The organism is Mycobacterium sp. NGS29 (assembly GCF_059812965.1).
Window position 1 is genome coordinate 1 of record NZ_JCALDR010000016.1, and the last position, 56,930, is coordinate 56,930.

Consider the following 56,930-nt stretch of genomic DNA (forward strand, 5'->3'; position numbering starts at 1 on the left):
CCTGGCGGATGCCTTCGCTGAACGCGTTGATTCCGAACTTGGTCAGTGAGTAGACCGCCGTCCCGGGCCGGGCCACCCAGCCCGCGGTGGAGCTGATGGTAACCAGATCGGCGACTCCGCGCGGTGAATCCGCAGCGGCGGCAACAAGATACGGCAGGACCGTGCGGGCGACGTAGAGCACGCCCTGAATATTGACGGCCACCATGTCGTCCCAGTCCTGCAGCGCCGCCTCGGTCGCGGGTCCGGACTGCATCAGACCGGCATTGTTCACCACGATGTCCAGCCGCCCCAGTTCAACGACGGCCCGCTCGACGGCTGCCGCCACCTGCGCCGAGTCGGTGACATCGGCGGGTACCGCCAACGCCGTGCCCCCGGCGGATTCAATCTCGGTCTGCAGGGCGCGCAGGCGATCGGCTCGCCGGGCCAGCAATGCGACTGCGACCCCTTGCGAGGCAAGGAGTTTGGCTGTCGCGGCGCCGATACCGCTGCTGGCGCCGGTCACCAGCGCCGCGGTGCCGGCCAGTGTCGCCGTCATGATCCGATCAGCTCGGTCAGCACGTCATCGGTGTCCTGCCCCAGACACGGCGCCCCGCGGGTGATGTCCGCCGGGCATCGGGCCAATCGCCACGACGGACCGACGATCGGCCGTTGACCTTCGCGGTGATCGCTGACGAACCGGTACAGCCCGCGATCCCAGAGTCGTTGGTCGCCGATCACGTCCGAGGACGTGGCACACTTGCACGCTGCGATGCCGGCTTCCCGCAATCGCTCGCCCAGGACGGCGGCGTCGTGATCGCGGGTGCGGCAGGCGAGTTCGTCGTCGAGGGCCCCGGCGTTCGCGAGCCGATCAGGCAATGTCGCGTATCGCACGTCGGTGGCCAGCAGGGGCACCTCGAGTACCCGGCAAAGCCGTTGCCACTCCGCCTCGTTGGCGACGGCGATGCTGATCCAGGCACCGTCTGCGCACGGATAGCAGCCGTGCGGGCACAGGTCGGGATGGTTGTTGCCGACGGGGCCGAGCCGTCTTCCGGTCAGGCTCTGTTCGAGCAGACTGTCCCCGATCATCGACGACAAGGTTTCCACGGCGGATACGTCGACGAACTGCCCGACGCCGGTAACCGTGCGATGCACCAACGCCACCACGGCTGCAAAGGCCGCTGCCGCACCGACCGTGGAATCCCCGTAGCGCATGCTGGCGCCGCGTGGTGGCCCGCCGGGATACCCGACCAGCGCGGCCAGGCCAGCCAGTGCTGCGAAACACGGCGCATAGCCGGTCTGGTGGCCCAGTGGGCCGTCATTGCCCCACATCTTGATCGACACCGAGATGATGTCCGGTTTGATCGCCACGAGTTGCTGATAGCCGAGACCATGGCGCTCCATTGCGCCGGGACGCAGGTTGTTGAGCACGATGTCGCTGTGCGCGATCAGCTCGCGCAGTCGCCTCATGCCGACGGGAGACTTGATATCAAGGTCGACGCTGCGGATCTCCGGGTTGATGCTGAGGAAATACGGCGCGTGGTCGATGTCGGTGCCGCCGTAGGCGCGCATCTCCTCCGGGTTGGTTGCGGTCTCGACCTTGATCACCTCGGCGCCCAGCAGTGCCAGCAATTTGCCCGCGTAGGGCCCGGCCCACACTTTGGTGAGCTCGACGACGCGCACCCCTTCCAGGGGGCCACCGCGCGGGTGCCTCGGTGACCTGAGTGGGGCGAGCGCCGGCCGAACTGCGCGCTGCGGGTCACGACCGGTGATCTGCTGTGTGTGTTGTCCGAGAGTTGGTGCAGCAGCGGCGATCTCGGCCGGAGAAGCGCTCAGCGTGTACGGGACGGTGGGATAGGAGCCGGTGCCCAATACCGGATGGCGCAGCTTCGTGAAATAGCGGCGGTGCCGGTACTGAGCGGATCGGTGCAGATCGCCGGCCTCGTTGACCGGGACCAGCGGCACGCCCAGGCGCTGAGCGCGGTCGGTGGCGACGTCTTTGTCCAGGACACGGACCCACTCGGCGAAGCCGCGCTGAAAGGCGGCGACCTTCTGCGCGGTCACCGAGAATTCCAGCCAGTCGTCGTCGAACGCGTCCAGCCAGCTCGGATGATCCAGCAGCGCCTTGACACCCAGCCAATGGGCTCGGCTGGTCACGTACAGGTAGACGTAACCGTCCACGCACCGGAAGAACGATGCCGGACCGCGCTGGTCGTAGGCACTGCGGTCAGCGCCGGCCGCGTCCTCGCCCGCGACGAACCGCCCGACGATGCAGTCGGCGCGGGAGACCAGCACTGCCTGTGTGGAGATGTCGATCGATTCGCCCTGGCCGCCGTGCAGCCGCCGGAACAGTGCGGAGCCGATGCACAACGCTGCATCGAGTGCGGCTTCGTAGTCGGGGAGAAAGCGTCCGGGACCCTGCAGTGGCGGCTCGGCGGGGCCGGCGTGGCTGGGTGTGTGGTAACCCCAGCCGCTGGCCTGAAATACGTTGATGCTCTTGGCATTGTCGAAGTCACCGGGGCCGAACGGGCTGATCGTGCAGAACACGGCCTCAGGGTGGCGTTCCGCCAGGTGCGCGGCCCCGAGGACGACATCGGCTCCGCGGAGCAGCTGGTGCAGCTGCGCGTCGTCGACATCGAGCACGACCGAGTATTTGTTGGTGTTCAGATAGCCGAATAAGGCGCTGCCGTCGCACCCCTCGGCAAGTATCGGTCCCATCGCGCGGGTGCGGCTGCCACTGCCCGGCGCCTCGACCTTGATGACTTCTGCGCCGAAGTCGGACAGCAACTTGCCGCAGTACTCGGCAGCCACCGAGTCGTCGAGCTCGACGACCCGGAAGCCGCTCAGTGCCGACATGCCCTCGCCACCGACACGATCAGGGCTTCTTGCGTCCCGATCGACTGAGCCGCCACTCCGGCGGGAAGTTCAGGTCGTTGTCCTTGACTACGTTGTTGAGGCCCTTCTCGAAAGTGCCCGCGGTCAGGTCGACCTCCTGCGCGTCGTTGGCGATCATCGGCAGCATGCCCTCCACCATGCCGGTGAGCAGGCTGCCGAAGTACTCACCTTTGTGCTGTTTGTAGAGCTCCAGGAACGTCTTCTGCACCGCGACGGTGTCGGTCGGGCGGGAACGCGAACACGCCAGCGCGTACTTCTCGGTCTCGGCTTCCAGCTTGTCGCGGGGCACGACGCTGTTGACGAACCCGCACTCGTACATTTCCTTGGCGCTGAACGGTCTTCCGGTGAAAAGCATTTCGGAGAACTTACGCAGGCCCATCGTCTCGGCCCACCACCACAACCGCGGGCCCCAGCCGACGTAGCGGAACGCGGGGTGACCGAACAGTGCATCGTCGGAGGAGATCACCAGGTCGGCATCGCCGGCCTGATAGAAGTGCCAGCCGTAGCAGTAACCCTTGGCCTCGATGATGCTGATCTTGCGAAGTTCCTGCAGCGGACGGTTACCGGCCTTCGCCTTGGCGTAGAAGTCGGTGACGGTGGACAGGTAGCGGTACGACCCGCCCGGTGGGTACTTCACGTCGTCGTCGTTGATCGCGAGTTCGTGCAGCAGCGGCATGCCCGGGTTCTCCAGCATGCCGCGCTGTTCGGGCAGGTCCCCGCCGCTGCCGAAATCCTCGCCCTCACCGCGGATCACCACCACCTTGACTTCGTCGTCCACGTTGCATTTGTGGATGATGTCGGCGTAGTTCTGCCGCATCCCCAGTGTGGTGGAGTTCTGTGCCTCGGGCCGGTCGAATGTGATGTACGCGATCCGGTTCTTGACGTCCTTTTCGAACCTGATGTACTGCTCGGCTTCTTTTTTCAGCTCTTCGTAGTCGTACTCGGGCATCAGTTCTCCAGTTCTGTTACTTGGTTGAGTCGGGGATCACTTGAGGAGCGCGCCGGCATCGACGGGCAGCGAAACGCCGGTGATATAACGAGATTCGTCCGAAGCGAGAAACAGCACCGCGTTGCTGATGTCGACGGCCTCCACCCACGGGACCGGCAACGTGTGCGTCATCTGCGAAAACGGGGCAAAGTCTTCGGGGCCGGGATTCTCCAGATCCGGCCGGAACAGCCGAAACGTCACCTCGTTCATCGTCATCGGTGTGTTGACCTGGCTGGGGTGCACCGAATTGACGCGAATCATGTGCTGACCCAGTTCGACGGCGAAGCTGCGCATCAATCCCATGACGCCGTGCTTGGCCGCGATGTAGTGGCCGGTGTAGGCAAGCGCCTTGTGTGATCCGACTGAGCCGGTCAGCACGATTGAACCGCCCCGTTTTCCGGCAATTACATGTGACACAGCGGCTTTCACAGTTTTCCAGACGCCGGAGAGGTTGACGTCGATCATGTCCTGCCAGATCTGCTCCGGGATCTTGTGCAGTTTGTTGCCGAAAGTGCCGATGCCGGCATTGGCGACGACGATGTCGAGTCGGCCGAGTTGCGCGACCCCGCCGTCCACCGCGGACTTCAGCGCGTCGTAGTCACGCACGTCGACCTGTACGGCCACGATGCGCCGACCCAGAGCCGTGACCAGGTCGACGGTTTCGTCCAGATCTGCCGGCGTGGAATGCGGGTAGGCCATGTTTTCGACCGGTCCGCAGATGTCGACCGCGATGATGTCGGCACCTTCCTGGGCCAGTCGCACCGCGTGGGAGCGGCCCTGGCCCCGCGCGGCCCCGCTGATCAGCGCGACCTTACCCGCGACCCGGCCGGTCATCGCCGCGCGAACATCGGGTACGGGTCGGCGATCAGACCGACCTGGTGGGGATCGAAGTGGACCTGAGTGTCGGTGCTTGCCGTCACGAAAACCCTCCTGCCGCCGACCCTTTCACCTGCCGGAGACGCCCGGAAGGTTGCGTGGCGCACTGCTTTGACAGGCAATCGGTCCGGGCTCTCACCGAGGCCGCCATAGGAATATTCTCTATACTCGTAGAGAACCACACGGCGGGTTCCGAGGCAAGACCCCGACACGGCGTGCCGCGCCGAAGCCGGGGCGCCTAGGTCTCGCGCCGGCCAGCTGGGGCCGGGTTGCCGGTGCCCGTCAGTCGTCCCTTCGCCGGGCTCTTGAGAATGCCGGTGGCTAGGGCCGCCAGGATTGTGTCGAGTTGTTCGGCGCTGTCGACGATCCGGTCGCCGTGGGCAAAACGCACCAACAGACCGTTGATGAAGGTCAAGGTTATGTTGCTCAGGTCTTCGATGACGGCGGATTCCATTTCGGCGCCGCGCGGCATCAGTTGCACCAGAATCTCGCGATGCAGTTTGGTGAAGGCGTCCGTCCCCTGCGCCAGGGTGGCTGCCAATTCCGGATCGCGGGCCGCCTGCATCGTCAGCTCGTATCTGGCCCGGGTCCGGGACAACTCCGGTTCGTGGCCGGACCGGATCACCACCTGCGCCAGCAGCGACGGCGAGCGCTGCGCTCGGCCGGTGTCGGACTCGTCCGCCACCGCCTGCAGGTTGGCGAGGTCCAACTCGGTCAGCCGCTCGGCCACCGCAAGCAACAGGGCTGATCGGGTGCGGAAGTAGAACGACGTGGTACCCGCGGGGACATTGGCCTTGCGGTCCACCTTCAGGTGGCTCAAACCTTTGGCACCGTCGTCGGCCAACAGCTGAATCGCCGCGTCGCACAGGTCGCGGCGGCGCTCGCCGGAGTTCGGCTTACGGCGCTTATCCCTGACTGGGGGCACGAACGAACTCTACATTGATAGAGAACCTACCCCGGGTCGACCCGCGCTATACCGCGGAAATGCCCCTAGCGGTGTTCGGCTGATCAGGTGCAGGGGATGCCGTGCGGGCCACCGATCCAGTGGCCAGGAGGCGATTGCCACGGGCAGAACTGCTTGACTTGCCCAGGCGGCAGTTGCTGCCACCCGTCCACCTGTCCGGGCGGAATCGGCGGCGGGCCCGGGATGTGCGGGCCGGGTTTTGCCTGCGCGGTTCCGATGCCCAGGCCGAGCGATCCGGCGCCCAGGGCGGCCGCGATCAGTGCTGTTCCTGCCGTCTTTTTGATATTCACGTTGCGTCCCCTCTCGGCTCGTGGAGCCATGTCACTGTTGATGGCTACCCATACCGGCGGGAATCGAATCGCGACCCGATAGTGGGCCGGAGCACAGCGTCACGGGCGACGGGCATATGCCGGCGCATGCTCGGGCAGCACACCGACCCCGATGAAGTACGCCGGAATCACCGTCAACCACGGCAACCGCCGCACGACGGTGAGCAAAGCCGCCGGCGGAGCCGGGTCAGCCCCACGCAGCAGCGGGCCCAGCAGCCCGCGGTGCAGAATCCGCTGCACGAACTGGGTGACCGCGGTGGGAAGGATGCGGCGTCGGCGCACCGCTGCCAGCTCACGGCCGGTGACCCGCCGCGCCAGTAACGGTTCGGCCAGGATCGTCGCGGTCGCCACCGCGTCCTGCACCGCCAGGTTGATCCCGACGCCCCCCAACGGTGACATCGCGTGTGCGGCGTCCCCGATGCACAGCAACCCGTCGCAGTGCCAGCGGCGCAGTCGGTTCACCCGGACGTCGAGGTGCTTGACGTCGTCCATCGAGGCCAGCGCGTCCACCGACTCCGCCGCCTCGGGCACCAACGCGGCCACGTCGCGGCGGAATGCCGCCACGCCCCGGGCGCGCAACTGTGCGTCCGTGCCTTTGATGCCGATGTAGGCGATCTGGAAGTACCCCTCGCGTGGGATGACTCCCAGCGCCTTGCCCGGCGCGGTACGCGGCAGGAAAGAGAATTCGGTGTCGTCGTCGCGCGGCAACTTGAACCACCACACATCGAATTTCACCGGATAATCGCGCGCACGCAGTCCTGCTTCGTGACGCGCGATCGACCAGCGGCCGTCGCAGGCGACGGTCAGGTGAGCCCGCAGTTCACCGGGCCCGTCCGGACCCCGGTACTGCACGCCGACGACCCGGTCGCCCTCGCGCATCAGCCCGGTGACTTCGGTGTTCATCCGCAGTGAAAACGCCGGTTCGGCACGGGCGGCACGGGCAAGGAGGTTCAACAGATCCCACTGCGGCACCATCGCGATGAAAGGGTGCGGCTGGCGCAGTCGCTCGAAGTCGATGTAGGTCACCGATCGGCCATTCGAATTGAACGCCGCTTTACGGACTTCGGTAAATGGCAAGGCCGAGAACGACTCCCACAACCCGAGCTCGTCGAGCAGCCGCATCGTCGAGCAGTGCACCGTGTCACCGCGGAAGTCGCGCAGAAAGTCGCCGTGCTTCTCCAGCAGCGTGACGTCCACGCCCGCGCGGGCCAGTAGGAGACCCAGCACCATGCCCGCCGGGCCGCCCCCGATGATTGCGCACGTCGTCTGCTCGGCCATTGGGGCAAGCATAGGACTCGCCGGACCGGATCCGCCGTGCAGCGAGGCGCACGGCTGGAATAACCTGACGGGTGCAATGTTCTGCATCCAGGTCTTCGCACAGTGACGTCGCGACGAATCGCCCCGACTCGGCCCGCGCACGGCAACCAGATCCGGGCGCACCGCACTCGCGCCACGGTGATCGACACCACGGTCCAGATCGTGCTCGACGAGGGAATCGCCGCCGCCAGCGGCAGACACATCGCCGACACCGCGGGCGTCACCTGGGGAGTGATCCAGTATCACTTCGGTGACCGCGACGGACTGCTGATGGCGGTGGTCGACCGCGGGTTCAGCGAGTTGCTCGACGCCCTGCAGTCGTTGCCGCCCGCCACGCCGGACACCCCGACCCGCGAACGGGTGAGTTCGGTGGTGAGCGCGGCGTGGCAGGCGATGTCGAGCCCCGCCGCGCGCGCGGCCACCGAGATCCTGATCGGCACCCGCGCCAGCCGCGGCACCACCGCCACCGGCCATCTGAAACGACTGGGGAAGACATTCGACGCCATGGGCGCCGCCCTCGACCGTGACCTGGACCCCACCCAGAGCGCCGCCATCGGCGGACATCTGCTGACCACATTGCGCGGCATGGTCGCCGGCCAACTGGTCATGCCCGGACCGGTGGACACCAGCAAGGAGCGCCGGGCCCTCGTGGAGATCCTGAGCAACTACCTCGATGCGCACCACCGATGACGGATGGACCCGAACCCATGACCGAGACAATCCAATCGCTGCTGCGGCAGCGACTCGACGATCCGGCAATCGCGGTGAAATACGGTGACCTGCAATGGACTTGGCGTGAATACCTGGCCAAGTCCGCAGCCCAGGCCGCCGCCCTGCTGGCTGTTGCCGACCCGGACCGGCCGCTGCACATCGGCTCGTTGCTCGGCAACACGCCGGACATGCTGACGCAGATGGCGGCGGCCGGACTCGGCGGCTATGTGCTGTGCGGACTGAACACCACCCGCCGGGGCGCGGCGCTGGCCGCCGACATCCGGCGCTCGGACTGTCAGATCGTCGTCACCGATGCCGAGCAGCGGTCGCTGCTGGATGGCCTGGATCTGGGCGACACCTTGGTCCTCGACACCTCGACCCCGGAGTGGACGGAGATGATCGCCGGTGCGGGCGCACTGGTCCCCCACCGCCAGGTCGAGATGATGGACGCATTCATGATGATCTTCACATCGGGTACCAGCGGCAATCCGAAAGCTGTGCAATTCCCGCACCTGATGCCGGTGTTCGCCGGGCGCAATCTCGCCGACCGCTTCGCCTTGACCGCGGCGGACACCTGCTATGTGTCCATGCCGCTGTTCCATTCCAACGCCGTGGTCGCCGGCTGGGCGCCGGCTGTGGTCTCCGGTGCCGCCATAGTGCCGGCGAAATTTTCAGCAACCCGGTTCCTCAGCGACATCCGCCGCCACAACGTCACCTACATGAACTACGTCGGCAAACCGCTCGCCTACATCCTGGCCACTCCCGAACGGGACGACGACGCCGACAACCCGCTGCGGGTGGCCTTCGGCAACGAGGCCAACGAGAAGGACATCAAGGAGTTCGCACGGCGCTTCGACACCAGGGTCGAGGACGGTTTCGGTTCCACCGAGAACGCGGTCATCGTGGTACGCGAACCCGGCACTCCGCCCGGTTCGATCGGAAAGGGGATGACCGGCGTCGCGGTCTACGACAGCGACACCGTCACCGAGTGCCCGGCGGCCCGCTTCGACGAACACGGCGCCCTGCTCAACGCCGACGAAGCCGTGGGTGAATTGGTCAACACGACGGGTTCGGGACTGTTCGCCGGCTACTACAACGACCCCGAAGCCAACGCCGAACGGATGCGGCACGGCATGTACTGGTCCGGTGACCTCGCCTACCGCGACGCCGAGGGCTGGATCTATCTGGCCGGGCGCACCGCCGACTGGATGCGGGTGGACGGGGAAAATCTGGCGGCCGCACCTATCGAGCGAGTTCTGTTGCGGCACACCGCAATAAACCGGGTCGCGGTGTACGCGGTTCCGGACGGACGGGTGGGCGACCAGGTAATGGCCGCGATCGTGCTGCACGAAGCTCGCGCCTTCGACCCCGACTCTTTCGAAGCGTTCCTCGACGCGCAGCCGGACCTGTCGCGCAAGGCGTGGCCACGGTACCTCCGGATCGCCGCCGAGCTGCCCAGCACCGCCACCCACAAGGTGCTCAAACGCCAGTTGATCGCCGAAGGGACCGCCATCGGTGCGGCCGAGTCGTTGTGGGTGCGCGAGGAACGGGGCACCGCGTATTCGTGTGTGGACCGCTGATGACGGACGATGGCCGGATGACCGACTCCAGCGCAACCCGCGTCGCCGTCTACTTCGACTTCGACAACATCGTCATCTCGCGTTATGACCAGGTGCACGGCCGCAACACCTTCCAGCGGGACAAGGCCAAGGGCCTGGACAAAGACAAACTGCGGGTGGCCACCGTCGACCTGGGCGCGATCATGGATTTCGCGTCCTCGTTCGGCACGCTGGTGCTCACCCGCGCATACGCCGACTGGTCCGCGGAGGTCAACGCCAACTACCACGGCCAATTGGTCGGGCGCGCCGTCGACCTCGTTCAGCTGTTCCCGGCGGCCTCCTACGGCAAGAACGGCGCCGACATCCGGTTGGCGGTCGACGCCGTCGAGGACATGTTCCGGCTGCCGGACCTGACGCACGTGGTGATCGTCGGTGGCGACTCGGACTACATCGCGCTGGCGCAACGCTGCAAACGACTGGGCCGCTACGTGGTCGGGATCGGCGTGGCCGGCGCCAGCAGCGGATCGCTGGCGGCCGCCTGCGACGAGTTCGTCACCTATGACGCACTGCCCGGGATTTCCACCACCGCCGCCGCGCCCCCGCCGCGCAAGCGCGGCCGCCACGCCAGCGCCGCCGAACCCGAAGACGAGGCGCCGGCGCCCGACCCGCAGGCCGCCGCGACCGGACTGCTCGAGCGCGCCCTTCGCATCAGCCAGGAAAAAGACGATGCCGACTGGCTGCACAATTCCATCGTCAAAGCACAAATGAAACGGATGAACCCGTCATTCAGCGAAAAGTCCCTGGGATTCAAGTCTTTCAGCGACTTCCTGCGGTCCCGCAGCGATCTGGTCGACCTCGACGAGAGCACCACCACCCGGATGGTGCGCCTGAAGAACGACAGCTCCTAACGATCGATCTCGCCGGCGATACCACGCTCGATGCCCGCCCGGGTGGTTGCCGGCAACACGATCAGACCGTCGAGTTCGGTACGCGCCAACGCGTAGGCGCGCTGGCGTTCCTGGGCGGTGGCGCCGTCGTCCGCGGCGACCCGGAACAGGCTCCGCGCCCGCACCAGACGCTGCTGTTCCTCGGTGGAGAAGTCGTTGGTGCGCCGGCGCATCGCTTCGGCTTCCGCGGCGTCGAACGCGGTGACGTAGTCCTCGACAGCATCGAGGTAGCGCCCCGCGGCGTCCCGGTCGTCGAAGAGATCTTCCGCACGCACCGGCTTGTGCAGGTCTGCCCGCAGTTTCGCCTTGTGGAACTTCATGGTGAGCGGATTGCGCATATCGGTCATCACCGGGAAGTCCAGCAGCCGCGATGGGTCCAATTCGTACTCCAGCCAACGGGCATCGGTCTGCTCGTGTGCGTCCAGTGCGCGTCTGACGGCCCGCCAGTGCGCCGCCGGCGTTGCGGTCGGTTGGTTGCGCACGGCAGGGGTTTCGGACGCGGCGGGGCCCTGCGCGCGGCCGGGCCGCTGGAAGGACGACAGCGCTTTGATACCGGCTGCAATCAACCCCACCAGCGGTAACACCAGCAGCAGCAACTCGATCAGCCGAAACAGCACTCCCACCAAGCCAGGATGCCACTACCTCACCGTTTGTCGGTTTGCCCGGCGGCGATCTGGTCAGCCGCCTTGGCCGCGATATCGCCACCCAGACGGGACGCCAGCTCGGGGGCGTTGGCCGCGAACCGCGCCAGTACCTGCTGGCGCAGTGGGGCGACGGTGATCTCGCCGCGATTCTGCCGGATCGCCTTGACCACCGCGTCGCCCACCTGCTCGGGCTTTCCGGTGCCGATCAGCGGCGGCGCGGCGGCACCGGAATCGGCGAACATCCCGGCGCCGCCGATCGCACCGGGGCTGACGACCGACACACCGATGCCGGCCGAGCGCAGGTCGTCGCGCAGGCACAGCGCGAAACCGCGCAGCCCGAACTTGGTTGCCGCGTACAACGATGCGCGGGCGGTGGCTGCCTTGCCCGAAATCGACGAGATGTAGACGAAGTGCCCCGATCCGCGCCCGGTGAACGCCGGGATCAGTTCGCGGGTGAGCTGCACCGGCACTTCCAGATTGACTCGCAACGCCCGGCCGACCTGCTCGGCGCTGTAAGTGTCCAACCTGCCCGACGCCGGCAGCGCGGCGTTGGCGACCAATACGTCGATCTCGCCCGCATCGGCCAGCAGTGCCGGTGCGGCGCCGGGCTCCGCGAGGTCACTGACGATCGTCCGGTGCCCTTGGCCGGCAAGCGAAGCCGAGAGTTCGTCGAGTTCGTCCTGCTTGCGTGAACTCAGGATCAGCCGGGCGCCGCTGTCGGCGAGTGCCTTGGCGATCGCGCGGCCGAGGCCGCCGGTCGCGCCGGTGAGCAGGACAGTCTTGCCGGTGAGTTCCATAGCAAAGACGCTAGTCGACTTCGTCGAACACCCGGTACGTCTGGGTGTTGGGCACCCGGGCACTCCGCACTGGCTCCCCGGTAGGCGGACACCGCTGATTTCACCGTGTGCCACGATTACCGGCACACCCAACGTCTCGATTCCGAGGAGAGTCCATGCCGAATCGATTGGCCGACAAGGTTGCCCTCATCAGCGGTGGCGCCCGCGGCATGGGCGCTGCCCACGTCCGGACGCTGGTCGCCGAAGGAGCCAAAGTGGTGTTCGGCGACATCCTCGACGACGAGGGCGCCGCCGTCGCAGCAGAAGTCGGCGACGCCGCCCGTTACCTGCACCTCGACGTCACCCAGCCCGAACAATGGGACGCTGCCGTCGAAACCGCGCTCGGCGAGTTCGGCCGCCTCGACATCCTGGTCAACAACGCCGGCATCATCAACATCGGAACCTTCGAGGACTACGCGCTGTCCGAATGGCAGCGCATTCTCGACATCAACCTGACCGGCGTCTTTCTGGGCATCCGGGCGGTGGTCAAACCGATGAAGGCGGCGGGCCGCGGGTCCATCATCAACATCTCCTCCATCGAGGGCCTGGCCGGCACCATCGCATGCCACGGCTACACGGCCACCAAATTCGCGGTTCGGGGCCTGACCAAATCCGCCGCACTCGAGTTGGGGCCCAGTGGAATCCGGGTGAACTCCATCCATCCCGGCCTGATCAAGACGCCGATGACCGAATGGGTGCCCGAAGACATCTTCCAGACCGCCCTGGGCCGGGCCGCCGAACCCGAGGAGGTCTCCAGCCTGGTGGTTTACCTGGCCAGCGACGAATCCAGCTACTCCACCGGTTCGGAGTTCGTGGTCGACGGCGGCTGTGTCGCCGGCCTGGGACACAAGGACTTCTCCGCCGTCGAGACCGACGCGCAGCCCGAGTGGGTCACCTGATCCCCGAATGGTCGAAAAACGCCTGGACCGAGTCGAGTTCACCTACAGTTAGCCAACGCGGAACTGGGCATCGAGCCAGGAGGAGACCATGTCGTTCCTAACCACCGTACCCGAGCAAATCGGTTATGCCGCAACAGATCTTGCCGGCGTCGGCGCCAACCTGAGCGCCGCCGGGAACGCGGTGACGGGACCTACGACGACGCTGCTCGCGGCCGGCGCCGACGAGATCTCGGGCGCCGTGGCAGCACTGTTCAACAGCTATGGCCAGACGTATCAGACGGTGAGCACCCAATTGGGGCGCTATCACGACCAGTTCGTGCGGGCCCTGGCCACTTCGAGCACCGCCTACGCCAGCGCCGAGGCAGCCGCGGCAGCACCCCTGCAGAGTGTGTTCGACCTGATCAACGCGCCGAGCCAGGCCCTGCTGGGACGCCCGCTGATCGGCAACGGAGCGAATGCCGCCCCCGGATCGGGTGCCGACGGCGGCGCCGGTGGATTGTTGTACGGCAACGGCGGGGCCGGCGGGTCGGGGTCGGCCCTGGGACAACGGGGTGGCAACGGCGGAGCAGCCGGCCTGATCGGCAACGGTGGGGCGGGCGGAGCCGGCACGCTGGGTGGTCTCGGCGACAGCGGTATCGGTGGCAACGGCGGGCGGGGCGGGCTGCTGGTCGGCAACGGCGGGGCGGGCGGCGCCGGCGGGTTCCTCCTGGCGGGCGGCAACGGCGGGGCCGCCGGACTGCTGTTCGGACATGGCGGTGCCGGGGGCAGCGGTGGTCTCGGCTTCGGCGGTCTCGGAGGCAACGGCGGGGCCGGCGGAGCAGGAGGGTCGCTGTTCGGCAGCGGCGGGGCCGGTGGCTCCGGCGGCCAGGGCGGCACCGGCGGCACCGGCGGCACCGGTGGCGTCGGCGGAGCCGGCGGACTGCTGTTCGGCGCCGGCGGGCACGGCGGCGACGGCGGCCAAGGTGACGTGCGGGGAGGCACCGGCGGCACCGGCGGCGTCGGTGGGGCCGGCTTCTTCGGCACCGGAGGGGACGGCGGAGCCGGCGGTGCCAGCCTCAACACCGGCGGCAGCGGCGGCACCGGCGGGGCCGGCGGGCTGCTGATCGGCGGTGGCGGCGCCGGCGGAAACGGTGGGGCTGGGCTGTCGGCCACCGGCAACGGCGGAGCGGGAGCGGACGGCGGCAGGTCCGGCATGCTCTACGGCGATGGCGGCAGCGGTGGGACCGGCGGCGACGGGCAACTTGCCGGGGGTGCCGGCGGTGCCGGTGGAAACGCCGCGGGACTGGTCGGCAGCGGTGGCGGGGGCGGACGCGGCGGGACCGGCAACGCCGGCGGTGGAGCGGGTGGCGCAGGCGGTACCGCCGCAGCACTGATCGGCGATGGTGGCGACGGCGGCGCAGGCGGGTCGTCGGGCTCGGCAGCCGGCGGGAAGGGCGGCGCCGGCGGCGACGCCGCACTCATCGGCGGGGGCGGAGCCGGTGGGGCCGGCGGAGACGGCACCGGCTTCGTGGCCGGCGACGGCGGCAACGGCGGCGACGCCGAGCTGTTCGGCAACGGCGGAAACGGTGGCAACGCCGGATTCGGCGTCAACCCGGGCGCCACGGCCGGGACCGGGGGCACCGGCGGACTCCTGTTCGGCGCCGACGGTGTGAACGGACTGATATAGCCACCACGGACCGGTCGTCGTGCAGCGGTACGCTTCGGCGCCCACCCGGGCCCGGCGATCCCGCTCAGAATACGTCGGGGTTGCGCTGTATCTCGGCCGGCACCGGGTGCTGGTAGAGCCGGGATGCGTTCTGCCAGGTGATCTTTAGGATCACTTCGGGCGGCAGCCCGCCGATCTCTTCGTGAACGGTCCGCTGGGTGTGCGGCCACGTCGAGTCGCAGTGTGGATAGTCGGCCTCCAGCATGATGTTGTCCATGCCGATCCGGTTGTACTGGACGAACGAGGACTTGTCCTCCACCGCGCAGAACCAGAAGTTGCGGGTGAAAACCTCTGCGGGAGTGCGTTTTTCCTTCAACGCCTGCCAGGTGCCGTACATCTCGTGGTAGCTCAGCATATGGTCCAGCCGGTCCAATAACCCGGCCACCCAGCCGATTCCGCCTTCGGACAGGCATATCCTGAGATCCGGGAACCTGCTGGGCAGCCCGGAGTACAGCCAGTCCACCGCAGCGGATATCGCGTAGGCGAAGAACAGCACACCCTGCACGTCGGGCGGGGCGTCCTCGGTGGTCGACGGGGACGAACCGGACGAGCCGATGTGCAGGTTGACCACCGTGCCGGTCTCGGCGCAGGCCGCCATCACCGGATCCCAGTGTCCCGAGTGGATGCTCGGCAACCCGAGCAGCGCAGGGTTCTCGCTGAACGTCACCGCGTGGAAACCCCGTTCGGCGTTCGCGCGGATCATGGCCGCGCCGAGTTCGGGATCCAGCAGCCAGGGCAGTTGGCAGGGAATGATCCGGTCGGGGTAGGGCCCGGCCCAGGCTTCCAGATGCCAGTCGTTCCAGGCCCGCACCGCGGCCAACGCCAGGTCGCGATCCTTGGTCACCTGTTGCAGCCGCTGCCCGGCGAACCCCGGCAGGAACGACGGAAAGTTCAGCGACGCGTAGATGCCGTTGAGGTCCATGTCCGCGACCCTCGCATGGATATCCCAAGCGCCCCTGCGCATTTCGTCGAACCGGACCGGTTCGAACCCGTACTCGGATACCGGCCGCCCCACCACCGCGTTGAAGCCGACGTTGGGCAGTATCTGGTCGTCATACACCCAGGTCTGTCCGCCCTGCGGGGTGTCGACGACTTTCGGGGCGCGGTCGGCGAACTTGCGCGGCAACCGACCGGTGAAGGTGTCCGGCGGTTCCACGATGTGATCGTCCACCGAGATCAGGGTGTAGTGCCGTCGCGCTCGGGGCGGATCCGGCAGAAATGTGACCGAGCGGTCCTCCCCCGTCTTGGCGGTGGTGAAGTTCAGGTCGCCGGCCAGGTCGTCAATCGATTTCACGTCGCGGGCCTCCTCGGTTGGGGCGAGCCGGGATCAGCTGAGCACATCGGGGTCGGCTTTGATCGTCATGCGGGCCGCACCCGCCCAGTAGACATCGGCGGCACGTTCGATCAGCGAGGCCTGCATGCCGGCCATGTCCGACCACCGCATCTGTGCCGGTTCGCGGCCGGTCAGCAGCACGTCGTAGGCCAGTCGGCACACCCGTTCAATGGATGCCGCCCGATAGACGGCTTCCGGCAGGGTGCGCCCGGTGGCGATGACACCGTGATTCGCCAGAATCGTCAGGTTGGCGCCACCGATGTGTGCCGCGAGATCTGCTGCGCGAGTGGGGCTGTCCACTTCCCCGCCGTAGGACTCGACCAGGCACAGGTCGTCGGTGAACAGGGCCCCGGTCTGGTGCAGGAGTTCGGGCAACCTGCCCAGTGCGGCCAGCACGCACACGTAGTACGGGTGATTGTGGATGACCACCCGCGCGTCGTCGCGGACCCGGTGCAGCTCGGTGTGGATGTGGATCGCCGGGGTGACGTCCCACCGGCCCCGGATCACCCGCGCGTCCGAGTCCACCGCACAGATATCGGAGGCGGTGAGTTCCTGCCACCACAACCCCCACGGGTTGACCAACATGTCGGTCCGACCGTCGAGTTGCCAGGTGATGTGCCCGGCCATGTTCTCGGCGAACCCGATGGACGCCAGATGACGGAACGCCACCGCGAGCGCCTGTTCATCGGACAGGTCGACTCCGATCGGGGGCAGCACCGCCGGCGCCCATACCTGCAACCCGCCTTGTCGCGCTTGCGGTTCACTCATCGCCTGTCTCCATTCTGCGCCGAATATCCTCACGGAGTTGACCTTTGGCCACTTTTCCCCCGGACGAACGGGGCAGCTCGTCGAGCACGATGAGCCGTTCAGGCAGCAGCTCTTTCGAAACGCCAAGTGCCAGCAGATGTTCGACGAGTGCGGGCAACTCGATACGCCGCTCATCGACGAGTTCGGCGTAGAGGCACACCTTCTCGCCGAACACCGGGTCGGGCATCGCGACGGCAGCGGTCACCGCGAGTGCGGGATGCGTCATCGCCGCATCCTCGACTTGGGCGGCGCTGATGTTCTTGCCGCCCCGCAGGATGAAGTCCGAGGTTCGGCCGGTGACGGTCAGGTATCCGTCAGAGTCGATCTGGCAGATGTCGCCCATCCGCATCCACCCGTCGCGGGTGAACAGTGCGTCATGGTCGGCGTCGCCGGCCAAACCGCTCAGATACCCCAGGCTGGTCGCCGGACCGCGGCAGGCCGGCTGACCGCGCCCGGTCTCGGTGACATCGCGGTCGCCGTCGAAAAGCCGGACCGACATCTCCGGGATGATCCGACCGCCGGTGCGGAGCCGTTGACGCGGCGGGTCGTCCAGCGTGGTCCCACTGAGCACGCCGGTTTCGTTGGAGCCATAGAACTGCAGAATTGTCGCGCCAGTCAATTCTTCGAATTCCGCCGCCGGGCGGTACGGCAGCGCTTCCCCACCGGTGAACACCACCCGCAGCGAACTCAAGTCGTACCCGCGGGTGTCGGGGTCAGCCATCAACATCGTCAATTGCGTACTGACACAGCACAATACAGTGACCCGGTGCCGCGCGACGGCTTCGCACACCGCCGCGGTGGTGAACCGCCGCAGAATCACCGCCATGGCACCCAGATAGATCGGGGTGGTATGACTGGTCCAGATGCCGAACCCGAAAGGCATCGGTATCACCGGAAGGAACACGTCCTCGGGCGTCAGCTGCCCATTGCCGACGGCCTTCTGGTGAAAGTAGTGCCAACGGTTCTGCGTGTGAACCACGCACTTCGGCAGACCGGTGGTCCCTGAGGTGGAGTTGATCAGGAACACGTCGTCGGGTCCCAGCTGCGATCTGACGCCCACCGCGCCGGGCCGGCCGCCGCGATCATCCAACCGCAGGTCGTCCCGCAACACCAGCACTGTCCTACCGCCCACCACCCCCGCCGCGGCGACGCCGCGCTGGTGATCGCAGATCACCAACTTCGGCTCGGTGGCCACCAACAACTGGGCGACTTCTCGTGCGCCGGCGCGCGCGCCGATGCCGACCACGACGGCGCCGCATCGTTCGACGCCGACGAACAGCACGTGCAGGGCCGCCGAATCGCCGTGCCAGACTCCGATCCGGTCACCGCGCCGCACACCGTGCTCGGCGAGCTGCCGGGCCAGCGCGGTCGCCGCAGCATCAAATTCGGGCCAGGTCAGCGTGGTCGTGGCCAGGTCGTCCCGCTGGTCGCAGTAGGCCGTGCGACCGGGCCGGCGTTCGGCGTTGCGCCGCACCGCGTCGGACAAGGTGGATTCCGACCACCAGCCCGCGGCGCGGTAGCGGGCTACTTCCTCGGCGGTGAACGCGGGCGATCGCGCGATTGTCAGCGCGCCGGCGTGCATAGCCAATGATAGGAATCGACGGGCGCCGCAGAGCAGACGGTCCGGGGCCCGCACGGCAAGGATTTAGCGCGCTCCAAGGATTTATAGAGAATCCTGTAAGGGCGGGCCCGGAGGCTGATGGTCGCCCGTGCACAACCGGAGCAACGACTTCACACAGGAGCCAAGGGACCGTCATGGCCATCGTCGATTCGCCGATACATCATCATCCGCCCGGATCGCATCACGGGGCACCGCCCGGTGTAGTGGGTTATCGGGAACTGCCCAGCCGCCACCCGTGGGAGATCGGCCTGCTGGTCCTGGTCATCCTGTCCAGCGTCGTGCTCTACCTGATCGCCACCGTCGTGGTACTGACCGGTCACGGCAGCCTGCTGTGGCTCTCGGTGCTGGCCACACCACTGGTGCTGTTCCTGGCCAGGGGCTTGAACTACGGCCGGCAACGCACGAACGGCGTCAAGATGTCGCCCACCCAGTTTCCGGATGGCTACTGGTTGGTGGCGCAGGCCGCGCAGCGGTTCGGGCTCACCGAAATCCCCGACGCGTACGTGGTGTTGGGCAACGGCCAGATCAACGCCTTCGCCAGCGGTCACGGCTTCCGCCGTTACGTGGTGGTCTACAGCGATCTGTTCGAGGTCGGTGGCCAGGCGCGCGACCCGGAGGCACTCGCCTTCGTCATCGGTCACGAAGTGGGACACATCGCGGCCGGACACGCCTCCTACTGGCGGCAGCTGAGCCAGCTGGCCATGAAGATCCCGTTCCTGGGCCAGGCGCTGTCCCGGTCGATGGAGTACACCGCGGACAACTACGGGTACGCGTTCCATCCGGAAGGCGCCCGGCGGGCCATCGGGGTGTTGAGCGCCGGCAAGTACCTGCTGCGCTGGGTTGACTTCGACGGGATGGCGGACCGGGCCGAGTCGGAGACCGGATTCTTCGTCTGGCTGTCCAACATGGTGGCGTCGCATCCGGTCAACACCTGGCGGGCGTCGGCGCTGCGCAACCGCGCCGTCGCGGGCGCCCTGTTCTTCCGTCCGAAACAACCGCACGCGGTGGCGCCCCTGCCGACCCACTGGGCACCACCCCACGCCGGCGGCTGGGGGCAGTAGCTGCTCTCCAAGACCGGGTCGGGTCCGGGCTGTGGAGCGGCGCCGTACCAGGCGCCGCTCCGACAGTCGTCGGGTACTCGCCGACAGCGCGCGATCACCCGCCGGGTAGACATGACCGCATGATCCTGGACAAACACGAACTGGCCGTGCGGATGGCCGAGTTGGCCCGGACCCTGGCCACCCCGAGCTCCGTCGAGCAGATCCTGGCGAACGTCACCGCCACCGCGGTGGAGTTGATACCCGGGGCAGATACCGCCGGAATTCTGCTGGTCCATGGCAGCGGCAAGTTCGAGTCGCTCGGCGATTTCAGCGATCTGCCCGGGAAGCTCGACGATCTCCAACACCGATTCCAAGAAGGCCCCTGCTATCAGGCCGCGCTGCAGGACACCATCGTGCGGACCGATGATTTCCAGACCGAGCAGCGCTGGCCGAAATACTCGCCGGCCGCGCTGGAACTCGGCGTGCGCAGCGGACTCTCGTTCAAGCTCTACACCGCGGAGCGCACGGCGGGCGCGCTGAACCTGTTCGGGTTTGCGCCCGGGGTATGGGATGCCGAAGCGGAGACCGTCGGCACCGTGCTGGCGGCGCACGCTGCCGCGGCGATCCTGGCCGGCCGCCACGACGAGAACATGCAGACCGCGTTATCCAGCCGCGACCGCATCGGGCAGGCCAAAGGCATCATCATGGAGCGCTACAACGTCGACGACGTGCGTGCCTTCGAGATGCTGCGCGCGTTGTCGCAGGAGAGCAATTCCAAGCTCATCGACATCGCGCAGCGCGTCATCGACACCCGCGCGCAGACGGCGGGGTGATCAGCCGCTCTTCAGGCGGATCTTCCAGCGCACGAAGCCGAGGTAGAAGACGCTGAGCAGCACCAACATGCCCATATCCAACGACCAGGCACCCACCGTGTGCTTCCAGTGTGAATCCCTGGGGATCTGCGGAAGGTGCGACAGTTCTGTCAAATTGACCGTTGACGCCGAAGCCGCGAAACCCCACCGGGCCGGGGTGACCCAGGACATCTGATCGAGCCCGATTCGGCCGGTGACCGGGATCATGCCGCCGGAGAACACAAGCTGCGACATCACCGCGACGACGAGCAGCGGCATGATCTGCTCGCTGGTCTTGGCCAGCGAGGACAACACCAACCCCAGCATCGCCGACGCCACGGTGGTCGCCGCGATGTCGACGTAGAGTTCGAAAGCCGGCGGACTCAGCAGGACAGCGCCCTTGGTCGGGCCGCCCTTGCCGATGAGCGCGATCACCGTGACGATCGCCGACTGGACCAGCGCGAATATCGTGTAGACGCACACCTTGGCCAGCAGATATGCGGTGGTGGACAGACCTACTGCCTGTTCACGCAGGAAGATCGCCCGCTCACCGATCAGGTCGCGAATGGTCAGTGCCGTGCCCATGAAGACCGCGCCGACGTTCAGCAGCACCAGGATCTGGGCCGGCTCGGTCGGTGCATCGCCGGTCGGGTTCGGTGTACCGAAACCGACATCACCGGGCACCGACATGGACAGCGAACCCATGATGAACGGCAGTATCGCCAGGAAGATGAAGTAGCCGCGGTCGGAGATGATCAACCGCAGTTGCCGTCGGGCAATCGTGGAGAACTGTCGAAGCAGGCTGGTATGCGCCGCCTCGCCCAACTCCGCGGGTTTTTCCACCGGTGGCGCCGGGGGCGGCGGGCCGTTCCGTTCCAGGTACCGGGCCTTGGCGCCGTCCGGGTCCTCGGCGACGGTGCTGAAGATGTCGGCCCAGTTCGTCGTGCCCATGGCCGGACCGATCTGGCTGGGCGGCCCGCAGAATGCGGTCTTGCCGCCCGGCGCCAGCAGCAACACCTGGTCACACACGTCGAGATAGGTCAGCGAGTGGGTGACGACCAGCACCACACGCCCGGCGTCGGCCAACTGCCGCAGCATGGTCATGACCTGGCGGTCCAGCGCCGGGTCCAGGCCCGAGGTCGGTTCGTCGAGGATCAGCAGCGACGGGCCGGTGAGCAGTTCCAGCGCCACCGAGGCGCGTTTGCGCTGACCGCCGGACAGCTTGTCTACCCGCGTCTCGAGGTGCTTGGTCATCTCGAGTTCCTCGAGGACCCGGGCGACCACCTGTTCGCGGTCCTCTTTGGTGGTGTCCGGCGGCAGCCGCAGCTCGGCGGCATACATCAGCGCCTGCCGTACGGTCAGCTGACCGTGCACCACGTCGTCCTGCGGCACCATGCCGATCCTGCTGCGCAGCGAGGCGTATTCGGAGTGCACGTTGTGGCCCTCGAAGGCGACCGTGCCGCTGGTCGGGTGGGTATACCCGGCCACCAGCTTGGCGAAGGTCGACTTGCCGGCACCCGAGGGTCCGATGACGGCGGTGAGCATTCCCGGCCGTGCGGTGAGCGAGATATTGTCCAGCAGCGTCTTGTTGCCCTCGATGGTCCACGTCACCCCGCGCACATCGAGTCCGCCGGTACGGGTCTCCAGCAGGCTCTCTTCGCGACGTGAGAGAGCGCCGTTGGCGAAGACGAGGTCGATGTTTCCGATGGTGACGACGTCGCCGTCGCGCAAGATCGCGGATTCGACCCGGGTGCCGTTGACGAACGTCCCGTTGATACTGCGGTTGTCACGGATCTCAACGCCATTGGCGGACGGGATCAGCGTCGCGTGGTGGCGCGATGCCAGCACCTCGGGAATGACGATGTCGTTGTCGTCGGCGCGACCGATCTTGATCGCGTTCGGCGGCAGGTCGCCGCCGGCCTTGCCCGGCCGCAGGATCTTCATCATCGACGTCCGGCCGCCCACGTCGGCCGTGCGGCCGATCACCGGCGGCGGCTGCTGCGCCGCCGCGGGACGATAGATCTGCGGCCCGCTCTGTTGCGGCGGCATCGGTTGCGGCCCCGACGGGTAACGGGGCTGTCCCGACGGCGGCGCAGACGGAATCCGCTGGGTCGACGGGGCCTGTTGTTGCCCCCAGTTGGCTCCGGACGGTGGCGGGCCCTGCGCGGGGATGGGCCCGCTGGGCCGGGACGGTATCGCCATCGCCGTCGTCGGGGGTGGGCGACCCACCGAACCCTGGCTACGGCGGCCGACTTCGAACTCCAGCGCCGGGCCATCGGGGTTGCCGATGTTGATGCGCTGTCCGTCCTGGACGTCGACCACCGGCACGCGGCGGTTGTTGACGTACAGCCCGTTGAGGCTGCCATTGTCGATGGCGACCCATCGACCCTGGTCAAAGCGCAACAACAGGTGCACGCGGGAGATGAGGGGGTGCGCCACGCGGACGTCCGCGCGTAGATCACGCCCAATGACTACATCGTGGCCTGCGGCGAAGGTGCGTTCGGCTCCGTCATAACGCACGGTCAGCACAGGTGGGGCAGCTGTCTGGGTCATCGCACCCAACTGTATCGGCACGGTGGTCATTTCAAGAAGGAAGGCGTCAAATATGTGTTACCGACCGACTCGGCGTGAGTTGGGCGCCACCGCGGGCGTTCCGCGACCGTTATCCCTGCTGAATATCCGGGGCGCAGGTGGTCCGCCGCGGTAGGCGCATTCGGTTAGCGGCGCGGTGGGACGCTGCCGCGGCGAATGTCCTCCAGGCATTGCAATCGGGTCTGCCCGGTCTGCTGTACGCACACCTGGACCGGTGTCTCCTGCTCACTGGGTAGCGCTGTTTCGCCCGGTCCCGGCGCAGAGGTGGCGGTGGGACTGGCCACCGGGCCTTCGGTCAGCGACCAGATGCCGGTTTCTTTGTTGCTGCCCTGCAACGGGGAGCAATACGCCTTGACCCGGGCGGTGGTCTGACCCTCGCCGCCGAGCAGGGCGCATTCGGCACCGATGGCGACGAAGGGCAACTCGGGCGGGGCAGCTGCCGACGGCGCCGGCGTGGCGTTGGCACTGGTGGTGGTCGTGGTTTGCGCGGCCGTCGCCGCCCGCTCTTCTTCGTCGGCACGCAGAAACTCCTGCAACGCGAAGACGACGGCGATGACCAACAGAATCGCCAACACCCCCGGGATGACAACGGCGGGCCGCAACAGCGACCAGCGCGGTGGCGCCGTCACTGCGGGCAGCGACACGTTGGTTTCGTCGGCGTCGCCGGTGTCACCGAGATGGTGGCCGAGCGCCCGTGCGAAATCGATGCAACGTAGGTAGCGGTCCTTGGGATCCTTGGACAGCGCCTTGCTGAAGACCGGATCCAGATCGGCCAGGGAGGGACGGCGCTCCCCTATCGGCGGAGGTGCCGCGGTGAGATGCTGGCTGATCACCACGGCGGGGTTCGAATGCTGAAACGGCGGTGTCCCGGTGAGCAGCTGATAGGCCGACGCCGCCAGGGCATACTGATCGGCCCGGCCGTCGAGGTCGTTGCCCATGAGTTGTTCCGGCGCCGCGTAGGCGACGGTGCCCACCGTCATGTTGGTCGCAGTCAGACCGGTCGACTCGCCCACCAGTCCGGCGATCCCGAAATCGGCCAGCAATATCCGTCGGTCCGGTGAGTCGGGCTGCGCGATGAGCATGTTGGCCGGCTTGACGTCGCGGTGGATCATCCTGTGCTCGTGGGCGTAATCGAGCGCCTCAGCCACCGCGGTGATGATCTCGACCACCTCGGGACCTGGCATACCGTTCGGATACCGCTCGTCGAGCAGCGCACCGGCATCGGTCCCGTCGACGTAGTCCATGTCGATCCACAGCTGACCGTCGGTTTCGCCGCGGTCGTGCACGGCGACGATGTGGGGATGCCACAGGGCGGCGGCTGTTTCAGCCTCCCGGTGAAACCGCTCCCGGTATTCCCGGTCGGCCGAAACATCGGCCTTGACCACCTTCAGGGCGTCCTGGCGTGGCAGTCGGGGGTGTTTCGCCAGGTAAACCTCGCCCATACCGCCGGACCCGAGTTGCCGGACAATGGTGTATCCAGCAAAGGTCGAGCCTTCGTCGAGCGGCATGGCGGCATAGTAGCCTGCCCCAGGGCTCGGCAAACCCGGCATTGTGACCGTCACGGACGTGGGGCGCGGCTGCCGGCGAGGTCCATTCGACCGCCCAACCGGGGCGCAGGGCCGACGGCCCGTCGTCGCATCAGGCGCGTATCGGTGCAGAAAGTTTGACTCCGGAGGTTTGAGCCGCGCGCGGACGGGGCATGGCGGTTGCGGTCATGCAGCCGCAGACGCCAGGCGCATCCTGCTCAGCCCCAGCAGGTAGTCGGTGAACGCCTGGAATTTTTCGCGTCCAGTTCTTGTATGCATTCATGTTGTGCCCCAAGACTTTTGAGGGTCTACTGGTTTTCAGTGAACAACTGTGTACTATTGGACCAATGGCAGAACGTGGAGCTCAGCCTCAAGTACCCCGCGGCCGTCGTCTGTTCCTCAAAGCTGTGCGGAATCTGTTCAAGCCGCTACAGCCCGACGATTACATCGAGATGATCAACCCGCTTTGGACGACGAAGGAGCTGCGCGGAAAGGTCGAGCGGGTCGAGAAACAGGGTTCGGAAGCGGCGAGCATCCTGATCCGGCCGGGCTACGAATGGCCGGGTCACAAGCCCGGGCAGTACGTACGACTCGGCCTGGTGATCGACGGCGTCTACCACTGGCGCGCATATTCGCTGACCTCGGATCCCGAGCCTGCCGACGGGTTGATCAGTGTCACCCCGAAGAAAGTGGACAGCGGCGTCGTGTCGCCCTACCTGGTGGAAAAAATTCAACCCGGCGAACTGGTGCGGCTCAGCGAGATCGAGGGCGTGTTTACGCTGCCCGACCCGTTGCCCGAGAAGATGCTGTTCATCAGCGCCGGCAGCGGCATCACCCCGATCATGAGCATGCTGCGCAGCCTCGACCGGCGCGACCAACTGGGCGACGTGGTGCACATCCACTCCGCACGTACCCGCGAGCAGGTGATGTTCCTGTCGGTCCTGGAGGAGCTCGACGACCGACATGAGCAGATGCGCCTGGACATCCGCCTGACCGGGGACCGTGGTCGACTCGAACCCGGCGACCTGGACGAGGAGGTTCCCGACTGGCGTGAGCGTGAGGCTTTCTGCTCCGGACCGGAGGAGATGCTCGACGCGCTCATCGAACACTGGGAGGAGAACGGCGATCCTGATCGCCTCCACTACGAACGGTTCCAGCCGAAGATCGGGGGCGACGCCGGTGACGGCGAGGGCGGCGAGGTCTGCTTCCTCAAGAGCGACAAAAAGGTCGAATGTGACGGCGGCACATCGATTTTGGAAGCCGGGGAGAACGCCGGACTGGAACTCGACCACGGGTGCCGAATCGGCATCTGCCACACCTGCGTCGGGACGCTGAAATCGGGCAAGCTACGCGATCTGCGCTCCGGCGAGGTCAGCGAACCCACCGGACAGGACGTCAGGATCTGCATCAACAGCGCCGAGGGCGACGTCGAACTCGAACTGTGATCGAAAGGAACTCGAAGTGACCTCAACTATGCAACGCTCGCAAAGCCCGTTCGCCCATCTGAGCGAACAAGAACGGGAAAAGCTCGGCAAAGAACTCGATGCCATTCACGACGAGGTGTTCGCCGACCTCGGCGAGCGCGATCGCCGCTACATCAAGTCCGTCATCACCGCGCAACGCCAGATCGTCGTCGTCGGCCGGGTGCTGCTGTTGGCTTCGCGGTCACGGACCGCGTGGGTGCTGGGCACCGCCTGCCTCGGTATGGCCAAGATCCTGGAGAACATGGAAATCGGTCACAATGTCATGCACGGGCAGTGGGACTGGATGAACGACCCCGATATCCACTCTTCCAAATGGGACTGGGACACCGCCTCCACCGCGGAATCGTGGAAGCACTCGCACAACTACATTCACCACACCTTCACCAACATCCGCGGCAAGGACAAGGATCTCGGCTACGAGATCATGCGGATCGATCCCCACCAGGAATGGCGGCCCTATTTCCTGGGACAACCGCTCTACAACTTGTTGCTCACGCTGTTGTTCGAGTGGGGCGTGGCGGTGCACGACATGGACATCGAAGCGATCCGGGCCCGGGAGAAGCCATGGTCAGAGGTACGTAAAGACCTCAAAGGCATTGGGGTCAAAGTGCGTTCGCAGGTCATCAAGGACTACATCGGCTGGCCCTTGATCAGCGCCGGCGCCTTTGCGCTGGTGCAACTCGCCTCCGGTGGGCGCCTGGATCAGCCCGCGCAGTCCCGCCTCGGCCGCCGCCTGCGCAAGCTCCCCGGCACCAGCCGCCTGGGCGGCACGGCGACGTTCCTGGACAAAGTACTGCCCGGGGCAGAGAGCACCTATCTGCGTACCCTGGCCGCCGACGCGCTGGCCAATATCATCCGCAATGTCTGGGCGCACGCCATCATCTTCTGCGGGCATTTCCCCGACCAGACTTATACATTCAGCGAAGAAGAAGTCGAGGACGAAACCCGTGGCGAGTGGTACCTACGCCAACTCGTCGGCGCCGCCAACATTGACGGCAGCCCGCTGTTCCACGTGATCAGCGGCAACCTCGGCTACCAGGTGGAGCACCATCTCTACCCGGACATGCCGGCCAGCCGGTACTCCGAGATCGCACCGAAGATCAAGGACATCTGCGAACGCTACGAACTGCCCTACAACACCGGGCGGTTCTCCAAGCAGTGGTTTACGGTGCACCGCACTATCTTTCGGCTGGCTCTGCCCGGCGGTAAGCCGCGGCCGAAGCCCGGCCCGTACCGCAGCGAGAACCGTTCCACCCCGGATCAGCAAGCCAGCGAGGCCGGCCGGTTCCGGGACCGGGTACCCGCCGAGCACCCCGACGCCGGACCCGAAGACAAGAAGAGCGGCGTCGAGGTACAGCCACCGCCCCGCGGCAAGGACTGACCAACACCGCGCATCACCCCCGCCGCCGTGACCCAGGATGTACCCATGGATCAGGCAGCGCAGAGCGGCCGGTTGCTCGCCGGCCGGGTAGCCCTGATCACCGGCGGCGGCGGTGGCATCGGCGCGGCCACCTCGCGGCTGTTCGCCGCCCACGGCGCGCAGGTGGTGATCGCTGACATCGACCCCGATCGCAGTGAGCAGGTCGCCGCCGACATCGACGCCCACGCGGTGACGGCCGACGTGCGAGAAGCCGATCAGGTCAGCGCGCTGGCGGCAGCCGTGCTCGAGCACTACGGCCGGTTGGATGTGCTGGTCAACAATGTCGGGCACTGGGTACGGCACCCGGGCAGCTTCGCCGGCACCGACCCGCAGCTGTGGGACGAGCTCTACCGGGTGAACCTGCACCACGTCTTCCTGGTCACCCGCGCGTTCCTGCCGGCGATGATCGACCAGCAGGCCGGCGCGATCGTCAACGTATCGTCGGTCGAGGGTCTGCGCGGTTACCCCGAGGATCCGGTGTACGCCGCCTTCAAAGCCGCAGTCGTCCAATTCACCCGCAGTCTGGCGGTACAGGTAGGCCGCGACGGCATCCGGGTCAACGCCATCGGCCCTGACGTCACCGAGTCACTGCAGGTGCCCTACTCGCAGTGGCTGTCCCCCGCCGAGCAGACCCAGTGGCCGCAGTGGGTTCCGGTCGGGCGGATGGGTGTGCCCGACGATCAGGCGCGGGTGATCCTGTTCCTGGCCTCAGACCTCTCGGCGTTCGTCACCGGCCACACCATCCCCACCGACGGCGGCACCGGCGCGGCCGGCGGCTGGTTCCGGTCCTCGCGGCGGGCGGGCCGGGAATGGACGAATCGACCGCTCGCGCCCTGACTCGCTCAGCCCAGCGTGGTGTGCATCAGCATCACGTCGTATGCCGACCACAGCGAGAGGTTGAAGTAGACATCCTTGCCGGTCGACCACGGATGCATCATCGGTGCGTAGACCCCACCGGGCATCTGAAAGTTCGACACCAGCAGATGCTCGGGACTGTAGGGGCCCTGCGGTGTCGGCGCGGTCCGCGCCACCACATCGTTGGCGCCATTGGTGTACATCACCAGGTACTGCTTGAGATAGGTGTTGTACTGCGCCGACATTTCGGCCACCGGCCCTGGGATCACCGGTGTGGCCGCCGACGGCTTGTTCGGTACCCAGGAGTTCGAATCACCGTTCCAGTACTCATATTTGGTGAGATCGGGGATGAAACGTGGCTGCACCCGCGACAGGTGCGCCGCGCCGCCGCGCCCGTTGGGCGTGCCGAACGAATACAGATAGCCGTCCCCGCCCTTGACGTACGCCCCCATCTGGAAGTTCTCGTTGCCCTCCACGTAGGGCACCCGCGCGGCGTCGGGCCCGTTGGCCCGGATGGTGCCGGGGTACACCGACCAGGTCTGGCCGTTGTCGGTGGACATGGCGATGCCGGAATAGTTCGTCCACCACTCCCCGTCGCGGCCCCAGTCCCTGATGGACATGAAGTTGATGTACTGGGTTTTGCCGACCGAGATGGCGGCGGTCGGGATGATGCCGGTCTCTTCCTTGGCGTACTTGATGCTGTTGATGACCTGTCGGGAGAAGCCGGGCTGCTGGGTCGGTGAACCGGCGTACCGATTGGACGGGTCGCCGGTGCTCACATGCAGCCCGTGGGACAGGTCCTGGTCGTTACTGCGGAACAGCACGTTGTAGCGCCACTGGTCGCCCTTGACGGCGCAGTAGCCGAAGGTGTCGCCGAAGGCCATCAGCACCTGATGGTTGGCGGGATCGCCGTTGTCCCAGAGGATTCCGAGGTCGGTCCCGGAAATGCCGAAGCGCTCGAGAGTCTTGTTGGGGCCTTCCGGACCGGTCACCCACTCGACGAGCGAGGTGTTGGACCCGCCGAGCGCGCCCATCGCATCCGGCGCTCCCGGCGCTGGAGCGGCTTCCGGGGCCGGTGCCGGATTCGGCGGCGGTGCGGCTTCGGGGGCGATCTCCCCGGCCGGGGGCTGCTGGGCCGCGGCCGGCGGGGCCGGGGCGGGCGGCGCCGGAGCGGCGTTCGGCACCCGCGCCTGCTGCTGGAGTGGCGCGGAGTATCGCTGCCCCGGTTGCTGGGCCCGCTGCAGCGGTCCCACCCTGGGCAGCGGCGCACGGTCGTTCGCGCCCCGGGGTCGCTTGTTGAGCGGGCCGAGCACCTTGCCACCGGGGTTGGTCACCACCGCGTTGGCCGGCGGCGGGACGTTTGCCTCCGGTGCGCTGCACGGCAACGCGTGCGCCGTGGGAGCCAGGCCGGGCGCGAGGCTGATCGGCAGGATCAGCCCGACAGCGGCCGTGGCCGCCAGCGATACCGAGACAAAGCGAGGAATCGCCGACATGTCACACCTTTCAGGGGTCGGACGCTGAATTGACGTCCGCACGGGATGATGTGACGATAGTGAGCGATGTGACCCTTGTGACCAATGAGCAGGCAATAGGTATACGTCCGTGATCGTGTCGCAACCCCGCCGTTGACCGTTCGGTCCGCGAAACCGGTTGTGCCCAGGCAAGTTCGACCGCAGGACCCGGCTGTCCCCGACGTCGCCGCCCCGCCGGCGGAACTGAGAGACATCTCATGCTTAAGCCGCCCCGACAGGGGGAAAACAGGCGCAGGTCGCGGTTCGGATCGGGCCCCCGACAATCCCAGGAGGCACGATAGTGAGTAATGGCAGTCCGCAGGGATCGGCAACCGACGGTGACCGGCCCGAAGTCTGGCCGGGCAAGGCCTACCCACTGGGTGCCACCTACGACGGGTCCGGCACCAACTTCGCCGTCTTCAGCGAGGTAGCCGAGCGGGTCGAACTCTGCCTGTTCGACGACGACGGCGCCGAAACCAGGATCGCGCTCCCCGAAGTCGACGGATTCATCTGGCACGGCTTTCTACCCAGCGTGCAGCCCGGTCAGCGGTACGGCTACCGGGTCCACGGTCCCTACGATCCGGGCAACGGCCAGCGCTGCAACCCGAACAAGCTGCTGGTCGACCCGTATTCGAAGGCCATCGACGGCTCATTCCAGTGGGACCAGTCGCTGTTCAGCTACAACTTCGGTGATCCGGACAGCCGCAACGACGACGACTCGGCGGCCAACATGCCCAAATCGGTGGTGATCAACCCGTACTTCGACTGGGGGGTGGACCGTCCGCCCGGCCATGAGTACGCCGACTCCGTCATCTACGAGGCGCATGTCAAAGGCCTGACGCAGACGCACCCCGCCATTCCGGAGCGCATTCGCGGCACCTATTCGGCGATCGCGCATCCCGCGATCATCGAGCACCTGACCAATCTCGGCGTCAACGCCATCGAACTGATGCCGGTGCACCATTTCGCCAACGACTCGACACTGATCGACAAGGGCCTGTCGAATTACTGGGGCTACAACACAATTGGATTCTTCGCCCCCGACTTCAAATACACCGCGAGCAACACACCCGGCGGTCAGGTTCAGGAGTTCAAGGCGATGGTCCGCGCGTTGCACGAGGCCAACATCGAGGTGATCCTCGATGTCGTCTACAACCACACCGCTGAGGGCAACCACCTCGGTCCCACGCTGTCCATGCGCGGCATCGACAACGCCGCCTACTACCGTCTGGTCGACGACGACAAGCAGTACTACATGGACTACACCGGCACCGGCAACAGCCTGAACGTCGGCCACCCGCACACCCTGCAACTGATCATGGATTCGTTGCGGTACTGGGTCACCGAGATGCATGTCGACGGATTCCGCTTCGATCTGGCGTCCACACTGGCTCGTGAGTTCTACGACGTCGACCGCCTGTCGGCGTTCTTCGAACTGGTGCAGCAGGACCCGATCGTCAGCCAGGTCAAGCTGATCGCCGAACCGTGGGATGTCGGTCCGGGGGGTTACCAAGTGGGCAACTTCCCGCCGCAGTGGACCGAATGGAACGGCAAGTACCGCGACACCATTCGCGACTTCTGGCGCGGCGAGGACGCCATCCTCAGCGAGTTCGCATCCCGGATCACCGGTTCGGCCGACCTCTATGAGCACACCGCGCGCCGCCCGGTCGCATCGATCAACTTCGTCACCGCTCATGACGGGTTCACCCTGCGAGACCTGGTGTCCTACAACGAAAAACACAACGAGGCCAACGGCGAGGACAACAACGACGGCGAATCGCACAATCGGTCGTGGAACTGCGGCGCCGAGGGACCCACCGAGGATCCGGAAATCAACGCGCTGCGCGCCCGGCAACAACGCAACTTCCTGGCGACAACCATTCTGTCGCAAGGTGTGCCGATGATCTGCCACGGTGATGAACTCGGCCGTACGCAGCATGGGAACAACAACGGCTTCTGCCAGGATTCCGAATTGACCTGGATCAACTGGGACAATGCCGACCAGGATCTGATCGAGTTCACCGGGATGGTGACCGCCCTGCGGGCCGAGCACCCGGTGTTCCGCAGGCGGCGTTTCTTCACCGGCGCCCCGGTGCGCCACCGCGGTTCCGCCGGCATACCTGACATTTCGTGGTTCCGTCCCGACGGTTCGGAGATGAGCGACGAGGACTGGGACTCCGGATTCGGCAAGTCGGTGGCGGTGTACCTGAACGGCCTCGGCATTCCGGGCACCGACTCGCGCGGCCAGCGAATCACCGACGACTCTTTCGTGCTGTGCTTCAACGCACACCACGAGCCGATCGAATTCGTCCTTCCCCCGGACGATTTCGGGCCGAGTTGGCTGCCGGTGCTCGATACGGCGGTCGACACCGGCCGGGTGGAGTCGCCGGACGCGCTCCCGCCCAAGGGCAAGATCACCGTCGAAGGCCGAGCGGTGGTGTTGCTGCAGTTGCAGCAGCCCGAATAGGCGCGACCTGCGGCCAGGCTCTCGGTTGCCGCCACCCCCGGTTGAGCTCACCGGGTGCGGGTATCTCTGCGAGGTGACCGACCTCGGATTGATCGTCGTAGGCAGCGGACCGGCGGGAGTCGCGGCGGCAGCGTCGTTTCGCGAACACCGTCCCGACACACCCGTGCGTATTCTCAGCGCTGACGTCGATGTGCCCTACCTCCGTCCGCCGTTGAGCAAGGAATACCTGCGCGGGGAGACCGATGACGTCGTGCTGCACCCCGTGCAGTGGTTCCGTGACCGGGCGATCGACCTCACCCTCGATGCGCGAGTCGACCGCCTCGACCTCGCCGAGCGGGCCGTCCACGTCGGTCAGCAGCGCTATCCGTTCGAGTCGCTGGTGCTGGCGTGCGGAGCCGCCCCGGTGACCCCGCCCTTTCCCGGCGCCGAGTATGCGCTGCCGCTGCGGTCACTGGCCGACGCAACTGCGCTGCGCACCGCCGCGGAAGGCGCCGACTCCGCCGTCGTGATCGGGTCGGGGTTCATCGGCTGTGAGGCCGCCGCTTCCCTGGCGCTGCGCAACGTGGCGGTCACTCTTGTTGCGCCGGAACCGCTTCCGCAGGAACGCCGACTCGGCAAGGAGGCCGCCGAACGCCTGGCCGGGCTGGTCGCCGAGACCGGTGCCCGGCACGTCGGCGGGGTCAGCGTCGAAGAAGTCACCCGCACCGGGGTGCGGTTGGACAACGGCGTCACCATCGACTGCGATCTGGTCTTGGCGGCCACCGGCGTGGCTCCGCAGAGCGGTATCGCCGCCGAAGCCGGCCTGGACGTGCGCGACGACCGCATCGTCGTCGGCACCGACCTGGCCACCTCGGTCCGCGGCGTGTTCGCCGCCGGCGACGTCGCTCTGGCACGCCACGCCCTGGCCGAACGCCACCTGGCCGTCGAACACTGGCAGGACGCGGATGACCAGGGTGCCGCAGCCGGTGCCGCCGCGGCCGGCAACGATGCGAAATGGGATGCGGTGCCCGGTTTTTGGACGTCGATCGGCGATGCGACGGTCAAGTATCACGCGTGGGGTGACGGCTTCGAACGCTGCCGCCTCGTCGAGCATTCCGACGGTTTCACCGTCTGGTACGAAGCCGGCGGTGCCACGGTCGGCGTGTTGACCTACAACGCCGACGACGACTACGACCTCGGCGAGCGGTTCATCGCCGAGTCCCGTCCGGCACCGGTGCCGATGCAGTGACGACCCGCGCCGCCGATTTACCGGCGTCGTCGCGGGGTATGTGACCCCTACCAGTCCAGAACGAAGGATCGTCATGAGCGCAAAGTCCAAGACGCTGTACATGCCGTTGTCGATCGTCACCAGCGTGACGGGAGGGCTTCTCGCCGGCGCTGTTTTCAGCCAGGTGTGGAAGCGCTTCAGCAACGACGACCAGGCACCGCCGGATCCCAAGGACCTCAGCAACTCCACGCGCGCCGCCCTGCTCGGCGCCGGACTGCAGGGGCTGATCTTCGGCGTGGTGAAAGCCGCCGTCGACCGGGCCGGCGCCCGCGGCTACCAGGCCGTGACGAACGAGTCCCCCGTCCCCTAGCGAACCCCGGCAGCAACACTAGAACGTGTTACAGTTCTGCCGATCGGGACCACCCGGGCCCCGTGTGCGAGGAGACCGGATGGCTTCGGATCAGCACCACCGAGATGCGCAGCCGCAGCGGTGATTCGGCGGTGAGCAAGACGCGCTCACTGGCGCTGATCGCCGTCGCGTACTTGGTCGCCGTCGCCGCGGCCGCCGCCTGGCTGGCGTGGGGTCCGACGACCGGCCGACTCTGGCTGGACACCTTCGTCGCCGACGTGCTGGCCACCCTGGTGGTGTTCGCCTTCAGTCGCGCCTTCGGCAATTCCAGCTTCTACGACGCGTACTGGAGCGTCATCCCGCCGCTGCTGACGTTCTTCTGGTGGAGTCAGGCCGGTCCCGGCGTCGACCAGTTGCGCTGCTGGTTGGTCGCCGTGGTCATGACCTGGTGGGGCGTGCGGTTGACGGCGAACTGGGTCTACGGATTCCCCGGGCTGCACCACGAGGACTGGCGCTACCCGATGTTCCGCGAGCGCGCCGGACGTTGGGAGTTCGTCGTGGACCTGGTCGCGATCCACCTCATCCCGACCGTGCAGGTGTTCGCGGCCACCGTGCCGGTCTATGTCTGCGTGACCCACCCCGGCACCGGCATCCGGTGGCTGACGGTCCTTGCGTTCGTCGTCGGAATGTCGGCGGTAACCCTCGAACTCGTCGCCGACGTGCAGTTGCATCGTTTCGTGCGCGACCGGCGTCCCGGCGAGGCGATGACCCGCGGGTTGTGGAGCTGGTCGAGGCATCCAAACTACTTCGGGGAGTTCAGTTTCTGGTTCTCCCTTGCGCTGTTCGGAGTTGCCGCGTCGCCGTCGGACGCGTGGTGGTTGTTCCTCGGCGCGATGGCGATCCTGGCCATGTTCCTGGGCGCCAGCATCCCGATGATGGAGCAGCGCAGCCTGCAACGCCGCCCGGACTATCAGGACGTCATCGACCGGGTGCCGCGGTTCGTGCCCCGACCGGTTCCGAAAGCCCGGGCGTGAGCCGCAACCGTGTCGTTGTCGCGGGGCTGGGCGATGTCGGCGTGTTGACCGCGATCCGGCTGGCCCCGCACGCTGATGTGGTTGGCATCTCGGTCAAGCCCGGGTTGGTCAGCGGTCAGGAACTCGGGGTTCGACTGGCCCGCCCCGGGGACTGGGCGCGGGACTACTGGATTCCGTTCGACCGGTTCCGCCGACTCGACGGAGTGCGGACGGTGCAGGCGGAACTGACCGGAGTGGACCTGGACGCCCGGGCGGTTTTCGCCCGGCGCGCGGACGGCAGCACCGTCACCGAGAAGTACGACGCACTGGTGATCTCGACCGGGGTCAGCAACGGATTCTGGCGGCAACCCACATTGCAGTCACCTGCCGAGGTCGCCGCACACCTCGACGCGGCGCACCGGCAGCTGGCGGACGCCGAGTCGGTGATCGTCGTCGGCGGCGGTGCCGCCGCGGTCAGCAGTGCCGTCAACCTGGCCACCACCTGGCCGGACAAGAAAGTCGACCTGTACTTTCCCGGCGACCGCCCGCTGGGCGAGTATCACCCGCGGATCTGGAAACGCGTCCATGCCCGGTTGTTCGAACTCGGGGTGGGGTTGCATCCCGGCCACCGCGCCGTGGTTCCCGACGGCTTCGCCGGGGAGGTGATCACCGATGAGCCGGTCCGGTGGAGCACCGGGCAGGCCCCGGCCGTCGCTGCGGCCGTGCTCTGGGCGATCGGGCGGGCACGACCCAATACCGGCTGGCTGCCGCCCGAACTGCTCGACGAGCACGGCTTCGTCCGGGTGACCCCCCAGCTGCAGGTCCCCGGGCATGCCGACGTATTCGCGATCGGGGACGTGGCGGCTACCGATCCGCTGCGCAGTTCAGCCCGCAATCGCGGGGATGCATTGCTGAGCCGCAATATTCGCGCCTGGTTGGCCGGACGCCCGTTACGTGACTTCCGGGCACCCACCCGGCGGTGGGGTTCGTTGGTGGGGCCGCAACCCGACGGGCTGGAGGTGTTCTTCCCCACCGGCCGCGCCTTTCGCTTCCCGGCCTGGGCGGTCGAGCACGTCGTGATGCCCTGGATCGTCCGGTGGGGCATCTACCGCGGCGTGCGCGAGAACAGCCCCGCCGACTGAGAGGAGTGCGCCGTGGAAGTGTGGGAACTCGTTGCGCGCGAACAGATTCGCGACACGCTGGCCAACTACAACTGGTCAGGTGACGCCGGACGGGTCGAGGCGCTGGCCCAAACGTTCTGCACCGACGGCGTGCTCGAGATTCGTGGCATGGAACCGCTGTGCGGGCGCGCGGAAATCAGCGCGTTTCTCGGCGGTGTCGCCGGCGGCGTCGGCAGCTCCGGCGCCGACGTCAAACCCGTCGTCCGGCACATCCTGACCAACGTGTTGTTCATCGACTTGGCGGCCCAGCGAGCCGAGGTCGCGTCGTACTTCACCGTGGTGACCCACATCGGTCTCGACCATTTCGGCCGCTATCGCGACATCCTGATCCCCCGGGACGGCACGTGGCTGATCAAACACCGGAAGGTGTCGACCGATTGGGCAGCCTCCGATTCGGTGATGGCCCGGCCATCGACTGCGGCAGATCAGTTACGGCCCGGGTAACCGCGGCGCACGGTTCGGTCCAGAATGCCCAGCGTGGCTCGCAGCGCACCCTCGGAGATGACCGGGAAGATGCCCGCCTCGCGCCACTGCTGCCCGATGTTGGACCAGTCGTAGAACGACGTGACCACGGTGCCCCCGGAGTCCGCCGGCTCCAGCCGGTAACCGTAGACGTGGCCGATCTGCGGTTTGATCTGGCCGAGCACCGTCCAGGCGATCAGCCGGTCCGGTTCGAATTCGGTGATCTCGACTGTGACGTCGTATTTACCGAGCTGGGGGAAATCGTTCAGCGACTCGCGGTCCATGTGGATCACGAAGCTGTCGCCGACAGCCTGCACCGGGGCGCCGTCGGCGTCCTGCAGCATTCCTGACGAGTCGATCGCGACGTGTCCCTGCGGGTCGCAGAGCACCGCGAAGATGTCCGCCGCCGGAGCCGCGATGGTGCGATTGGTTTCAATCCGGTCAGTCATCGGTCCTCGCAGTGGTGGGTGACGCATCGAGCGCAAGACTTCACTCTACGACCGCGGCGGGGCGGTCAACCGATCAGCTTCGTCAGCCAATTCGGGTTCTGCAGGTCCACACCGCCGTTGCCGTCCCACACGAATGGGGTGCCGGTGGCATGGAAGCCCGCCAGGCTGGTGGCGGCGTTGTCGGCCTTGGTCTGGCCGGTCGTCAAGTTCGAGCGGGACCGGATGCAACCGGTGGTGGTCGTGTTGGCACCTCCGGTTTGCGCCAGATTCGCCAACTCGATGTCGGTGCGGTCGGACAACGCGCCTTCCTGCGGCTGGAAGTCACTGCCGAAGATGGCGGTGTAGAAGTTGGTGTAAACCTTCGGATCATTCTGCGCCGCAACACAATACGAGGCTGCGATCGCACGGGTCGAATAGTTCTTGGTATGCGACTGCTGGTCGAGGAAGTTGAGCAGGTGGTACCGCACCGCGAGCTTCTTATCGGCGACCGCGCTGTCGATGTCCGCGGCATAGGACCGGATGAACGCGCCGCACGGCGGGCAGATCGGTTCGTTGAAAATGTCGATCGTCGTGGTTGCGGTTGAGCTGCCGATGAACACGCCGTCGTTGAGCACGTTGAGCTGAACACTGCTCGGATCCACCGCCGGAGTGGGCGGTTCGGCGCTCGGTGCCAAGGACCGCTTCGACCCGCTGAACCCGATCATCACGCCACCCACGATCGCCACGATCACAGCGATGGCAAGCCCCGCCCACAACCAGGGTTTGCGCAGCAACCCCTTCGGTCGCGCCGGTGGTGGGCCCCACGGTGGTCCGCCGCCGGTTCCCGCGGGAGTGCCTCCCCAGCTGTGGGTGCCCCACTGTCCCGGCACCGGTCCGCTCGGCGCCGGGGGCGAACCGAAACCCTGCGGTGGGGGCCACATCGTTTGCGGCGGATGCCCGGCCGGTATCGCCGGGGGCGGGAAGCCGCTGTGCGGTGGCCCGGTGAACGCGGGCGGCACCTGGGCCACCTGACTGCGTTGCAAAATGGTGGCCGCCCGGTCCTGGTCGGTGGTGGCGAGCGCGGCGTACGCGGCAGCCGACAAGTCGCCGCAGGTGGGGTAACGATCTGCCGGGTCCTTGGCCATGCCTCGGGCGATCACCGGGTCGAAGCCGGCCGGCACGCCGGGCCGGGCGACGCTGGGTCGCGGGACAGGCTGGTTGAGGTGGGCGCCCATCACACTGAGCTGGTCACCCCGGTAGGGCGGGGACCCGACCAGGCACTCGTGCAGTACACAGGCCAGCGCGTAGATGTCGGCGCGGTACGTCACTTCGGTCTCGCCGAACCGCTCCGGGGCCATGTAGTAGAGGGTTCCCACGGTGCTACCCAGCTGAGTCAGCCTCTCGTCCGTGGTCGCACTGGCGATACCGAAATCGACGAGGTACGCGAAATCGTCGCCGCTGATGAGAATGTTCTCCGGCTTCACGTCGCGGTGGGTGATCCCTGCCGCGTGCGCGGCGTCGAGCGCCGAACCGATCTGGCGCACCACGGCGACCGCGCGCGGCGGCGTCAGTGGGCCGTACCGCTTGAGGATGGCGGCCAGGTCAGCGCCGTCGATGAGGCGCATGTCGACGTAAAGCTGACCGTCGATCTCGCCGTAGTCGTGAATCGGCACCACGTGGGGTTCCTGTAAACGTCCCGCGGTGCGCGCCTCGCGCTGCATGCGCTGCCGGAAGACGGGGTCCTTCGACAGCGTCTGGGACATTAGCTTGAGCGCCACGATCCGTTCCTTGACGGTGTCCTCGGCCTCATAGACATCGCCCATGCCGCCGCGACCCACCAACCGCCGCAACAGATACGGCCCGAACCGGGTGCCCTCCCGCGAACCCTCGGTCGCGTCGTCCATTGCCGACTCCTCACCCGACTCCCGCGCAACGATCCGGAAGCGCGCTTGCACCTGCGGCGATTACCGCTGGCGGATACGGCTACACGGCGGTCTGCCAGGGCTAAGGCTAATGGTTGCGGCGTGCGGTGGGCGCAGTTGACCGTCGCTGCGGCCTTACGAGTTGCCGACGTGGCGAAGACAACATAAGAACGCGCCCAGAACTGACCTCGGTGTGCGCAGGGTATGCAATACTCACGTGCAATAAGCTAAGGGTAGCCAAACTTAAGTTGAGGAGCTCAGGACGCTGCCCCCTGGATACGTACCGATGACGCACCATTTCGCCACTTCCGTAGCAGAACCGCTCCGAGGCGGGGCGCGGTGATCGCCTGGATGGGTGCGCCCCCCGAAGTTCACTCGACCCTGTTGAGCAGCGGCCCGGGTCCCGCAACGCTGCTGGCGGCGGCCGCGGCATTGAATTCCCTCAGCGCCGAGTACGCCGGGGTGGCCGCAGAATTGTCCGCAGTGCTGAGTGCGGTGCAGGGCGGCGCCTGGGCAGGTCCGACCGCCGCGCAGTACGCCGCCGCCCACGTGCCCTATCTGGCCTGGCTGACCCAGATGAGCGCCAACAGCGCCGGTGCCGCCGCGCAGCACGAGGTGGTTGCGGCGGCCTACTCCGGAGCGCTGGCGGCGATGCCGACGCTTACCGAACTGGCAGCCAACCATGTGCTGCACGGGGTCCTGGTCGCGACGAACTTCTTCGGCATCAACACGATCCCGATCGCGGTGAACGAAGCGGACTACGTGCGGATGTGGATTCAGGCCGCCACCACCATGAGTGTGTACGAGGCGGTGTCGTCATCCGCGCTCACAGCGGTGGCTCCGACGGAGCAGGCCCCGCAGATCCTCGCCGCCGAAGCCGCACCCGCCGAACCGGCGACCACGCCCCCCACCGACCCCATCGAAGAGTTGCTGGCCGGGTCAGAGCACTTCACCAGCATGTACCGGGCACTGAAAGGGCTGGTCTCCGACCCGTTCGGCACCGTAGTACAGCTGATCACCGATTTCGCCGCCAACCCGGCCGAAGCGGCCGTCACCTGGCTACCGCTCTTCTACGTCTTCGCCTACGCGGCAACTTTCGGGGTGCTGGGGACACCCATGTATGCCGCCGCAGCGGCGCCGTTCGGGGTGATCCCGCTGGCGCTGGCGCTGTCCACGATCTCGGTGGTCGCCGAGGCCCCCGCCGCCCTGATCGCCGAGGCGCCCGCGGTGCCTGTCGAAGAACGCGTGTTGCCCGTCGCCAGCATCGCACCGACCGTCACCACCGCGGGTGCGGTTCCGGCACCGAGCAGCCTGCCGGCACAGACCCCGGCGGCCAGCACCGCTCCCGCTCCCCCGGCAGCGGGCTTGCAGAGCTTCGCTTACCTGGTCGGTGGCCCCGGGCCCGGTCCCACGCTGGGCCCCGCCCTGCACAACAAGGCCACCGCCGGGGCACCGGCGTCAGGCATCTCGGCGGCCAGTGCCGCATCGGCGGCCGCGGCGGCGCAAGCCAAAGCTCGCCGCCGGCGCCGCGCCGACGTCAAGAACCGCGGTTATCGCGACGAGTACCTGACGCTGGACGACACCCCGGACTGGTCACCGGACCAACCCCCGCTCGACGAGTTCCCGGCATCCACCAGCGGCGCCGGCCCGCTCGGATTCACCGGTACCGCAACGAAATCCAGAATTCGCGACGCTGCCGGGCTGACCACCATCGCAGGCGACCCGTTCAGCGATGCCCCGACCGTGCCGATGATGCCGAGTACGTGGACCACCGAACTCGGCGACGGGGAACCGCGCGCGGACTGAGCCCGCCCGGGTCGCCGGGCGTGGGGGACGCGAATCACCAGGTCCGCGGTTGCGGGCGGCCCCCACACCCGACGACGTTCATCACAGGATGTAGAGCATCTCCTGGTAGGTGGGCAGGGGCCACAAGTCGTCGGCCACAACGCTTTCCAGGGTGTCGGCAGCGGTCCGCACCGCCTCCATGGCCGGCAGCAGTTCTTTCTGGGCGTGCGCGGCCTCGTCGAGTGCTGACGTGGCCGAGTGGTCGGACAGCGCCGACTTCAGCGTCGCCAGCGCCGCGGTGAGATCCACAATCGGAGCCGAAACATCCTGCAGTGCAGCCATACTGGGCTCCATACCGGCCGCCTTCAAGATCGCGACGTTCTGCGCGAGTTCGGTCTGGTAGCGCACCGCGGCCGGCAGGATGACCGTGGTGCCCATCTCCAGCGCCAGCTTCGCCTCGACGCCGATGGTCAGCGCGTACTGCTCCAACCGCACCTCGTACCGGCTGTGCAGTTCGCGCTCGGTGAACACGCCGTACTTCTCGAAGACCGCCACCGCTTCCGGCTTGATCAGCTCCGGGATGGCGTCCAGCGTGGTCTTGAGGTTGGGTAGACCGCGCTCGGCCGCCTCGATCTGCCAGTTCTCCGAGTAGCCGTCGCCGTTGAACACCACCGCACCGTGTTCGGTGATGACGTCGGTGAGCAGCTTCTGCACTGCCGTATCGAAGTCCTCCCCGGCGGCGACAGCCTCTTCCAGGATGGTGGCCAGGTAGTCGAACGAGTCGGCCATGATCGTGTTGAGGATGATCATGGGCACCGCGACGGTCTGCCCGGAACCGGGCGCCCGGAATTCGAACCGGTTGCCGGTGAACGCGAACGGGCTGGTGCGGTTGCGGTCACCGGCATCCGTCGGCAACGGGGGCAGCGTGTCGACACCGATGATCATGGTGCCCTTGCCTTTCGACGAGGTGGCCGCGCCCTTGGCGATCTGCTCGAAGACGTCGGCGAGCTGCTCACCGAGGAAGATCGAAATGATCGCCGGCGGCGCCTCGTTGGCACCCAGCCGGTGGTCGTTGGTGGCCGAGGCCACCGACACCCGAAGCAGTCCGGCGAATTTGTGGACGGCGCGGATCACCGCGGCACAGAACACCAGGAACTGCGCGTTCTCGTGCGGAGTGTCACCGGGAACCAGCAGCGAGCCCAACTCGGAGTTGCCCACCGAGAAATTGACGTGCTTGCCGGAGCCGTTGACACCGGCGAACGGCTTCTCGTGGAACAGACATTCCATGCCGTGCTTCTTGGCGATGGTCTTGAAGATCGTCATCAGCAGCTGCTGGTGGTCGGAAGCGATGTTGGCCCGCTCGAACATCGGCGCCACCTCGAACTGACCGGGAGCGACTTCGTTGTGCCGGGTCTTGGCCGGGATGCCGAGTTTGAACAGCTCCCGCTCGGTGTCCATCATGAAGCCCAGCACCCGCTCGGGCACCGCACCGAAGTAGTGGTCGTCGAACTCCTGACCCTTGGGCGGCTTGGCGCCGAACACCGTACGGCCGGCATTGATCAGGTCCGGCCTGGCCAGGAAGAAGTGCCGATCGATCAGGAAATACTCCTGTTCGGGCCCGCAGAACGAGACGACCTTGTTGTGGCCCTGGTGGCCGAACAACGCCAGGATGCGCTCGGCGTGCACCCCCATCGCCTGCTGGCTGCGCAGCAGTGGCGTCTTATAGTCCAGCGCCTCCCCCGTCATCGATACGAAAACCGTTGGGATACACAGCGTATTGCCGTTGGGGTTCTCCAGGATGTACGCCGGGCTGGTGACGTCCCAGCCGGTGTAGCCGCGGGCCTCGAAGGTGCTGCGCAGCCCGCCGGACGGGAAGCTCGAAGCATCCGGTTCGCCCTGGATGAGGGTCTTCCCGGCGAACTCGGCAAGGGTCTGCCCATCGGAGATCGGCTCGAGAAAACTGTCGTGTTTTTCGGCCGTCAACCCGGTCATCGGGTAGAACACGTGCGCGTAGTGGGTGGCGCCCTTCTCCAGTGCCCAGTCCTTCATGGCCACCGCGACCGCATCGGCCACGGCCGGGTCGAGCTTGGCACCCTTCTCGATGGTTGCGACGATGGACTTGTACACCGATTTGGGCAGTCGCGCCTGCATCTCCGCCTTGGTGAAGACATTGGCGCCGAATATCTCACCAGGGGCCTCACCTGCTACGAAGCTGATCGCCGGAGGGATATAGGCCTCGACGTTGTTGATCGCCTGCAGGCGGACCGCGTTTCCGCTCAATGGAGTTCCTTTGTCACGAAGGGGTCCGCGAGGATTCGACGGACGCTAGACCGACCCACCGTAGGAACCTTCGATGGCAATCCTGTTACGCCCGAGTCAACGCTGAGGCAGCGTTGATTGCGAACGTGAGACGTCACACTGCGGCGGTCGCGAGGGTCAGGGCCTACGCTGTGCCCTGAAGGGGGATCTCTATGCAGCAGTTGAGTTGGAGCGACGACATGATGTTGCGGGCCGAGGGGCCGGCGACACCGCTGCAGATTCAGATGCTGCTGATCTACGACCCGTCCACGGCCCCCGGCGGCAAAGTCACCTTCAAAGGGATTCTGGAGGAACTCGACGCCCGCCTGCATCTGGCCGATGTCTTCCGACGTCGGCTGACCGAACTCCCGGGCGGCCTGCACATGCCGTACTGGGTCGACGACCCGAACTTCGACCTGGAATACCACGTGCGCCACATCGGTCTGCCGCAGCCCGGCGACTGGCGACAGCTCTGCATCCAGGTGGCCAGACTGCACGCCCGGCAGATCGATCTACGCCGCCCGCCGTGGGAGATCACCGTCATCGAAGGACTCAACGCCGTGCCGGGGGTGCCGAAGGGCTCCTTCGCCATGGCGCTGAAATTGCACCACTGCGCGGTCGACGGCATGGCCAGTGTGCAGATGATCGCGGCGTTGCACGACCTGGCCGCCGACGCCGCCCGTCCCCCGGCCCCGGAACGCCCCTGGCGGCCGGCGTCGCTGCCGTCGACCGCCGACCTCGTCTCGCGCACCGCGCTCAACGGGGCGTTGTACCCGGCGCGGGCCGGCAGAGTGTTGGTGTCGAATGCGCCGAAGTTGGTGCGGGGTCTGATCGGCTTGCCCGGCAAGGTGTTCGGCGGACTGGTTTCTGATGGCAGCAGGCCGACGTTTCCCCCCAAAACCCGCTTCAATCAAGCGGTTTCGCCGCATCGGGTGTTCGAGGCGCGGTTCCATGAGCTGGCTGATTTCAAGCGGATCAAAGCGCGCGTGCCCGGTGCCACGGTCAACGACGTGGCGCTGGCGTACGTCGGTGGTGCGCTGCGGGAGTATCTGGACGGGCACGGCGAGCTTCCCGAGGCATCGCTGGTCGCGGCGTGTCCGATCTCGCTGCGCGACGCGGCTGACAGCGGCAGCAACGGAAACATGTTGTTCGGCCGGCTGCAGACACTCGGGACCGACATCGCCGATCCGCTGGAACGACTCGCGAGCATCGCCGAGGCTACCGCGCAGAGTCGTACGGAGTCCGAGCAGTCGACCCGGACACAGGTGCTCGAGCTGGTGGCGACCCTGCCGACAGCACTGCTCGGAGTGACCGCGAAAGCCGCCAGCGTGCTGCCCTTCTCCGGTCCGACCGTCGCCAACACGACCGTCACCAACGTGCCGGGACCCACCGTGCCGATCTTCTTCCACGGTGCCCGGCTGCTGCGCGCCGCAGGCCTGGGCCCACTGATCGGGGGTTTGAACCTGTGTCACGTGGTGGCTAGCTATGACGGCACGCTGTCCATCAGCGCCACCGCCGATCGTGACGCGCTGCCCGACCCGGCCCGGTACGCCGAATGCATGGAACAGGCTTTCCAGGACCTGCTTGCCGCGGTGGACTGACCCGACGGTGAAGGCCAACGACGGCGCTTTGCGCCGGAGTCTGGGTGTCGGCGACGCAGCGATGATCGGTCTCGGTTCGATGATCGGGGCCGGGATCTTCGCCGCACTGGCGCCGGCAGCGCGGGCTGCCGGAAAGGGGTTGTTGATCGGTTTGGCGGTTGCCGGGGTGGTGGCGTACTGCAACGCGACCTCGTCGGCGCGGCTGGCAGCGGTACACCCCGCTTCGGGTGGCACCTATGTCTACGGCCGCGAACAGTTGGGCGAGTTCTGGGGCTTCCTGGCGGGATGGGGTTTCGTGGTCGGCAAGACCGCGTCCTGCGCGGCCATGGCTCTCACCGTCGGCTGGTATGGGTGGCCGGAGCACGCGCACGCGGTCGCAGTTCTGGCGGTGACGGGTGTGACCGTGGCCAACTATCTCGGCGTGCAGAAGTCCATGTGGCTGACCCGCGGCATCGTGGTGGCGATCTTGCTGGTGCTCACCGTGGTAGTCGTTTCGGCGACCGTCACCGAGGCCGGTGATGTCACCAATTTCGGTGTAATAGAAGACATTTCACCGAGTGGTGTCCTGCAGTCCGCCGGACTGCTGTTCTTCGCGTTCGCCGGCTACGCACGCATCGCGACGCTGGGTGAGGAGGTGCGCGACCCGGCTCGCACCATCCCACGTGCGATCCGGATCGCACTCGCGCTGGCGCTGGCAGTCTATGCCGGGGTCGCCGTCGCTGTACTGAAGGTGTTGGGGCCCAACAGGCTTGCCGCCACGTCGAGACCGTTGACCGCGGCAGTGCAGACGGCGGGTCATCCGGGGTTGGCGCCGATCGTGGAAACCGGCGCGGTGGCAGGTGCATTCGGTGCCCTGCTGACGCTGCTGATGGGGGTCTCCCGCACGATGCTGGCGATGGCGCGGGACAGTCACGTGCCACGACAACTGGCGGCGGTGCATCCGCGCTTCGGGGTCCCCAATCGGGCGGCGGTCGCGGTGGGAATAGTGGCGGCAACACTGGCGGCAACGACTGACCTGCGCGGTGCTATCGGGTTCTCCTCGTTCGCCGTCCTGGTCTACTACGCGATAGCCAACGCGTCGGCGATGACCTTGCGGCCTGACCAAGGACGGCCGCCGAGGATCATTCCGGTGGCGGGATTGATCGGCTGTGTGCTCGTCGCCTTCGCGCTGCCCGTCACCTCGGTGGCCGCGGGTGTGGCCATTCTTGTTGGGGGCACACTGCTGTTCTGGTCACGGCGCGGACGTCACCGGGGCAGGGATGCAGCGATCAGTTAGCCGACACGGCTTAGGTCCCGGCAGAAAAGGACTTTCGGCACCCGCGCCGATGCGGTCACGCTGAGTAACCTCGTCGGTATGACACGTCTGGACGAACACACCGGTGCCACTATCCTGTCGGCAGGAGAATGCTGGGATCTGTTGGCGGGCTTGACATTAGGCCGGCTGGTCACGGTCGTGGACGGCCGGGCCGAGATCTTCCCGGTGAACTATGCGGTGCAACGCAAGACGATTCTGTTCCGGACCGCAGGCGGTACCAAGCTGGTCAGTACCGCGATGAACAATCAGGTGGTGTTCGAGGTCGACGACCATGACGTCGCACAGGGTTGGAGCGTGATCGTCCGGGGCGTCGCCCGCTCGGTGCGCGGCGACGAACAGATCGAGGAAGCGGACCGGGCGCAGGTACTACCGTGGACGGGATCGGACAAGTCGCACTATGTCCGGGTGATCCCGGAGGTCGTCACCGGCCGCCGCTTCCAGTTCGGTCCTGCCGCCGGCTGATCCCCCGCTGTCGACGAACGTCCGCTCGACAACACCGCCGGGGCCATCCGCCCGGGCTCACTCGTTGGAGACCGCCGGTGATTCCTCCGGAGTCCAGGCCGGCGGCTGGCCCGGTCGACCCGGGAACAGGAAATCGACGAATGCCGCGGCCGTTGGCTGCGGTTCGTGGTTGGCCAGCCCCGGACGCTCGTTGGCCTCGATGAAGTAATAGTCCTCGCCGGCGACGTCCGGCACCAGCAGGTCGATGCCGGTCACCGGGATGCCGATCGCCTCGGCCGCGGCTATCGCGACGCGGCACAATTCCGGGTTCACCTGTGCCGTCACATCGTGGATCGTCCCGCCCTGGTGCAGGTTCGCCGTGTGCCGGACCCGCAGTCGGGTGCCTTCAGGCAGCACATCGTCGAGCGACCAGCCGTATTCGGCGACGGTGGCCTCGGTCACGTCGTCGAGCGGGATGCGCGACTCCCCGCCGGTGGACGCCGAGCGACGCCGACTCTCGGCCCCGATCAGGTCCCGGATGGTGTGATCGCCGGTGCCGATCACTTCGGGCGGCATACGCAGCGCCGCCGCCACGACCCGGCCGTCGATCACGACCAGCCGAAGGTCATTGCCCTCCACCCGCCGCTCGATCAACACCTCTGGGCACTGCTCGCGGGCGCGCGCCAGCGCGGCGGCGAGCTCGCCCGGTCCGTGTTCGGCGGTGATGCCGACGGTGATGCCTTTGCCCTGCTCGCCGCGGGTGGGTTTGACGACGACTTCGCCGACCTCGGTCAGGAACGCGTAGTCGGCGTCGTCGAAGGTCGCTAGGCGTGCGCGTGGCACCGTGATGCCGACATCGGCCACCAGGCGGCGGGTCAGCCGCTTGTCGTCGCACCGGCACATCGCGACCGCCGAGGTGAATTCGGACAGTGATTCCCTGGTGACGATGCTGCGGCCGCCGTGGGTGAGCCGGATCTCGCCGGTCTCGGCGTCGAGCACCTCGACCCAGATACCGCGGCGCATGGCCTCGTCGGCGATGATCCGGGCATACGGATTGAGATCGTCGATCGTTTCCGGGGGCGGCGTGAACAGCGGTTCGTTGATCGCGTTCTTGCGCTTGATCGCCAGCACCGGGACCCGGCGGAAACCCAGTTTCTCGTACAGCGCGGTGGCGGCGGAATTGTCGTGTGCGACAGACAGATCCATGTAGGCGCGACCCTTGGTGCGGAAGTGCTCGGCCAGCGCCCGGGTGAGTGCCCCGCCCAGCCCCGGCAGCCCGGCGGCGGGATCCACCGCCAGGCACCACAGGCTCGATCCGCGTTCGGGGTCAGCGAACAGCACTTCGTGGTCGACGCCGGTGACGGTGCCTACCACGGCACCGTCCTCGTTGCGCACGGCGAGCAGATAGGTCACCGCTTCCACTTCCAGGTGGTTCTGCCAGATCGTTTCGACCGGCGCCGAGACCATTCCGCACCGCACGTAGACGCGATTCATCGCGTCGGCGTCCCCCACGTCCTGCAGGGTGCGCACCGTGACGTAGGTGGGCGGCGTCGGTGGTTCTTCGGGTGCTGCCCGTCCCGCAAAACGCAGGCGGTAGGTGTGGCTGGGGTCGATGAACAGTTCGGCCGGTGCTTTGGCGACCACCACGTGGGACTCGCGCGCATAGATGCAGATGTCGCGCCGGCCGGGCGCTTCCCGTCGCAGAGTTTCGGCCAGGGTGTCGGCGTCGCTGAAGGTCTGACCGAAAATCAGTCGGCCCCAACCTAATTCGAGCTCCACATTATGAGCCATCACTTCGGCGAACTCGGGTGGTGACGCATTGTGCAGCGCGAGCGTGATCGCCTCGGGGTGGTTTTCCGACGGGTCGATGACCGTCATGCCGCGGTCCCCGTCACACCGTGCTTCTGTAGCCACATCTCCAGCAGGGCGATCTGCCAGAGCTCGTTGCCGCGCAGCGGGGTGAGCCTGCGGTTGGGGTCGGCCAGCAGCGCCTCGACCGCTTCGGAACGGAACAACCCGCGCTCCTTGGCGACCGGCGCGTAGAGCGCGTCGCGGACCATGTCCAGGTACGGGCCCTCCAGATGGGTCAGGGCGGGCACCGGGAAATATCCCTTGGGTCGGTCGATGACCTCGGCGGGGATCACCCGGCGGGCGGCTTGTTTGAGCACGCCTTTGCCTTCGTGGGCAATCTTGAGTTCCGGGGGGCAGGTCGCGGCGAGCTCGACCAGTTCGTGGTCCAGGAAGGGCACCCGCCCTTCCAACCCCCAGGCCATCGTCATGTTGTCCACCCGCTTGACCGGGTCGTCGACCAGCATGACGGTCGTGTCGAGCCGTAGCGCACGGTCGATTCCGGTTTCGGCGTTGGCGCGCGCGAAATGCTCGGTGACGAACCGTTCGCTGGGATCGTCGGCCGCGACATTCTCCGGGGCCACCAGAGCCTGGAGACCGGCCACGTCGCGGTCGAAGAAGGCGGTCCGGTAGGCCGCGACCGACCCGGCCAGGCTGGCGGCGGACTGCGTACCCATCGGCGGATACCAGTGATAGCCGGCGAACACCTCGTCGGCGCCCTGCCCGGACTGGACGACTTTGACGTGTCGCGACACTTCCTGACTGAGCAGGTAGAACGCGACACAGTCGTGGCTGACCATCGGTTCGCTCATCGCACCGATCGCGTCGTCGAGTGCGGGCAGCATCCGGTCGGTTCCGATGCGGATCTGGTGATGATCGGTGCCGAAACGCTCGGCGATGATGTCGGAGTACCGGAACTCGTCGCCCTCGACACCACCCACCGACTCGAACCCGATGGAGAACGTCGCGAGCCCATGCTGGCCCGCCTCGGCGAGCAGCCCCACGATCAGGCTGGAGTCGACCCCGCCGGAGAGCAGGCAGCCGACCGCGACGTCGGCGACGAGTCGTCGTTCGACCGCGGTGCGCAGCGCCGACAGCACGGCGTCCTCCCAGTCGGTTTCCGACCAGTCGGAGTGCTCGTCCTGCCGGGTGAAGTCAGGGGTCCAGTAGGTGGTAGCCGTGCGCCTGCCGTCCGGTTCGATCGCCAGCAGCGAACCCGGCGGGATCTTGCGCACCCCCCGCAGGATCGTGAGCGGCGCGGGCACCACCGAGTGAAACGTCATGTAGTGATGCAGTGCGACCTGGTCGATGCGGGTGTCCACACCGCCCCCGGCCAGCAGCGCGGGCAGCGCCGAAGCAAACCGGATGCGGTGACTGTCCTCGGTCAGGTACAGCGGTTTGATGCCGAGCCGGTCGCGGCCCAGCAGTACTCGGCCGCTGTCACGTTCGGCGATCGCGAAGGCGAACATCCCGTGCAGGTGCGTGACGAAGTCGTCGCCCCAGCGGTGGTAGGCCTTGATCAGAACCTCGGTGTCGCTGTGCGAGAAGAACCGGTAACCGTGGCCCTCGAGCTCGTGGCGCAGTTCTTTGTAGTTGTAGATGCAGCCGTTCCAGGCGATGGTCAGGCCCAGCTCGGCGTCCACCATCGGCTGGGCGCCGGCTTCGGTCAGGTCGATGATCTTGAGGCGACGATGGCCCAGCGCGACTCGGCCCTGGGACCAGACGCCCGCCCCGTCCGGCCCGCGCGGTGCCATCACGTCGGCCATTCGCGCAACCGCGGCTACATCGGGCACCCGGCCGTCGAGTCGCACCTCTCCGGTGGCTCCACACACCTTTTCGACCTTAACGGGCCAATTCAACGCGCGCAGAGCGGGCACGATCCTGCGTGTCCGGCGACCGATGTACGGTTCGACCGTGCAGGTGGATGCGATGACGATTCCGCGGCCGCTGAATGACATCGGTGAGGTGGCCCGGCGCACCGCGGCGGCGGGATTCAGCGGGCTGCTGTTCACCGAAACCGGACGCACCGCCTATCTCAACGTCGCGGTCGCGGCCCAGGCCGCCCCCGGCCTGGACTTGTCGACGGGTGTCGCAGTCGCCTTCCCACGAAGCCCGTTCGTCACTGCGGCGACGGCGTGGGAACTGCAAGAGGCGACCGGCGGGAGGTTCCGGCTCGGTTTGGGCACCCAGGTGCGCACGCACGTGGTCCGGCGCTACGGCGCCGAGTTCGAACGGCCCGGCCCCCGGTTGCGGGACTACGTGCGAGCGGTGCAGGCGTGTTTCGCCGCATTCCGGACCGGCACGCTGGACTACCACGGCGAGTTCTACGACCTCGACTTCATTACCCCGCAGTGGAGTGCGGGTCCTATCGACGCCCCCGACCCCAAGCTCGACGTGGCCGCGGTGAACCCCTGGATGCTGCGGATGGCCGGCGAGGTGGCCGACGGCGTTCATGTGCACCCGCTCGGCGAACCCGGGTATCTCGCGCGCCATCTGGTGCCGAACGTCGCCGCAGGGGCCGCGCGGGCGGGCCGCTCCTCGTCGGACGTGGCGGTGATCGTCCCGGTGATGACGATCGTCGGCGACACTGAGGAGGAGCGTCGCCGGGAGCGCGAACTCGTCCGCACCAGCATCAGCTTCTACGCCAGCACACCGAACTACGCGTTCATCCTGGACGAGGCCGGATTCGAAGGCACCACCGCGCGGTTGCGGGCCAGGCAGAAGGCCGGTGACTTCCAGGGGATGGCGTCGGAGATCACCGACGAACACATCGCGGTCTTCGCCACCGAGTCGACCTGGGACGGGTTGGCCGAGGCCCTGGTTGCGAAGTACGACGGCATCGCCACGCGGATCGTGCTGTACAACGCCCTCAGCGACACCGAACGGTTCGAACGCTACGGCGAGATCGCGCGGCAGCTGTCCGCTCGCTGAGCCTGTGTTGTGACGCCCGCAAATGCGCGGATTGCGACGCATAACGGTCGGCAAAGCGGCTATAGGGTTTACAGACAACTGCCTGTGTTCCTGAGAGGTCACGCCATGCCTGCACCATCAGCTGAGGTCTTCGACCGGCTGCGTCAGCTCGCCGCAATCAAAGACGTCGACGACCGTCCGACCAAGACGATCGACGAGGTCTTCACCGGCAAGGCGCTGACCACCATCCCGATCGGCACGGCTGACGACGTCGAGTCGGCGTTCGAGCAAGCCCGCGCGGCTCAGTCGCAGTGGGCGAAACGTCCGGTCGACGAGCGCATCGAGATCATCCGCCGCTACCGCGACCTGGTGATCGAGAACCGCGAGTTCCTGATGGACCTGCTGCAGGCTGAGGCGGGCAAGGCGCGGTGGGCGGCGCAGGAGGAGATCGTCGACCTGATGGCCAACGCCAACTACTACGTGCGGGTCGCCGCGGACCTGCTCAAGCCGCGGAAGGTGCAACCGCTGCTGCCGGCGATCGGCAAGACGACGGTCAGCTATCAGCCCAAGGGCGTGGTCGGGGTGATCTCGCCGTGGAACTACCCGATGACGCTGACCGCGTCGGACTCGGTGCCGGCGTTGCTGGCGGGTAACGCGGTGGTCCTCAAGCCGGACAGCCAAACCCCGTACTGCGCCCTGGCGTGCGCCGAGTTGCTGTACAAGGCGGGGCTGCCCCGGGCGTTGTACGCGATCGTGTCCGGCCCGGGTTCGGTGGTGGGCACCGCGATCACCGAGAACTGCGACTACCTGATGTTCACCGGCTCCTCGCAGACGGGCAGTCATCTCGCCGAGCAGGCCGGCCGTCGCCTGATCGGGTTCTCGGCCGAACTGGGTGGCAAGAACGCGATGATCGTGACCCGCGGCGCCAACCTGGACAAGGCCGCCAAGGCCGCTATCCGGGCGTGTTTCTCCAATGCTGGCCAGCTGTGCATCTCCATCGAGCGGATCTACGTCGAGAAGGACATCGCCGACGAGTTCACCCGCAAGTTCGGTGACGCCGTGCGCAAGATGAAGCTGGGCACCGACTACGACTTCTCCGTCGAAATGGGCAGCCTGATCTCCGAGGGTCAACTCAAGACCGTCTCCGACCACGTCGAGGACGCGACGAGTAAGGGCGCCACCGTGATTGCGGGCGGTAAGGCCCGCCCCGACATCGGGCCGCTGTTCTACGAGCCCACCGTGCTGACAGACGTGACACCTGAGATGGAGTGCGCGGCCAACGAGACGTTCGGGCCGTTGGTCTCCATCTATCCGGTCGCCGACGTGGACGAAGCCGTGGAGAAAGCCAACGACACCGAGTACGGGCTGAACGCCAGCGTGTGGGCCGCGTCGTCGGCCGAAGGCGAACAGATCGCCACCCGGTTGCGCTCGGGGACGGTGAACGTCAATGAGGGTTACGCGTTCGCGTGGGGCAGTCTGAGCGCGCCGATGGGCGGGATGGGTATATCCGGCGTCGGCCGCCGGCACGCCGCCGAAGGCCTGCTGAAGTACACCGAATCGCAGACCGTTGCGACCGCGCGGGTGTTCAACCTCGATCCGCCGTTCGGGCTGCCGTCGCCGCTGTGGCAGAAAGCGCTGTTGCCGGTGGTGCGCCTGGTGATGAAATTGCCCGGCCGGACATAACAAGATCACCAAGATCTGTCCCATGCGTCCCATCCGACACTAAAGTGCACTGGGTGGGGACGCGCAGGTCAGGCAACGGCTGGGGTCGAGGGCTGGCCATTGTGGCCTCGCTCATCGTCGCCGCCGGCATGATCTACGCCCAGCAGACCACACCGAAGTCGCCGTGTTGCGCCGACGCGCAGCAGACCTCGGCCGCCGCCCCGACCAGCAAACCCACCGCGCCCGCCCAGGGTGCGCCACAGACCGCCAGTGCCGAAGAAGCGGCCCTGCTGGCCGGCAACGCGCCCGCCGTCGCCCAGGACTTCCAGGTCGCACTGCCGCCCAGTGTCGCCCCCGAGGGCGGCCTGCAGATCAAGACCATCTGGGCAGCGCGCGCCATCGGCGTGCTGTTCCCCGAGATCACCACCATCGGCGGGTACCGACAGGACGCGCTGCGGTGGCATCCCAGTGGGCTGGCGATCGACGTGATGATCCCCGACCACGGCAGTCCCGATGGCATCGCGCTGGGCAACCAGATCGCCGGCTTGGCGCTGGCCAACGCCAAGCGGTGGGGCATCGACCACGTGATCTGGCGGCAGAAGATCTACATGGGCATCCGCACCGGCAGCTGGACAGCCGACCTCGGCAACGAAACCGCCAACCACTACGACCACGTGCACATCGCCACCAACGGCGGCGGGTACCCGACCGGGCACGAGACCTACTTCATCGGGTCGATGACCCCGACCCCGCCGGACTGAGCCCACTGACCCCTGCCGAACCACGGCATCTTCGACGTAGGCTCCTCGATGTCAGGGTTCATATCGCGGATCAGGAGTCCCCCATGAAGGTGGATGCGAAAGAGCACGAGGAAGAAGCCCGTCGGATCAAGCAGGACGCCCGTCGGCTGCGCGAGTTCCCCGCGTTCGAGAAATTCTCGGACGACGAGTTGGAGCGCCTGGTGGGGACCGCCCACCACACGTCGCAGTCCGTGCCGTGGCCCCTGATCCGGGAGCAGACCCCGTCGGACGCGTGCTTCATCCTGCTCAGCGGCGAGGTGGGCGTGTATGTCGGCCAGGACCGGGTCGCCGTGGTGGGTCCGGGCGAGGTCATCGGCGAATCTGCGCTGCGCCGGGGAAAGCTGCGTTCTGCGACGGTGACGACGATCGGCCCCGCCGAAGTGCTGCGCATCGAGCGGGATGACCTCGACCGCCTGCTGCGCGAAATCCCGGCGCTCCGCGAAACGATGGACGCGACAGCCGCCAAACACGTACAGGTCGACCAGCCGGCGAAGCCGAAGTCGGAACGCTCCAAGGTGAGCGCCACGGTCCCGACCGATCTGGTCGAGCGCTTCGAACAGGCCGCGAAGGCCGCCGGCGTCAGTGCCTCCTCAGCGCTCGAGGATGCGCTCAGCCAGTGGGTGGAACGCAACAGCAAGTCGTAATCAGCAGCGATTTTCCGGCCTCGCTACCCTGATTGGGGAGATGAGGGGTAACAAGCACTGGACGGGTGGCGGTGCGGCCGTGCTGGCCTTGACGGTGGCGGCGGTGTGTGCGACGGCGCCGCACCGCGGCTCTGAGCCTGCCAGCGCGAGCTTGCAGGTCAACAACGTCAAATACCTCGCGCTCGGCGACTCGGCGGCCGCGGCGCCGCTGGTCCCCGATCCCGCCGGTCCGCCCGGCTGCTTCAAATCGACCAACAACTATCCGGCGGTGTTGGCCCGGCACCTGGGCGCGACCCATTTCACCGACGTCACCTGCAGCGGGGCCACCACCGCCGACATCACCGTCCGGGCGCAGCACACCAGCGGGGGCGCCGTACCGGCGCAGATCGACGCCGTGGCCGGCGACACGGAGCTGATCACCATCACCATCGGCGGCAACGACGTCGGCCTGGCGAGCAGCGCAGCGCAGTGCCGCCGGAGTTCGCTGACCGAGCCGCCCTGTTTCGACGCCCTGGCCGGCGGCGGGTCGGATCGATTCAGTGCGGCGATCCGGCGCCAGGTTCCGTTGTGGGAAGCCATGATCGACGCGGTGCGGGCCCGAGCCCCGCGGGCGCGGATCGTTCTCGTCGGGTATGGAACCTACATCCGGCCGGGCGGTTGCTTTGCCCAGCAGCCGATCAATCCGACGGACGCCAACTATTTTCAGGCCAAAGTCGACGAAATCGACGACCAGCAGCAGTCGTTGGCCACCAGGAAGGGGATCGAGTTCTTCGACACGCGGCCGGTGTCGGTCGGCCACGACATGTGCGCCGCGCCCGACGATCGGTATTTCGAAGGGTTCGTGCTCACGCACCTGGCGGCTCCCCTGCACCCCAACGCGATGGGCGCCGTGGCGGTCGGCGACGCCCTTGCCGACCGGATCGGCCGATGACGAGCGACGGGTCACGACTGAGATCGGCGATCCTCGACTTGGCGGCGGCACGCGGTCCGGACAGCAGCATCTGCCCGTCCGATGCCGCCCGGGCCGTCGGCGGCGAGAACTGGCGCGACTTGATGGATGATGCCCGCGAACTGGCTCGGGAGTTGGCGGAATCGGGCGTCGTGCAGATCACCCAGCGCGGTGCGGTGCTCGATCCCGGCGGAACGTGGCGCGGTCCGATCCGCATCCGGATCGTGCGCCGATAGCCCGAGCCGTTCACTCTGCGCGTGGGGCGCAGAAGTGCTCGTGGACAACGCCCTGCGCGCAGAGTCAACACCGTCTTCGCTATAGCCTGGCCGTCATGGCCATCGAATCGGCAATGCTTGCCCTCGGCACTCCCGCCCCTGGTTTCTCGCTGCCCGAGCCGGCGACGGGCGCGACGGTCAGTCTGGACGATTTGACCGGCCCGGCGTTGGTCGTCACGTTCATCTGCAATCACTGCCCGTACGTGCAGCATGTCGCGGCGGGGCTGGCGGAGTTGGGTCGCGACCTGGCTAGGCAAGGTGTCGCGATGGCCGCGATCTCCAGCAACGACGTCGTCAGCTATCCCCAAGATGGTCCCGAGCAGATGGTCGAGGAGGCCCGCCGTCACGGTTGGACGTTTCGGTACCTCTATGACGAGACCCAGGACGTTGCCCGCGCCTTCTCGGCCGCGTGCACGCCGGACACCTTCGTCTTCGACGGTGAGCGCCGCCTGGTCTATCGGGGTCAGCTCGACGACTCCCGGCCGAAGAACGGGCTGCTGGTGACGGCGGCCGATGTGCGCGCTGCGGTCGACGCGGTGCTGGCCGGGCGGGCCGTCGAGGCCCACCAGCGTCCCTCGATCGGCTGCGGCATCAAGTGGCGCTGAGCGTCACGCCTTCCAGCTGACCAGCGTGACGCCCTTGGGAAACGTCATCGGCGCCGCGGCCGGGCGAAGGCCGGAAAGCGTTGTGCCGTCGGGAAACAATCGACGTCCGGAGCCCTGCACGAACGGGTAGACGAACATGCGGTACTCGTCGACGAGATCCGCGGCGATCAACGCGTGGCACAGGGTTATGCTGCCGGTGGCGACGATATCGCCGCCGGGTGCCGCTTTGAGGGTCTGCACCTCCTGCACCGGATCGCCAGCCACAATCACCGAGTTGTCCCAGCCCGGTTCGGTGATCGTCGAGGACACCACGTACTTGGTGACGCTGTTGATGTACTCGGCCACGCCGGTGGCGTCGTCGGCCTGGTGTGGCCAATAGCTGCGGAAGTCCTCGAAGGTCTGCCGACCCAGCAACAGGGCATCGGCGGTCTCGTCCTGACGGCGCATCTCGGCGGTCAGTTCGTCGTCCAGCAGCTGCGGATCGAACCAATCCCCCAGCATCTCCACCGAGCCGTCTATGGTCACGTTCTGCGTGATGATCAATGAGCGCATACCAAGATGGACTCGGGAACACAGCGAAACTCATCGGGCAGCGCTGGCACAGATGGCTCGGAGGTAGGAGTGGGCATGGGCAGGGACTCGGACGACAGCGGGCACGACCGGCCCAGGGACGAGCCGCCCGGCCCGGCCGATCATGGTCGTGAGGGCGGGATGGCGACGCGGGAAAATGCTCCCGAGCTGACCGAACCTTCCGACGACGAGGGTGAGTGATGCAAACAAACCGCTTTTCCACCCGCGTCGGCCCCTGGACCGACGGCGTCCGGTTGACGCATCAGCCGTACACGCGCGCGTAGATTTCCTCGATCTGCTCGGCGGTCGGGACAATCGGGTTGTTGGCCGGTGAACCCGAGGCCAGGGCTTCGTCAACCATCAACGGCGTCAACGACATCCAGGCCTCGCGGTCGATGCCGTAGGACCGTGGTGTCGGGACTTCCAGCTCGGCGCACAACTCGGCCAGCGCCGTGACCAGGGCCCGGGCCGCTTCCCCGTCGCCGGCGTCGGCAGCTGCCGCACCGTAGACC

50 protein-coding genes (1 of these 50 running past the window's edge) are annotated in these 56,930 nt (G+C 66.9%); 28 read left to right on the top strand and 22 right to left on the bottom strand.

Annotated elements, in window-relative coordinates:
• From AC5Y5Z_RS19575 to AC5Y5Z_RS19605, 7 genes are all read right to left on the bottom strand, one after another.
• A partial coding sequence (locus AC5Y5Z_RS19575) for an SDR family NAD(P)-dependent oxidoreductase (RefSeq protein WP_499926965.1) occupies positions 1–535 on the bottom strand: 535 nt, incomplete at its 3' end.
• Entirely contained in the window at positions 532–2,832 is a 2,301-nt protein-coding gene (locus AC5Y5Z_RS19580; RefSeq protein WP_499926967.1) for a CaiB/BaiF CoA-transferase family protein, read from the bottom strand. The genes AC5Y5Z_RS19580 and AC5Y5Z_RS19575, both read right to left, overlap by 4 nt.
• Positions 2,833–2,851: 19 nt before the next feature.
• Entirely contained in the window at positions 2,852–3,820 is a 969-nt protein-coding gene (locus AC5Y5Z_RS19585; RefSeq protein WP_463825362.1) for an enoyl-CoA hydratase/isomerase family protein, read from the bottom strand.
• 36 nt (positions 3,821–3,856) lie between these two features.
• Positions 3,857–4,693 (bottom strand): mycofactocin-coupled SDR family oxidoreductase, encoded by an 837-nt coding sequence (locus tag AC5Y5Z_RS19590; RefSeq protein ID WP_499926969.1) that lies wholly within the window; start codon positions 4,691–4,693, stop codon positions 3,857–3,859.
• 280 nt (positions 4,694–4,973) lie between these two features.
• Positions 4,974–5,660: a TetR/AcrR family transcriptional regulator gene (locus AC5Y5Z_RS19595; protein WP_499918652.1), complete on the bottom strand. Its 687-nt coding sequence runs from the start codon at positions 5,658–5,660 to the stop codon at positions 4,974–4,976.
• Between the two features lie 83 nt (positions 5,661–5,743).
• A complete protein-coding gene (locus AC5Y5Z_RS19600) occupies positions 5,744–5,989 on the bottom strand; it encodes a hypothetical protein (protein ID WP_463825359.1) in 246 nt (81 codons plus the stop codon).
• Between the two features lie 99 nt (positions 5,990–6,088).
• Complete coding sequence (locus AC5Y5Z_RS19605; RefSeq protein WP_463825358.1) at positions 6,089–7,306, bottom strand: FAD-dependent oxidoreductase; 1,218 nt, start codon at positions 7,304–7,306, stop codon at positions 6,089–6,091.
• A 102-nt stretch (positions 7,307–7,408) separates the two neighbouring features.
• On the opposite strand from AC5Y5Z_RS19605, the gene AC5Y5Z_RS19610 reads away from it, so the two are divergent.
• The 3 genes from AC5Y5Z_RS19610 to AC5Y5Z_RS19620 are packed head-to-tail and all read left to right on the top strand — an operon-like array spanning position 7,409 to position 10,523.
• Complete coding sequence (locus tag AC5Y5Z_RS19610) at positions 7,409–8,035, top strand: TetR/AcrR family transcriptional regulator (RefSeq protein ID WP_499926972.1); 627 nt, start codon at positions 7,409–7,411, stop codon at positions 8,033–8,035.
• 17 nt (positions 8,036–8,052) lie between these two features.
• The gene (gene fadD1, locus AC5Y5Z_RS19615; RefSeq protein ID WP_499926974.1) at positions 8,053–9,636 is read left to right on the top strand and encodes a fatty-acid--CoA ligase FadD1; all 1,584 of its coding nucleotides are present in this window, start codon (positions 8,053–8,055) and stop codon (positions 9,634–9,636) included.
• A 17-nt stretch (positions 9,637–9,653) separates the two neighbouring features.
• Positions 9,654–10,523, top strand: a complete 870-nt coding sequence (locus tag AC5Y5Z_RS19620) for an NYN domain-containing protein (RefSeq protein WP_499918648.1) — start codon at positions 9,654–9,656, stop codon at positions 10,521–10,523.
• Here the strand turns inward: AC5Y5Z_RS19620 and AC5Y5Z_RS19625 are convergent.
• Positions 10,520–11,185 (bottom strand): hypothetical protein, encoded by a 666-nt coding sequence (locus AC5Y5Z_RS19625; RefSeq protein WP_499926976.1) that lies wholly within the window; start codon positions 11,183–11,185, stop codon positions 10,520–10,522. The two genes, AC5Y5Z_RS19620 and AC5Y5Z_RS19625, sit on opposite strands and share 4 nt — an antisense overlap.
• Before the next feature lie 20 nt (positions 11,186–11,205).
• The gene (locus AC5Y5Z_RS19630; RefSeq protein WP_499926978.1) at positions 11,206–12,003 is read right to left on the bottom strand and encodes an SDR family NAD(P)-dependent oxidoreductase; all 798 of its coding nucleotides are present in this window, start codon (positions 12,001–12,003) and stop codon (positions 11,206–11,208) included.
• A gap of 155 nt (positions 12,004–12,158) precedes the next feature.
• On the opposite strand from AC5Y5Z_RS19630, the gene AC5Y5Z_RS19635 reads away from it, so the two are divergent.
• A complete protein-coding gene (locus tag AC5Y5Z_RS19635) occupies positions 12,159–12,941 on the top strand; it encodes an SDR family oxidoreductase (RefSeq protein WP_463825351.1) in 783 nt (260 codons plus the stop codon).
• 88 nt (positions 12,942–13,029) lie between these two features.
• The gene (locus tag AC5Y5Z_RS19640) at positions 13,030–14,607 is read left to right on the top strand and encodes a PE family protein (RefSeq protein ID WP_463825350.1); all 1,578 of its coding nucleotides are present in this window, start codon (positions 13,030–13,032) and stop codon (positions 14,605–14,607) included.
• Between the two features lie 64 nt (positions 14,608–14,671).
• Here AC5Y5Z_RS19640 and AC5Y5Z_RS19645 read toward each other — a convergent pair whose 3' ends face one another.
• The 3 genes from AC5Y5Z_RS19645 to AC5Y5Z_RS19655 are packed head-to-tail and all read right to left on the bottom strand — an operon-like array spanning position 14,672 to position 18,368.
• On the bottom strand, positions 14,672–15,940 hold the full coding sequence (locus AC5Y5Z_RS19645) for an amidohydrolase family protein (protein ID WP_499926981.1): 1,269 nt from the start codon (positions 15,938–15,940) through the stop codon (positions 14,672–14,674).
• 33 nt (positions 15,941–15,973) lie between these two features.
• Complete coding sequence (locus AC5Y5Z_RS19650; RefSeq protein WP_463825348.1) at positions 15,974–16,747, bottom strand: class II aldolase/adducin family protein; 774 nt, start codon at positions 16,745–16,747, stop codon at positions 15,974–15,976.
• Entirely contained in the window at positions 16,740–18,368 is a 1,629-nt protein-coding gene (locus AC5Y5Z_RS19655; protein WP_499918638.1) for a class I adenylate-forming enzyme family protein, read from the bottom strand. Before AC5Y5Z_RS19655 ends, AC5Y5Z_RS19650 begins: the two co-directional genes overlap by 8 nt.
• Before the next feature lie 173 nt (positions 18,369–18,541).
• On the opposite strand from AC5Y5Z_RS19655, the gene AC5Y5Z_RS19660 reads away from it, so the two are divergent.
• Positions 18,542–19,468, top strand: coding sequence for a M48 family metallopeptidase (locus AC5Y5Z_RS19660; protein WP_499926983.1), 927 nt, complete (start codon positions 18,542–18,544; stop codon positions 19,466–19,468).
• 119 nt (positions 19,469–19,587) lie between these two features.
• Positions 19,588–20,280, top strand: a complete 693-nt coding sequence (locus AC5Y5Z_RS19665) for a GAF and ANTAR domain-containing protein (RefSeq protein WP_463825345.1) — start codon at positions 19,588–19,590, stop codon at positions 20,278–20,280.
• On the opposite strand, the gene AC5Y5Z_RS19670 is transcribed toward AC5Y5Z_RS19665, so the two are convergent.
• Together AC5Y5Z_RS19670 and AC5Y5Z_RS19675 are read right to left on the bottom strand one after the other, a co-directional pair.
• Positions 20,281–22,851, bottom strand: coding sequence for an FHA domain-containing protein (locus tag AC5Y5Z_RS19670; RefSeq protein ID WP_463825344.1), 2,571 nt, complete (start codon positions 22,849–22,851; stop codon positions 20,281–20,283).
• Between the two features lie 164 nt (positions 22,852–23,015).
• Positions 23,016–24,398: a serine/threonine-protein kinase gene (locus AC5Y5Z_RS19675; RefSeq protein ID WP_499926986.1), complete on the bottom strand. Its 1,383-nt coding sequence runs from the start codon at positions 24,396–24,398 to the stop codon at positions 23,016–23,018.
• A 365-nt stretch (positions 24,399–24,763) separates the two neighbouring features.
• Here AC5Y5Z_RS19675 and AC5Y5Z_RS19680 point away from each other — a divergent pair, with 365 nt between their 5' ends.
• Genes AC5Y5Z_RS19680 through AC5Y5Z_RS19690 form a run of 3 tightly spaced genes read left to right on the top strand, consistent with a single transcriptional unit; the run spans position 24,764 to position 28,157 of the window.
• Positions 24,764–25,861, top strand: coding sequence for a ferredoxin reductase (locus tag AC5Y5Z_RS19680; protein ID WP_463825342.1), 1,098 nt, complete (start codon positions 24,764–24,766; stop codon positions 25,859–25,861).
• A 28-nt stretch (positions 25,862–25,889) separates the two neighbouring features.
• Entirely contained in the window at positions 25,890–27,281 is a 1,392-nt protein-coding gene (locus AC5Y5Z_RS19685) for a fatty acid desaturase family protein (protein WP_499927090.1), read from the top strand.
• Between the two features lie 45 nt (positions 27,282–27,326).
• Complete coding sequence (locus tag AC5Y5Z_RS19690; RefSeq protein WP_499926988.1) at positions 27,327–28,157, top strand: SDR family NAD(P)-dependent oxidoreductase; 831 nt, start codon at positions 27,327–27,329, stop codon at positions 28,155–28,157.
• 5 nt (positions 28,158–28,162) lie between these two features.
• Here the strand turns inward: AC5Y5Z_RS19690 and AC5Y5Z_RS19695 are convergent, their stop codons facing one another.
• Positions 28,163–29,668 (bottom strand): glycoside hydrolase family 183 protein, encoded by a 1,506-nt coding sequence (locus tag AC5Y5Z_RS19695; protein ID WP_499926990.1) that lies wholly within the window; start codon positions 29,666–29,668, stop codon positions 28,163–28,165.
• Between the two features lie 319 nt (positions 29,669–29,987).
• Here AC5Y5Z_RS19695 and glgX point away from each other — a divergent pair, with 319 nt between their 5' ends.
• From glgX to AC5Y5Z_RS19725, 6 genes are all read left to right on the top strand, one after another.
• On the top strand, positions 29,988–32,153 hold the full coding sequence (glgX, locus tag AC5Y5Z_RS19700; protein WP_499918633.1) for a glycogen debranching protein GlgX: 2,166 nt from the start codon (positions 29,988–29,990) through the stop codon (positions 32,151–32,153).
• Positions 32,154–32,226: 73 nt separating this feature from the next.
• The gene (locus AC5Y5Z_RS19705; protein WP_499918631.1) at positions 32,227–33,381 is read left to right on the top strand and encodes an NAD(P)/FAD-dependent oxidoreductase; all 1,155 of its coding nucleotides are present in this window, start codon (positions 32,227–32,229) and stop codon (positions 33,379–33,381) included.
• A gap of 73 nt (positions 33,382–33,454) precedes the next feature.
• A complete protein-coding gene (locus AC5Y5Z_RS19710) occupies positions 33,455–33,730 on the top strand; it encodes a DUF4235 domain-containing protein (protein ID WP_463825337.1) in 276 nt (91 codons plus the stop codon).
• Positions 33,731–33,834: 104 nt separating this feature from the next.
• Complete coding sequence (locus AC5Y5Z_RS19715) at positions 33,835–34,743, top strand: DUF1295 domain-containing protein (protein WP_499927092.1); 909 nt, start codon at positions 33,835–33,837, stop codon at positions 34,741–34,743.
• On the top strand, positions 34,740–35,864 hold the full coding sequence (locus AC5Y5Z_RS19720; protein WP_499926993.1) for an FAD-dependent oxidoreductase: 1,125 nt from the start codon (positions 34,740–34,742) through the stop codon (positions 35,862–35,864). Before AC5Y5Z_RS19715 ends, AC5Y5Z_RS19720 begins: the two co-directional genes overlap by 4 nt.
• Positions 35,865–35,876: 12 nt before the next feature.
• Complete coding sequence (locus AC5Y5Z_RS19725; protein ID WP_463825335.1) at positions 35,877–36,347, top strand: nuclear transport factor 2 family protein; 471 nt, start codon at positions 35,877–35,879, stop codon at positions 36,345–36,347.
• Here the strand turns inward: AC5Y5Z_RS19725 and AC5Y5Z_RS19730 are convergent.
• The gene (locus tag AC5Y5Z_RS19730; protein ID WP_499926995.1) at positions 36,329–36,814 is read right to left on the bottom strand and encodes an SRPBCC family protein; all 486 of its coding nucleotides are present in this window, start codon (positions 36,812–36,814) and stop codon (positions 36,329–36,331) included. The two genes, AC5Y5Z_RS19725 and AC5Y5Z_RS19730, sit on opposite strands and share 19 nt — an antisense overlap.
• 65 nt (positions 36,815–36,879) lie before the next feature.
• Positions 36,880–38,697, bottom strand: coding sequence for a serine/threonine protein kinase PknE (locus AC5Y5Z_RS19735; RefSeq protein ID WP_499926997.1), 1,818 nt, complete (start codon positions 38,695–38,697; stop codon positions 36,880–36,882).
• A 369-nt stretch (positions 38,698–39,066) separates the two neighbouring features.
• Here AC5Y5Z_RS19735 and AC5Y5Z_RS19740 point away from each other — a divergent pair, with 369 nt between their 5' ends.
• Positions 39,067–40,521, top strand: coding sequence for a PPE family protein (locus AC5Y5Z_RS19740; RefSeq protein WP_499918660.1), 1,455 nt, complete (start codon positions 39,067–39,069; stop codon positions 40,519–40,521).
• 81 nt (positions 40,522–40,602) lie between these two features.
• Here AC5Y5Z_RS19740 and AC5Y5Z_RS19745 read toward each other — a convergent pair whose 3' ends face one another.
• A complete protein-coding gene (locus tag AC5Y5Z_RS19745) occupies positions 40,603–42,780 on the bottom strand; it encodes a glutamine synthetase III family protein (protein WP_499926999.1) in 2,178 nt (725 codons plus the stop codon).
• A 191-nt stretch (positions 42,781–42,971) separates the two neighbouring features.
• Between AC5Y5Z_RS19745 and AC5Y5Z_RS19750 the strand changes: the two genes are divergently transcribed.
• The 3 genes from AC5Y5Z_RS19750 to AC5Y5Z_RS19760 all read left to right on the top strand — a co-directional run bounded on the left by AC5Y5Z_RS19750 (position 42,972) and on the right by AC5Y5Z_RS19760 (position 46,176).
• On the top strand, positions 42,972–44,399 hold the full coding sequence (locus tag AC5Y5Z_RS19750; protein ID WP_463825331.1) for a WS/DGAT/MGAT family O-acyltransferase: 1,428 nt from the start codon (positions 42,972–42,974) through the stop codon (positions 44,397–44,399).
• A gap of 7 nt (positions 44,400–44,406) precedes the next feature.
• Positions 44,407–45,675, top strand: coding sequence for an APC family permease (locus AC5Y5Z_RS19755; protein ID WP_499927094.1), 1,269 nt, complete (start codon positions 44,407–44,409; stop codon positions 45,673–45,675).
• 78 nt (positions 45,676–45,753) lie between these two features.
• A complete protein-coding gene (locus AC5Y5Z_RS19760) occupies positions 45,754–46,176 on the top strand; it encodes a pyridoxamine 5'-phosphate oxidase family protein (RefSeq protein ID WP_463825330.1) in 423 nt (140 codons plus the stop codon).
• A gap of 57 nt (positions 46,177–46,233) precedes the next feature.
• On the opposite strand, the gene ngg is transcribed toward AC5Y5Z_RS19760, so the two are convergent.
• Positions 46,234–48,033: an N-acetylglutaminylglutamine synthetase gene (gene ngg / locus AC5Y5Z_RS19765; RefSeq protein WP_463825329.1), complete on the bottom strand. Its 1,800-nt coding sequence runs from the start codon at positions 48,031–48,033 to the stop codon at positions 46,234–46,236.
• Positions 48,030–49,835, bottom strand: coding sequence for an N-acetylglutaminylglutamine amidotransferase (locus tag AC5Y5Z_RS19770; RefSeq protein ID WP_499927096.1), 1,806 nt, complete (start codon positions 49,833–49,835; stop codon positions 48,030–48,032). The genes ngg and AC5Y5Z_RS19770 overlap by 4 nt, the downstream gene beginning before the upstream one ends.
• A gap of 82 nt (positions 49,836–49,917) precedes the next feature.
• Between AC5Y5Z_RS19770 and AC5Y5Z_RS19775 the strand changes: the two genes are divergently transcribed.
• The 7 genes from AC5Y5Z_RS19775 to AC5Y5Z_RS19805 all read left to right on the top strand — a co-directional run bounded on the left by AC5Y5Z_RS19775 (position 49,918) and on the right by AC5Y5Z_RS19805 (position 55,848).
• Positions 49,918–50,934, top strand: coding sequence for a TIGR03617 family F420-dependent LLM class oxidoreductase (locus AC5Y5Z_RS19775; protein WP_499927002.1), 1,017 nt, complete (start codon positions 49,918–49,920; stop codon positions 50,932–50,934).
• 105 nt (positions 50,935–51,039) lie between these two features.
• Positions 51,040–52,596: a succinic semialdehyde dehydrogenase gene (locus AC5Y5Z_RS19780; protein WP_499927004.1), complete on the top strand. Its 1,557-nt coding sequence runs from the start codon at positions 51,040–51,042 to the stop codon at positions 52,594–52,596.
• 44 nt (positions 52,597–52,640) lie between these two features.
• Positions 52,641–53,336, top strand: a complete 696-nt coding sequence (locus tag AC5Y5Z_RS19785) for a VldE C-terminal domain-containing protein (protein ID WP_463825325.1) — start codon at positions 52,641–52,643, stop codon at positions 53,334–53,336.
• An 83-nt stretch (positions 53,337–53,419) separates the two neighbouring features.
• Positions 53,420–54,019: a cyclic nucleotide-binding domain-containing protein gene (locus AC5Y5Z_RS19790; RefSeq protein ID WP_463825324.1), complete on the top strand. Its 600-nt coding sequence runs from the start codon at positions 53,420–53,422 to the stop codon at positions 54,017–54,019.
• Between the two features lie 40 nt (positions 54,020–54,059).
• Positions 54,060–54,950: an SGNH/GDSL hydrolase family protein gene (locus AC5Y5Z_RS19795; protein ID WP_499927006.1), complete on the top strand. Its 891-nt coding sequence runs from the start codon at positions 54,060–54,062 to the stop codon at positions 54,948–54,950.
• Positions 54,947–55,204, top strand: a complete 258-nt coding sequence (locus AC5Y5Z_RS19800; protein WP_499927008.1) for a DUF3253 domain-containing protein — start codon at positions 54,947–54,949, stop codon at positions 55,202–55,204. The genes AC5Y5Z_RS19795 and AC5Y5Z_RS19800 overlap by 4 nt, the downstream gene beginning before the upstream one ends.
• A 95-nt stretch (positions 55,205–55,299) precedes the next feature.
• Positions 55,300–55,848, top strand: a complete 549-nt coding sequence (locus AC5Y5Z_RS19805; protein ID WP_499927010.1) for a thioredoxin family protein — start codon at positions 55,300–55,302, stop codon at positions 55,846–55,848.
• Between the two features lie 3 nt (positions 55,849–55,851).
• On the opposite strand, the gene AC5Y5Z_RS19810 is transcribed toward AC5Y5Z_RS19805, so the two are convergent.
• Positions 55,852–56,400: a dihydrofolate reductase family protein gene (locus AC5Y5Z_RS19810; protein WP_463825320.1), complete on the bottom strand. Its 549-nt coding sequence runs from the start codon at positions 56,398–56,400 to the stop codon at positions 55,852–55,854.
• A gap of 75 nt (positions 56,401–56,475) precedes the next feature.
• On the opposite strand from AC5Y5Z_RS19810, the gene AC5Y5Z_RS19815 reads away from it, so the two are divergent.
• Positions 56,476–56,619 carry a hypothetical protein gene (locus AC5Y5Z_RS19815; RefSeq protein WP_499927012.1) on the top strand — a complete coding sequence of 48 codons (144 nt, stop codon included), beginning with the start codon at positions 56,476–56,478 and terminating at the stop codon, positions 56,617–56,619.
• A gap of 61 nt (positions 56,620–56,680) precedes the next feature.
• Here AC5Y5Z_RS19815 and AC5Y5Z_RS19820 read toward each other — a convergent pair whose 3' ends face one another.
• Positions 56,681–56,930: the 3' portion of an iron-containing alcohol dehydrogenase gene (locus AC5Y5Z_RS19820; protein WP_463825318.1), read on the bottom strand. 902 nt of this gene lie beyond the right edge of the window; the window shows 250 of its 1,152 coding nt (coding positions 903–1,152); the start codon falls outside the window, past its right edge; the stop codon is at positions 56,681–56,683.

What these genes read in the sequence shown, in the direction of transcription:
- AC5Y5Z_RS19580 (WP_499926967.1), bottom strand. Translation starts at nt 2,832, where the DNA reads ATGTCGGCACTGAGCGGCTTCCGGGTCGTCGAGCTCGACGACTCGGTG.
- AC5Y5Z_RS19585 (WP_463825362.1), bottom strand. Translation starts at nt 3,820, where the DNA reads ATGCCCGAGTACGACTACGAAGAGCTGAAAAAAGAAGCCGAGCAGTAC.
- AC5Y5Z_RS19590 (WP_499926969.1), bottom strand. Translation starts at nt 4,693, where the DNA reads ATGACCGGCCGGGTCGCGGGTAAGGTCGCGCTGATCAGCGGGGCCGCG.
- AC5Y5Z_RS19605 (WP_463825358.1), bottom strand. Translation starts at nt 7,306, where the DNA reads ATGGCCGAGCAGACGACGTGCGCAATCATCGGGGGCGGCCCGGCGGGC.
- fadD1 (WP_499926974.1), top strand. Translation starts at nt 8,053, where the DNA reads ATGACCGAGACAATCCAATCGCTGCTGCGGCAGCGACTCGACGATCCG.
- AC5Y5Z_RS19620 (WP_499918648.1), top strand. Translation starts at nt 9,654, where the DNA reads ATGACCGACTCCAGCGCAACCCGCGTCGCCGTCTACTTCGACTTCGAC.
- AC5Y5Z_RS19630 (WP_499926978.1), bottom strand. Translation starts at nt 12,003, where the DNA reads ATGGAACTCACCGGCAAGACTGTCCTGCTCACCGGCGCGACCGGCGGC.
- AC5Y5Z_RS19635 (WP_463825351.1), top strand. Translation starts at nt 12,159, where the DNA reads ATGCCGAATCGATTGGCCGACAAGGTTGCCCTCATCAGCGGTGGCGCC.
- AC5Y5Z_RS19640 (WP_463825350.1), top strand. Translation starts at nt 13,030, where the DNA reads ATGTCGTTCCTAACCACCGTACCCGAGCAAATCGGTTATGCCGCAACA.
- AC5Y5Z_RS19650 (WP_463825348.1), bottom strand. Translation starts at nt 16,747, where the DNA reads ATGAGTGAACCGCAAGCGCGACAAGGCGGGTTGCAGGTATGGGCGCCG.
- AC5Y5Z_RS19655 (WP_499918638.1), bottom strand. Translation starts at nt 18,368, where the DNA reads ATGCACGCCGGCGCGCTGACAATCGCGCGATCGCCCGCGTTCACCGCC.
- AC5Y5Z_RS19660 (WP_499926983.1), top strand. Translation starts at nt 18,542, where the DNA reads ATGGCCATCGTCGATTCGCCGATACATCATCATCCGCCCGGATCGCAT.
- AC5Y5Z_RS19665 (WP_463825345.1), top strand. Translation starts at nt 19,588, where the DNA reads ATGATCCTGGACAAACACGAACTGGCCGTGCGGATGGCCGAGTTGGCC.
- AC5Y5Z_RS19670 (WP_463825344.1), bottom strand. Translation starts at nt 22,851, where the DNA reads ATGACCCAGACAGCTGCCCCACCTGTGCTGACCGTGCGTTATGACGGA.
- AC5Y5Z_RS19675 (WP_499926986.1), bottom strand. Translation starts at nt 24,398, where the DNA reads ATGCCGCTCGACGAAGGCTCGACCTTTGCTGGATACACCATTGTCCGG.
- AC5Y5Z_RS19680 (WP_463825342.1), top strand. Translation starts at nt 24,764, where the DNA reads ATGGCAGAACGTGGAGCTCAGCCTCAAGTACCCCGCGGCCGTCGTCTG.
- AC5Y5Z_RS19685 (WP_499927090.1), top strand. Translation starts at nt 25,890, where the DNA reads ATGCAACGCTCGCAAAGCCCGTTCGCCCATCTGAGCGAACAAGAACGG.
- AC5Y5Z_RS19690 (WP_499926988.1), top strand. Translation starts at nt 27,327, where the DNA reads ATGGATCAGGCAGCGCAGAGCGGCCGGTTGCTCGCCGGCCGGGTAGCC.
- AC5Y5Z_RS19695 (WP_499926990.1), bottom strand. Translation starts at nt 29,668, where the DNA reads ATGTCGGCGATTCCTCGCTTTGTCTCGGTATCGCTGGCGGCCACGGCC.
- AC5Y5Z_RS19710 (WP_463825337.1), top strand. Translation starts at nt 33,455, where the DNA reads ATGAGCGCAAAGTCCAAGACGCTGTACATGCCGTTGTCGATCGTCACC.
- AC5Y5Z_RS19715 (WP_499927092.1), top strand. Translation starts at nt 33,835, where the DNA reads ATGCGCAGCCGCAGCGGTGATTCGGCGGTGAGCAAGACGCGCTCACTG.
- AC5Y5Z_RS19730 (WP_499926995.1), bottom strand. Translation starts at nt 36,814, where the DNA reads ATGACTGACCGGATTGAAACCAATCGCACCATCGCGGCTCCGGCGGCG.
- AC5Y5Z_RS19735 (WP_499926997.1), bottom strand. Translation starts at nt 38,697, where the DNA reads ATGGACGACGCGACCGAGGGTTCGCGGGAGGGCACCCGGTTCGGGCCG.
- AC5Y5Z_RS19740 (WP_499918660.1), top strand. Translation starts at nt 39,067, where the DNA reads ATGGGTGCGCCCCCCGAAGTTCACTCGACCCTGTTGAGCAGCGGCCCG.
- AC5Y5Z_RS19750 (WP_463825331.1), top strand. Translation starts at nt 42,972, where the DNA reads ATGCAGCAGTTGAGTTGGAGCGACGACATGATGTTGCGGGCCGAGGGG.
- AC5Y5Z_RS19760 (WP_463825330.1), top strand. Translation starts at nt 45,754, where the DNA reads ATGACACGTCTGGACGAACACACCGGTGCCACTATCCTGTCGGCAGGA.
- ngg (WP_463825329.1), bottom strand. Translation starts at nt 48,033, where the DNA reads ATGACGGTCATCGACCCGTCGGAAAACCACCCCGAGGCGATCACGCTC.
- AC5Y5Z_RS19780 (WP_499927004.1), top strand. Translation starts at nt 51,040, where the DNA reads ATGCCTGCACCATCAGCTGAGGTCTTCGACCGGCTGCGTCAGCTCGCC.
- AC5Y5Z_RS19790 (WP_463825324.1), top strand. Translation starts at nt 53,420, where the DNA reads ATGAAGGTGGATGCGAAAGAGCACGAGGAAGAAGCCCGTCGGATCAAG.
- AC5Y5Z_RS19795 (WP_499927006.1), top strand. Translation starts at nt 54,060, where the DNA reads ATGAGGGGTAACAAGCACTGGACGGGTGGCGGTGCGGCCGTGCTGGCC.
- AC5Y5Z_RS19800 (WP_499927008.1), top strand. Translation starts at nt 54,947, where the DNA reads ATGACGAGCGACGGGTCACGACTGAGATCGGCGATCCTCGACTTGGCG.
- AC5Y5Z_RS19805 (WP_499927010.1), top strand. Translation starts at nt 55,300, where the DNA reads ATGGCCATCGAATCGGCAATGCTTGCCCTCGGCACTCCCGCCCCTGGT.
- AC5Y5Z_RS19810 (WP_463825320.1), bottom strand. Translation starts at nt 56,400, where the DNA reads ATGCGCTCATTGATCATCACGCAGAACGTGACCATAGACGGCTCGGTG.
- AC5Y5Z_RS19815 (WP_499927012.1), top strand. Translation starts at nt 56,476, where the DNA reads ATGGGCAGGGACTCGGACGACAGCGGGCACGACCGGCCCAGGGACGAG.